Consider the following 57,335-nt stretch of genomic DNA (forward strand, 5'->3'; position numbering starts at 1 on the left):
GGCTTCAAAACAGTTCAAGCAAGCTCTGCACGCGTCCACTATTCGGTTACGAAACAACAACCTTCGCAACCCCAAAATTTCATACAGCATCACCACAACAAAATATTGTGTCACCACGCACACGCAAGTAACACACAGACCACCACCACACCCAACAGCAGCAATGCGAAGGGTTGTGGCGGAGTGAAAGAGTTACGGCGGTCATAGCGTAGGGGAAACGCCCGGTCCCATCCCGAACCCGGAAGCTAAGCCCTACAGCGCCGATGGTACTGCAACCGGGAGGTTGTGGGAGAGTAGGACGCCGCCGGACACAACCACACAGGAAGGCCCCGCAGCCCCCAAACCCCTAACAGGGTTCGGAGAGGCGCGGGGCCTTTCTCATACCCAAAACACTTCCCGGCCGGCACCCACACCGGCCAGCGCACGCACCCCGCCGGCACCCACCCCGGCCAGCGCACGCAGCGCACTGCGACACCAGGGAAGCGGCGCCGCAGTGCGCTGTGCTAGTGAGCCTTGGGTTTGGGGCCCACGCCTCCCGGCTGGCGGAGCATGATGACGGCCGCGGCGAAGAGTCCCACGAGGGCCAGCGCTGCTGAGACCAAGAATGCATCAGCATGATGTAGGGCCGGCGCAAAGCCGAGTCCAACGAAGACGGCGACGCCGCTGGCTCCTCCAAGTTGGTCGGCCGCCCGTTGGATCCCGGATGCCACTCCTGCGTCCGCGTCAGTCGTGCCGCTGACGGCAAGATACTGCAGGCCAACCAGTCCAAAGCCCATGCCCGCCGCGATGAGCAGCATGGCGAGAAGTAGCCACGGCACGCCTCCACCAACCACTGCGACGACCGCGATCACCGTCATCGCGGATCCAGTTGACGCTATGCCGGTCAAGACGCACGCGCGAGCTCCCCACCGTGTCATGAGTCGGGGGACCAAGACGGTGGCCGCGATGAGCGCTCCGGCCAGAGGAAGCATGGTGACGCCCGCCGCCATGGGGCTCAAACGGAGTCGGTCTTGGAGGTAGAACGTGAAGAGCAAGAACGACGTAGACAACGCTCCGCTGAGCAACATGGTGGTGAGGTTCGCTTTCAAACGCGCCTTGTTGGCGAATATGGCGCGAGGAACGATGGGGTTGACGGCACGCGACTCGATGCGGAGGAAGGCGACACCGCTCAACAAGGCGCCGATGAGAGCCAAGACGTTCAGCCAGATGCTTGTCTCCGGGTCACCAGCTCCAACCACGGCGTAGATGAAAAGCAGGGGGCTGGCCGTCAGGAGGAGAGCTCCAGGTACATCAATGCTGACCCGCGTGGTGGGAGCCCGGCGTTCGCCCGGGATCAGCAGCCACGTCGCCGCGATCACCACCAGGATGAACGGCGTAGCGATCAGAAAAATCCACCGCCATCCCAGGTACTCGGTGATGATCCCGGAGAGCGCAAACCCGAGAACCAGGCCGCAGCTAGCTACGGCGGCCCAAATACTCAATGCACGCGATCGTCGGGGGCCTTCTGGATACAACAGCACGATGGTGGCCATGGCTGCGGGCAGTGCTATTGCCTAGCCTGCGCCCTGGAGCAGGCGAGCGACGACCAAAAGAGGGAAGGAAGGGGCGAGTCCGGCGAGGAGGGATGCCGCACCGAAAATTGTGGTGCCACCTAAGAGTGTGCGGCGTCGACCGAACACGTCTCCGAGCCGGCCACCGAGCATCAGGAGACCGCCGCCGGTCAGCGTGTAGCCGACCACCACCCACGTGAGGGAGTGGCCGCCGACGCCGAGGTCTGCGCCGATTGAAGGTAGTGCGACGTTGACCACTGTCACATCGACAGCGATGAAGAATTGCAGCATGGACATGGCGCACAAGATGAGGGGCGCGTGCCAAGGGCGGGGGCGTTGACCGCGTGAAAAGGGGGTGTCAAAAGACATGGAATGCTCCGTCGCTCGAAAAGGTACCGAGCAGCACGGTGTGCCGCATCGGACTGAAACCGAAACGGCCGGACGAGCCAGGGGAATGATGTGGTGAGCTGGACGTCCCGCCGTTAGCGGGAGGTCTCGGTCACTGCCGGGCAAGCGGCTGAGCATGAAGCGGCTGACATGCCGGTCACGTTAGCAGAGCCTGCGTGGGTCGCCGTGGATCTCAAGCGCGAACTGATCCAGAGGCCTGGCGGCGAGGGGGTGCACAGCAACGGCCACGGCATCTTCGGGGGATGTCACAGTCCCTGGTGCTCGCGTCTGAAGCCAGCGCTGTTCATAGCGGCTAGAATGGATACTTGCGTCGACGGCAGTCTGTCGACGCGCCAAGAAACTTTAGAGAGGTCACCGTGTCAAACCACCAGGAGGGCAACGGCCCCCGTCGTCAGGATCGATCCGGTCAGGGTTCCGGCTACACCGGAAACGGTCGCAAGCCGTACAGCCCGCGCAATGATGATCGGCCGGCCCGTGACGGAGAGCGTCGTTCCGGTGGCTTCGGTGGCGATCGTCGTGATGATCGCGCGCCCCGTCGTGATGATCGTCAGGGTGGCGGCTTCCGCGGCAATGACCGTCGTGATGACAACCGTGGTGGTGGCTTCCGCGGTGGTGACCGTCGTGAGGACACTCGCGGTGGGGGTTTTGGTGGCGATCGTCGTGATGATCGCGCCCCCCGTCGTGATGATCGTCAGGGTGGCGGTTTCCGCGGCAATGACCGTCGTGATGACAACCGTGGTGGTGGCTTCCGCGGTGGTGACCGTCGTGAGGACACTCGCGGTGGGGGTTTTGGTGGCGATCGCCGCGATGATCGCGGCCCCCGTCGTGATGACAACCGTCGTGATGACAACCGCGGTGGTGGCTTTGGCGGCGACCGCCGCGAGGACCGCCGCGATCAGGCACCCCGCAGCGACCGTCCCCAGCGCGACACGCGCCCGGCGCGCGATGAGCGTCCCCAGCGTGCTGAGCGCACGGAGCGCCCGGCGCGCACCGAGCGTCCCGAGCACAGCAACCGCCCTCAGCCGACCGATCGCCCGCAGCGCGGCGGCGGATTCGGCGCCGGCGATCGTCGTCAGTCCTCGGACCGCGGCCCGGCCCGTGGGGATCGCAACGACCGTGGGGATCGCAACGACCGTGGCGCCCGCAACGATCGCAATGACCGCGGCGACCGTGGCGGCTTTGACCGCCAGGGCCGCGAAGAAGAGCGTCCGGAGCGCCTGGGCGGCGACAACCGCGCAGCGAACCGCGATGGCCGCGAGAAGTCCCCGGAGATCGATAGCGATGTGACGGGCAAGGAGCTGGACAAGCCGGTGCTGCGCGAGTTGCAGTACCTGGACGAGCGCAACCGCGGCTGGGTGGCCAAGCACTTGGTCATGGCCGCCCGCTACATCGACACCGAGCCGGAGTTGGCCTTTGACCACGCGGAGGCAGCAAGCCGCCGCGGTGGCCGCGTCGCCATGGTCCGCGAGGCTGTTGGCCTCACCGCCTACGCCTCAGAGAAGTTCCACGACGCCCTGCGTGAACTGCGCACCTACCGCCGCATCTCCGGCTCCGACGAGCACTTGGCCCTGATGGCCGACTGCGAGCGGGCGCTGGGCCGTGTGGACAAGGCCCTGGAGACCGTCGAGTCGCCGGAGGCCCAGGCACTGACTGGCGCCGCCGGTGCAGAGGTCGCCATCGTGCGCGCCGGCATCCTCATGGACCTGAACCGCCAGGAAGAGGCGGTCAAGGCCCTGGAGATCCCCACGCTGGACATGAACAAGGCCTACTCCTTCAGCCCGCGCCTCTTCGAGGCGTACGCAGAGGCCCTGATCTCAGTGGACCGCAAGGAAGAGGCCGCCAAGTGGACGGCCCGCATCGCGGTTGCGGAGCAGGCGCTCGGTGTCGAGGAGGACGAGGAAGAGATCATCGACCTTGACCTGCTCTTGGATGACCCGGAAGAGGACGAGGACGGCGATGTGCTGCCGCGGGCCGCGGAGGCAGTGGCCGGCTACCGCGAGGAGCAGCCCCGCATCAGCGACGAGGACTCCCTGCGCACGCTGAGCAACAATGGCGAGGATGAGGACGGCGACGTGCTCCCCGAGGGTCACGAGGACCCGTTTGCCTACGGCGACGAGTCGGAGGAGTCCAACCACCCCGAGCAGAGCCGCGATGAGCAGCATGACGGTAGCCCGGAGCAGGACGATGAAGAGCTCGAGGACGGCGACGCCGTTGATGAGTTCGCCTCGCAGCAGCGCGAGCTGGGCGGTGCGGAGGACTCCGAGCGGTGAACAACACCGCGGTGACCAAGCCGCAGCGTTTGGTGGACCTCTACGACGGCCTGCTCTGTGACCTGGACGGCGTCGTGTACGCCGGCCAGGGCGCGTTGCCGGGCGCCGTGGAGTCGCTGAACCGCGCCATGGCAGAGGGCCTGCGGGTCGGCTTTGTCACCAACAACGCCTCTCGGCGTACCGAGGCCGTCGCAGAACACCTGCGCGGCCTCGGGCTGTCGGTGGGCCCGGAGCAGGTCTTCGGGTCCGCCGCGGCGGCAGCCCGCCTGGCCCGGGACGACTCGGAGGGCTGGGAGGGCCTTGGCTCCCCGCACGCGGGGGAGCTGACCGCCATGGTGGTGGGCTCCGATGCGCTGCGTGAGCAGGTCGCAGACGCGGGCTTTGCCCTCATTCCTGTGGCAGAGGACGCGCACCCCGACTACGTGATCCAGGGATTTGACCCGGGCCTCGGCTGGGCGGACCTCGCGGCCGCGGCGTATGCCATTCAGCGCGGCGCCAGATGGGTCGCCAGCAACACCGATTCCACCATTCCCCGCGCCCAGGGCATCGCTCCGGGCAACGGCAGCCTGGTTGCCGCAGTTCGCCGCGCGGTGGACTGTGAACCGTTGGTGGCAGGCAAACCCCAGCCCACGCTGATGCACCTTGCGGCGCAGCAGCTGGGTTGCGAGCGCCCGCTCATGATCGGGGACCGCCTGGACACGGACATCGCCGGCGGGATCGCCGCGGGCATGGACACGGTTCTGGTCCTGACCGGCATCGACTCGAGGGACACTGCGCGGCAGGCGGACGCAGCGCAGCGCCCCACCTACGTCATCGATACGCTGGCCGGGCTCTTTGAAGCGGCGGAGTCAGCGCGCGCATGAGCACCAACACACCGCCCCTCCCTGGGCCGCACCAGCCAGCGCAGGAGCGCCCGCTTCCCTCGGAAGCGCAGCTGCTTGAGCCACTGGAGCTGCTCGACGACGCGGGGCTGGGTGAGCACCCGGCCCACTTTGAGCGCCTCCTGGGTCAGCTCACTGAGGCCCTCGAGGAGGAGGCATGAGCGCGGCCATTCAGTCCGCCTCAGCACCGGAAGCCGGCAGGGTGGATCAGCTGCTGGTCACGAGCGGGTTGTGCTCCTCGCGGACTCGGGCGGCCAAGGCCATCGCCGCGGGCCGCGTCAGCGTGGACGGCTTAGTCGTCACCAGGGCCTCCTTGGCAGTGAAGCCGGGGAGCGAACTGAGCCTGACAGGGGACGAGGCAGATCGTTATGTGGGCCGCGCCGCGCACAAACTGATCGGCGCCTTGGAAACCTTCACCAGCGTCGTCGTGCAGGATGCCCTCTGCCTGGATGCCGGTGCCTCCACCGGTGGGTTCACGCAGGTGCTGCTAGAACGTGGCGCGCGCCGGGTGATCGCCGTGGACGTGGGCCACGGGCAGCTGCATCCCACGCTCAGCGCGGATCCGCGCGTGGAGAACCACGAAGGCGTGAACGTGCGCCAGCTCACGGAGGACTTTGTTCCCGGGGGAGTGGACCTGGTCGTGGGCGATCTCTCCTTCATTTCCCTCCGGCTGGTGGTGGGACCGCTCGCGAATGTGACGCGCCCGGGCGGGCAGATGATCTTGATGGTCAAACCCCAGTTTGAGATTGGTCGCGAGCGTCTGGCCCGCACCGGTGTGGTGACCCACGCCGGTTCGAGGAAGGTCGCCGTGGAAGGCGTCGTAGACGCGGCACTGCGGGCTGGCCTGACGCTGGAAGAGGTCTCCAGAAGCTCGCTGCCTGGGCAGGACGGCAACGCCGAATTCTTTCTTCGCCTCAGCGTCCCCACCCGGCCGCACACCGAGCACTTCTCCACCGCAAGCGAACAGATCGCCGCAACGCTCGCCGCCGTTGACTACTCTTAACGTGTTCCCCGCCGTGGGCCGTTCTTGGTCAGCGAGCAGAACACGATGGACGTCGGAGAGGACGGCATGAGGCGCATTCTGGTCTTGACCCACACGGGCCGCACGGAGGCAGTCAGCGTTGCGCTGGAGGCCTGCGAGCTGTTGCGTGCCAACGGGCTGACCCCGGTGATGCGCGCCGATGAGGCCGCAGAGATCCGCGCGAATCAGAACTGCGATCACTTGGACGTTGAGGTGCTTGGCCAGGATGTGGGCCTGAACGGCATTGAGCTGGGCATGGTTCTGGGTGGGGACGGCACCATCTTGCGCACCGCCGAGTTGGTGCGTGGATCCTCCGTGGCGCTCCTTGGCGTCAACCTGGGCCACGTCGGCTTCCTCGCGGAGAGCGAGAAGGCGGATCTGGAGAGCACGGTGCAGGCCATTGTGCAGCGCAATTACACCGTGGAAGAGCGCATGACCATTGATGTGCAGGTGTTCTCCGGGGGGCAACGCCGCGCGCACACCTGGGCCCTCAACGAGGCCGCGGTGGAGAAGGCCGAGCGCGAGCGCATGGTGGAGGTGGTGGTGGAGGTGGATGCCCGCCCCATCAGCACCTTTGGCTGCGACGGCGTGGTCATGGCGACTCCCACCGGCTCCACGGCCTATGCCTTCTCCGCCGGCGGGCCGGTGGTCTGGCCGGAGGTGGAGGCGCTGGTCATGGCCCCCATCAGCGCCCACGCGCTCTTTGCCCGGCCGCTGGTCGTGGCACCCACCTCCACCATGGCCGTGGAAATCCTCACCCGCACGGAGGCGCGAGGTGTGCTGTGGTGCGACGGGCGCAGAACAGTTGACCTGCCTCCGGGCTCACGCGTGGAGGTGACCCGCAGCTCGCACCCTGTGCGGCTGGCCCGCCTGACCCACACCCCGTTTAGCGAGCGCCTGGTGCGCAAGTTTGAACTGCCCATCGTCGGGTGGCGCGGCCCCGCAGGGGACGCGAGCCAGCCGGCCACGAGCGAGACCCCGGTAGTGGGGCACGTGAACGTCGTAGAGCCGCCGCGCAATGTGGCCCCGCTCTTGCCAGAAGGACCGGAGTTACCTCGATGATTGAATCCCTGCGCATCCGTTCCCTGGGTGTCATTGACGAGGCGGAGCTGCCGCTCGGCGCCCCGCACAGCGCCGCGGACATCCAAGACGCCAGCCTGCCGCTTGGCCCCGGCTACACCGTGGTCACGGGCGAGACCGGCGCGGGCAAGACCATGGTCGTCACGGCCCTTGGTCTGCTGACCGGGCGGCGCGCGGACGCCGGCATCGTTCGGCGCGGCCAGGACAAGGCGGTCGTGGAGGCCACGATCATTGACTCGCCGGATGCCCCCGCCTTCAGGGAGGCCGCGGAGGCGGGCGCGGAGCTCGACGACGATGGGCCCGGTCGCGCTGCCCTGTACCTGTCCCGCACGGTGTCAGCAGAGGGGCGCGGCCGCGCCCACGCTGGCGGGCGTTCCATCCCGGTGGGCGCGCTGGGACGGATTGGCGACAAGTTGGTGGCGGTCCATGGCCAGTCGGATCAGTTGCGCCTGCGGGGAACGGGGGAGCAGCGAGCCGCGCTGGACGCCTTTGGTGGCGAGGACGTGGCGGCGGCGCTGGCCAAGTACGTCGCCAGCTTTGAGGCGCTGAACGCGGCCACGGCGGAGCTCGCGGACATTCATGAGCGCGGGCGTGAGCGCGCGCTAGAGGCGGAGACCCTGCAGTCCGCCTTGGAGGAGATTGACCGTGTTGACCCCCAGCCAGGGGAGGATGACGAGCTGACGGCGCGCTCACTGCGCTTGACCCACGTGGAGGAGCTACGCGGGGGCGCAGCAAGCGCGCACGCGGCGCTGGTCAGCGAGGAGATTGGAGAGGCGGTGGACGCCGTTTCTCTGGTGGACGCAGCCAAGCGCGCCCTGGAGGCGGTGGACGCAGACGACCCGGCTCTGGCGGAGCAGACGGCCCGCCTGCGGGAGCTGGGCTACATCCTCTCCGACGTAGCCACGGAGTTGGCCAGCTACATGCAATCCCTGGACGCGGATGCCCCGGCGGAGCTTGCCGCGGTGGAGGACCGGCGCGCGGACCTGGCCGGCCTGCAACGCCGCTACGCCCCCAGCATCGACGAGGTGCTGGAGTGGGCCGCCCAGGCGCGCGTGCGCCTGAGTGGACTGCAGGATGACCCGGCGCGAGCGGAGGAGCTGACCGCCGCCGTCGCCCGTCTCCAGGCCGAGTTGGAGGAACACTCCCAGGCCCTGCACGCGCTGCGTGTTGAGGCGGCGCAACGGCTGTCAACGCGCGTGGATCAGGAGCTGCACGCGCTGGCCATGCCCCAGGCCAGGCTGAGCATCCAGGTGGAGGCCGCCGCGCCGGCCACGCACGGCGCAGACGAGATCAATTTCTTGCTGGCCCCGCATCCCGGGTCTGATCCCCGCCCGCTGGGCAAGGGGGCCTCTGGCGGCGAGCTCTCACGCGTGATGCTGGCACTGGAGGTGGTGCTGGCTGAGGTGGATCCGGTGCCGACCTTTGTCTTTGATGAGGTGGATTCCGGCGTGGGCGGGGAGGCCGCGGTGGAGATTGGGCGGCGCCTGGCCCGCCTGGCCCGCCATGTCCAGGTGGTCGTGGTGACCCACCTGCCGCAGGTGGCGGCCTTTGCCGACCGGCACCTGAACGTCACCAAGACGGCGCACGGTGAGGGAAGCTCCGGCTTCACCACCTCAGATGTGGTGACCTTGGACACCGAGGGACGCATTACGGAACTGGCCCGGATGCTCGCCGGACAGGCTGATTCCGAAGCGGCGCGCGCCCATGCCAAGGAATTGCTGGAGGACGCGGCAGCGGAGGCGGCCCGGCCGTCCTAACCCCGGCGCTCCTTCCGGAGCCCGCCGACACTTTCCGGGGCACCCCATCAGGTGTGCTTTGGCCCCTTCGATGCTAAGGTGAAGTCCCGTGGTGCAACGATCCTTTCCCAGGCAACGGTCCAACGAGACCACCAAACACATCTTCGTCACCGGTGGCGTGGCGTCCTCTTTGGGGAAGGGGTTGACGGCTTCTTCTCTAGGAAACTTGCTGCGTTCGCGCGGCCTTTCCGTGACGATGCAAAAGCTGGACCCGTACCTCAACGTGGATCCAGGCACCATGAATCCGTTCCAGCACGGCGAGGTCTTTGTGACCGACGACGGCGCGGAGACGGATCTGGACATCGGTCACTACGAGCGCTTCCTTGACGAGAACCTCGCCGGAAACGCCAACGTGACCACCGGCCAGGTGTACTCCACGGTGATCGAGAAGGAGCGCCGGGGGGACTACCTTGGCGATACCGTCCAGGTCATCCCGCACATCACCGATGAGATCAAGCGCCGCATGCGCCTGCCTGCCACCGAACCCGGTGATGGCAACAGCGCCCCGGACGTGATCATCACGGAAATCGGCGGCACGGTTGGCGACATCGAGTCCCAGCCCTTCCTCGAGTCCGCGCGCCAGGTGCGCCAGGACATTGGCCGCGGCAACGTCTTCTTTGTGCACGTCTCCCTGGTCCCTTACATCGGCCCCAGCCACGAGCTCAAGACCAAGCCGACGCAACACTCGGTGGCGGCTCTGCGCTCCATCGGCATCCAGCCGGACGCGCTAGTGATCCGCTCGGATCGCGAGGTCCCCATGGAGATGCGCGTCAAGATTGGCCGCACGTGCGATGTGGACCCGGAGGCGGTCATTAACTGCGCGGATGCCCCGAGCATCTATGACATCCCGGTGACCATCCACGCCCAGGGCCTGGATGCGTACATCGTCCAGGCGCTCTCCCTGAAGTTCCAGGACGTGGACTGGACCAAGTGGAACAAACTGCTGGACGCCGTTCACCACCCCAAGCATGAGGTGGAGGTGGCGCTGGTGGGCAAGTACATCGACCTGCCGGACGCGTACCTCTCCGTCACCGAGGCCCTGCGCGCCGGTGGCTTTGCGAACCAGACGCGCGTGAAGATTCGCTGGGTGCGCTCGGATGAGTGCGCCACGCCGGAGGGCGCCCGCAAGGCCCTGAAGGGCGTTTCCGCGATCTGCGTGCCCGGTGGCTTTGGCATTCGTGGCTTGGAGGGCAAGCTTGGAGCCCTCACCCACGCGCGCACCACCGGCCTGCCGACCCTTGGCTTGTGCCTTGGCCTGCAGTCCATGGTGATTGAGTACGCCCGCAACATGGCCGGCCTCACCGAGGCGTCTTCCACCGAGTTTGATCCGAACACGGCTCAGCCCGTGGTCTCCACCATGGCGGAGCAGGAGCACATCGTGGACGGCAAGGGAGACCTGGGCGGCACCATGCGCCTTGGCCTGTACCCGGCCAAGCTGAAGGAGGGCTCCGTGGTGGCCGCCACCTACGGCGCCACCGAGGCCTCCGAGCGTCACCGTCACCGCTACGAGGTCAACAACGCCTACCGCGTGCAGTTGGAAGAGGCCGGCCTGGTCATCTCCGGCACCTCGCCGGACGGTCACCTGGTGGAGTACGTGGAGTTGCCCCGCGAGGTGCACCCCTACTACGTCTCCACGCAGGCCCACCCGGAGCTTGGCTCGCGTCCCACCCGCGCCAACGCGTTGTTTGCCGGCCTGATCGGCGCCGCCTTGGAGTACAAGGTCAAGTGATGCCGAGCGTCGCGGGGCAGGGTCCGGCTGACGGCTCACCATCGAACCAAGCATCGCTTGACGAGGCGCAGCAGCGCTTCTTCGAGACGATTGCGGATGTTCCGGTGAGCCCCGGGCTGGTGTCCCGCGACGTCACTTTCTCCGGCCACATTTTTGATGTGGTGCGGGAGAAGTTTGAGATGGACGGGGTGGACCGGGTCATCTCGCGGGACTTCATCCACCATCCGGGCGCCGTAAGTGTGGTGGCGATGGATCAGGATTCTCGCGTGTTGGTTCAGCGCCAGCGCCGCCAGCCGGTGCGCTCGGAGCTATGGGAGATTCCAGCTGGGCTCCTGGATGTTGGCGGGGAATCTGCCCTGGATGCCGCGGCACGCGAGTTGTATGAGGAGGCGGATTACACCGCCGCCCGCTGGGACGTGCTGATTGATCAGTACAACTCTCCGGGTTCCTCAGATGAGGCCATGCGCATCTTCCTGGCGCGGGAGCTGACCCCGGTCCCCGAGTCCCAGCGCTTTGAACGCACCGAAGAGGAGGCCGGGTTGCAACCCGTCTGGCTCCCTTTGGAAGACGCGGTGGACGCCGTGTTGGCCGGCCGCTTTACCAATCCCACCGCCATTACCGGGATCCTTGCCCTGGCGACCACCGTGGCCTCGCGCTTCACGCATCTGCGCCCGGTGGACGCCCCGTGGCCGGCGCGGCCCGCGGCCCAGAGCCCGGCAGGAACCACTCAGCCGCGCCCCATTGACTTCGCTTGAGCCTGTCATGACGGACGTGCCCACGCCGGATGCGCTGGAGCGAGCGGTGGACTCCTATCTGCAACACCTTGCGGTGGAGCGCGGCTTGGCGGCCAACACCCTGGGTGCCTATCGCCGTGACTTGACCCGCTACGCGCACTACCTGCGCGCGCAGGGCCACCACACGCCACTGGGCGTGGGCCCCCGGGACGTCACCGGTTTTGCGCAGGCCCTGGGCGACGGCGCTGACGGCGCCTCCGCTCTGGCGCCGCGTTCCGCGGCGCGCACCGTGGTGGCCGTGCGCGGCCTGCACAAGTTTTGGGCGCTGGAGGGCATCACGGCCGAGGACGTGGCCTCGGATGTGCACCCGCCGCGCGCTGGGCAGCGCCTGCCCAAGGCGTTGCCGCTGGCGGACGTGGAGGCCATCCTTGGTGCCCCGGACACGGAGACGGCGGCCGGGTTGCGGGATAGGGCGCTGCTGGAGTTCCTCTACGCCACGGGGGCCCGCGTCTCCGAGGCCGTGGGCCTGGATGTGGATGACCTGCACCTGGAGGCGGAGGATGATTTGCCGGCCGTGGTGCGGCTCTTCGGAAAGGGGTCCAAGGAGCGCGTGGTTCCGCTGGGTTCCTATGCGGTCAAGGCGCTGGGGGAGTACCTGGTGCGGGCACGGCCCGGGTTGGTGGCCCAGGGCAAGGGGACCCCGGCGCTCTTCCTGAACCAGCGCGGAGGGCGGCTCTCGCGCCAATCGTCCTGGCTCATCATCAAGGCCGCGGCAGAACGGGCCGGCATCGCCGCCGCCGTCAGCCCTCACACCCTGCGCCACTCCTTCGCCACGCACCTCATCGAGGGCGGCGCGGACGTGCGCGTGGTGCAGGAACTGCTGGGCCACGCCTCCGTGACCACCACGCAGGTCTACACCCTGGTGACCGTGGATACCCTGCGAGAGGTGTTCCTGACCTCGCACCCCCGGGCGCGCTAGTAGGTTCGTCCTTCGGACCGGTTTTCCCAGGCGGTCCGGAGCTTCCCTGGCTGTAGTGGGCCAATAACTTGTGGGGCAACCAAAACTTCAGTCCCGCGGTGAAAGAGCAGGCCGGAAAAGAAGAGAACCCCTGCGTCTTCGAAGGGGTTGCTCGGGACACCGGAGAAGTGACTGGCCCTCCCGCGACCTCAAGCTGGAGACCAGGCCGGACCCGCGATCAGCGATTCGCCGACAACGTGGCGTTCTCCGTCCACAGCGGCACCTCTAACGGCCCCGCCGAGTCGATTAAAGGCTGGTTTGAGCACCTCCACGTCAGGCCGCCATCTGCAATGGGCTCCTACGCAGCCGACTGGGCCTTCCCCAGGAATTTGCACTGCCGAAGGACTTATTCCAGACAGGTCACACTAAGATAACAATTCCTTATCCGATAGTGTTCAAACCCGGCGGGGTGCCACACTTTCCCCATCAAAAGATAATTTACCCGAAGGAGGAATCCTGGTCAGGCCAGTCAGACGAGCCTTAGTAGAAAATTTGGCGATTGCTTCAATCAGTATTCTGTAGATTAGTCTTACGGCGATCCCTGCAGTCGCAGAAGAATCTCCCCCCGAAGCTGGAATCGGGCAAGAAGGTTGAGCATAAACCAGTGGAAAGCTTGAGAATTGCCGGACTTCTTTCGATGGCAAAATCCGGGCCCCAATTCACCGCCAGCGGAAGACGGGATTTTCAGCTTCTGGTTTCTGCTAAGACTCGAGAGGCAGATACGTCCAAGTTACCAGCCGGGGTTCAAGCTGACCCAGTCTCCGAGATGAGCGTGAAGGCAAGTGAGATCAAAATTACGAAAGACTCAACAGGTCAGTCGCTGCTCATTGAAGCGCGTACTTCAGTCAAAAAAAGCATACTCAACTGGCGAACGTGGTGAAGAGCTCATAGAAACAGTTTCGGTCATCGACAGCTCGGGGAGTATCTCCTCGATCAAGGGGCAGAGCAGAATTGGGCATGCTCCGGTTGCCACCGGAAAGGTTGTCGCCAAAAACCCGGGAGTGACTTGCTTTGCTCACAAAATCTAAGCCACCCCGCAGGGTTGCGGCAGTGATTTCCCTGGCACTCTTCGCTGGCTCGTTTTTGTCTGCTTGCTCTCAGCAAAGCAGTGATGACAGCAGGCCGATGCCCACCACAAGTGCGAGCAGTACTTGCTCTACTGGTGCCCCCAATGCAATTTCCTCTCTGCAGGGTTTTTTGGTGGCGGCCGGAGAGAATAATCTCGAAGGGGCAAAGAGGTTCAGGCAGCAGGGTGGATCCGTTCCAGCTAGTGCCTGGGACACGCTGGCTAAACGAGTAAAGGGTGCACAGGTTTCAGAGATGAATTTTAGTGCAGACCGGATGGGAGGCACGTCCATGATTCGTGTCGTGGCCGGTGATGGCACAGTGGTTGGGGATTTCCAAGTGAGCGAACAGCAGGACTCGCCTGGTTGTTTCGCGGTTGTTTGGGGTGAGTACCCCCAGCAATCTCCGGCCGAGCACTCTGAAACAGCCTCGGTATAGAGGCCAGAATCCGCAAAGCAACTGTCGCACGCAGAACCATGAGGAGGGCGTCGAAATCTGCTCTTAAGTCTTCGTTCTGTCAAAGTGCTGTCTTGGGCCGTCTGGCCGGATTCTTCCGGTGAGACGGCCCTTTAATTCATACTTGGCACTTGGAGGGAATGCGCCCTCAGTTTGGTGGCTCGTCGCCTTTAACGAAGAGCGTGGGGTCTGTACTCTCCGGATTCCAGAAGTGCTTGGGCGCTCAGGGATGCTACTCAGTTCGTTCAGCAATCTGCTCGCGTGAAATCCGTCGGCGGCCGAGCGTGCCGGCATCGCCGCCGCCGTCAGCCCGCACACCCCCGGGCACGCTGACCCCCTGCGCTGGGTCGGTGGACGGTCTGCGACGCTGTTCAGTCAATCCAAGAGGGGTTGGCAAACAACTCCTGCAGTTCGTTCAGCAATCTGCTCGCGTGAAATCCGTCGGCGGCAGCGTGGTGGATCTGCGCCGCGACCGGCAGGAGCGTGCGGCCTTCGCGCCGAACGTAGCGGCCAAGCGTGAAGATGGGCAGCAGGTGGTCCTCGCTTCCCGCGATGTTGAGGTTGAAGCCGGTGAATGAGGTCCAGGGCAAGGAGGAGACGTCAAACGCATTGGCGGGCGGGGGCCCTTGCGGGAAGAATGCCGTGGCCGTCCGGTGCATCGCGAGGGTGTCGGCGGCCGCGTCGTGGAACGTCGAAAAGTCAGTTGAGTACGGGGTCCAGACGCTGGCGAAGGTCTCCCTGTCCGGGTTGAAGACCGTGAAGGCAGGGTGCAGGACCGGCCACACGCCGACCTCGCCTGCAGTGTTAATGCTCATGCGGAACTCGTCATGACGATTCACGACGGTGGCCAGGGCCCAGATCTGGGCAACGTAGCTCTTCCGGGGTGAGCGGCGCAGGGCCTCGGCGAACTCGGTGACGTCGAGTTCCACAGTCAGCGCGTAGCTGCACGGGACCGCCGTGCGGTAGTGCTCAAAGTGTTCACGCCGCGGCCAGGTGCTCAGATCGATCGGAGTGGGGATGTCCATGCCCCCATCATCCCTGTCCGCTGCGGCTGGAACACCCCTGCGAGACAACACCGCCCGCCCAGGTGGTGTCCTGAGCGGGCGGTGTTGCTTTGGACGCCCCCCGTGCGGGCGGCGAGGCCTGGTTCGGGAGGCGACGCAGCGGCGTCGAGCACCCGGTGGAGGCGGCCTGAGAGCTAGCTCAGGTGACGCTCGTCCGGGCCGTTGTACTCAGAGAGCGGGCGGATCAGAGCGTTGGCGGCGCGCTGTTCCATGATGTGCGCGGTCCACCCGGTGATGCGGGCGGCGATGAAGAGCGGGGTGAACATATCCGTGTCAAAGCCCATGAGGTGATACGTGGGCCCGGCCGGGTAGTCCAGGTTCGGTTTGATGGACTTGGCCTCGTCCATGGCCTGCTCCAGACCGTCGTAGAGACCCAGCATCTCCGGACGGTCAAAGTGCTCAATCATCTTGTCCAGCGCGGCTTTCATGGTCGGCACGCGGGAATCGCCGTGCTTGTACACGCGGTGGCCAAAGCCCATGACCTTCTTCTTCTGAGCCAGGGCGTCCTCCATCCATGCCTTGGCGCGGGCGGCGGCCTCCTCGCGGGTCTCCTCCTTGCGAATGCCGATCTCGTCGAAGGTGTGCATCACGGCCTCGTTGGCGCCGCCATGCAGCGGGCCCTTGAGGGCGCCGATGGCACCGGTGACCGCTGAGTGCAGATCCGAGAGGGTGGAAGTGATCACGCGCGCCGTGAAGGTGGACGCGTTGAAGGAGTGCTCCGCATAGAGGACCATCGAGACGCGGAAGGCGTCCACCACCTCGGGGGCCGCCTCCTCACCGAAGGTCATCCAGAGGAAGTTCTGCGCGTAATCAAGGTCCTCGCGTGGCTCCACCAGATCCTGGCCACGGCGGCGGCGCTGATCGTAGGCCACCACAGCCGGGAAGGCGGCCAAGAGGCGCTTGGCCTTGGCCAGCTCCGCCTCGGGGCTCGAATCAGCCGTCTGCTCGTCATTGGCGCCCATCACGGACACAGCCGTGCGGCCCACGTCCATGGGGTGACAATCCAGCGGCAGCAGGTCGATGGCCGCCTTGATATTGGGCGCCAGTTCGCGGCCGGCACGCTCCGTCTCCGTAAAGGCGGCCAACTCCTGCGGGGTGGGCAGCTCCCCGTTCCAGAGCAGCAACGCCACCTCCTCAAAGCTCTTCTGCGCCGCCAGCTCCTGCACCGGGTAGCCGCGGTACAAGAGGGAGTTCGTCTCGGGGTTGACCTTGGAGACCGCGGTGTAGTCAACGACGACCCCGGCCAGGCCCTTCTTCATTTCACTCATGGGAACTCCTCAGAGGTTGGCGTTGTTGGTGTCGATGTCGGTGGTGGGCACCCGGAAGTTGAAGATGCCATTGTCGAAGCGGTTGTAGCCTTCGTAATCCACCAGCTCGTACAGCCGTGCTCTTGTCAGCATGTCAGGCACAGCGCCTTCTTGGGTACCGTCGGCCTTGATCGTTGCCAAAGTGCGTTCCATGGCGCCCATTGCCGAACGCATCAGCGTGACGGGGTAGATCACCATGGCGACGCCGGCGGAGGCCAGCTGCTCGCGGGTGTAGAGCTCAGACTTGCCAAACTCCGTCATGTTCGCCAACACCGGCACGTCCACCGCATCGCAGACGGCCTTGAACTCGGAGAGGTCCTTCAGGGCCTCTGGGAAGATGGCGTCCGCGCCGGCCTCCACCAGCGCCTTGATGCGTTCGATCGTGGCGCCCAACGTGTCCACGCCGCGCAGGTCGGTGCGTGCCATGATCAAGAAGTTGGGGTCGCGACGGGCATCCGCCGCGGCGGCAATGCGCTTGATGGCCGTGTCCAGGTCCACCATGTTCTTGCCGTCTAGATGACCGCAGCGCTTGGGGTTGAACTGGTCCTCGATGTGCGCGCCAGCCAGGCCTGCGTCCTCAAACTCCTGAATGGTGCGCGCCAGGTTCATGGGCTCACCAAAGCCGGTGTCCGCGTCAATGACACAAGGCAGGTCCGTGCTGCGGGCAATCTGCATGCCGCGCTGGGCCACCTCGGTGAGAGTCGTGAGGCCCACGTCCGGCAGGCCCAACTCATTGGCGAGCACTGCACCGGAGATGTACACCCCGGCAAAGCCCTGCTCCTGGATGAGTTTGGTGCCAAGCGGCGTGAACGTCCCGGGGAACTGCGCGGCGCCGCCGCGCTGGAGCATGGCCCGCAGATCCAGGCGTTTCTGCGCGGGAGTCTTGTTTGAATACAGCATTAGAACAGGCCCTTCGGGGAGGTTTCCAGGGGCACGGAGGCCACGATGTTGAGCTGGCCCAACTCACCTGCGCCCAGCGAGGCCACGTTCTCCGCCGCGGCGATGAAACGGTCAATCTCCTCCGGGGCGACCTTGCCCTCGGCAAGCGTGCGGAACTTGTTGATGTAGTCCGCCCGCCCAAAGGGCCGCGCGCCCAACGGGTGCGCGTCCGCCACAGCGATCTCGTCCACAATCTTGGAGCCGTCGTTGAGCTCAATCTCCACGCGGCCGCCAAAGGCCTTCTCGCTGATGTCCAGTGAGTGGTAGCGGCGCGTCCATTCGGAATCTTCCGCGGTGGTGATCTTGTGCCACAGCTCCACGGTGTCCGCGCGGCCCGCGCGCTCGGGGGAGTAGGAGACCACGTGATCCCACGCGCCATCCTGCAGTGCTACCGCGAAGATGAAGGGGATGGAGTGATCCAACGTCTCGCGGGAGGCGGTGGGATCGTACTTTTGCGGGTCGTTAGCGCCGGAGCCGATCACGAAGTGAGTGTGGTGGCTGGTGTGCAGCACCACGGCCTTGACGTTGGCCGGATCCTTGACCTCCGGGTGCTCCGTGCCCAGCTTGCGGGCCAGGTCAATCCAGGCCTGCGCCTGGTATTCCGCGGAGTGCTCCTTGGTGTAGGTATCCAGGATGGCGCGCTTGGCTTCCCCAGACTCGGGGAGGGGCACCGTGTAGTTGGCGTCCTTGCCATCCAGCATCCAAGCAATGACGCCGTCCTCGCCCTCGTAGATCGGCACGGGGGAGGTCTGCCCGCGCAACGCACGGTCCATGGCCTCCACGGCCATCTTGCCGGCGAACGCCGGGGCGTGGGCCTTCCACGTGGAGATCTCGCCCTTGCGGGACTGGCGGGTGGCGGTGGTGGTGTGCAGCGCCTGGCCCACGGCCTGGAAGATGGTCTCCACGTCGGCGTGGAGCAGGGTGCCGAGCCCGGCTGCGGCGGAGGGGCCAAGGTGAGCCACGTGGTCAATCTTGTGCGCGTGCAGGCTGATGCCCTTGACGAGGTCCACCTGGACCTCGTAGCCGGTGGCGATGGCACGGATCAGGTCGTGGCCGGTGGAGCCCACGTGCTGGGCCACGGCCAGGATCGGCGGGATGTTGTCACCGGGGTGGGAGTACTCCGCCGCCAGGAAGGTGTCGTGATAATCAAGCTCTCGCACGGCCACGCCGTTGGCCCACGCGGCCCACTCCACGGCCACTGGCTCGTCGGTGCCAAAGACCTTGCCGCCTTCGCCGCCCGTGGTGACGGGGTGCGCCTGAGCTTGGCCGCGGGCGGAGACGATCGGGGCGCGGTTCAGGGAGGCAATCGCCACGGAGGCGTTGTCGATGATGCGGTTGATGACCATCTCTTCCACGTCGGGATCAACGGCGACGGGATCTGCGGCAATCGTCGCGATCTTGTGGGCCAACTGCTCCTCGCGGGGCAGGTTCTCGTCGCTACGGTAGACGCGCACGGTGTGATTGATCATGCTGTTCCTCTCAACGAGCGGCCGGCTGGGCCGCAACAGGGGTACGCACGGCCTGGCGGCCCTGCGAGTGGGTTTTGATGTGGGCATGGGAGTGATGCAGGTGCATCACGGTGGCCGCCGCTGCCAGGTCGGCGTCCCCGGCGGCCACGGCGCGGGCAATCGCCGCGTGCTCGCGGGCGGAGGCCAACAGCCGCTCCGGCTGGTCTTGGGACAGTCTCCGCACGCGCGCTAGGTGAACGCGCAGCGTTCGCAGGGACTGCGCCAGGTAGGGGTTGCCCACGGCCTGGTCCAGGCTGGCATCCAGTTCTGCGGCCAGTTCGTAATAGCGCACAGGGGCCGACGACGCTGTGTCCTGCGCCTGCTCGAACCTCACCGCGAGGTCCTCAAAGACTGCGCGCGAGCCGCGCTGGGCCGCCCAGCGCGCGGCGGTCACCTCTAGCGCTTGGCGTAGTTCAAAGAGGTGATCCACGGAGTCGATGGAGACGTCGGAAACGACGGCGCGCCCGCCCTGCTGCGTCGCAAGGCCGTCCGCGACCAGGCGGGCGACCGCCTCACGGACCGGGGTACGGGAAACTCCCAAGCGCTCGCCGAGCTCCACCTCTGGGAGGGCGGTGCCGGGTGCTAGGCGCCACTCGACAATGTCCCGCCGGAGGGCGTCATAGGCACGGTCGCTAGCTTTCACCCTCTCAGTGTATACATATCGATCGCAGAAGGGACAGGGGATCTGGTGCTTGTCGGTGTTTACCGGCAGTTCGTTTGAGCTCTTGCGCCCGAATGACCGATATGCTGTATACATGCAGGAAGGGTAGCGTGACGTACGCCACGGAAATGGACCCGCGGTCCATATGCGGGCTGGCACCTTCCGGCGGAAATGGACCCGCGGTCCATTTTGCGGGCGGGTCCGGCGGTGGATATGGACCCGCGGTCCATTTCCGGAGGTGGGTACTTTTTGGGCGGGCTGTGCTGTTTGTGCGGTGCGGCTTGTTGAGCAGTTCGGATGCAGGCAAGGACAAGAGAGGGTCATCATGACTAACTACGCAGAGGCCTACCGCCGCAGCGAAGAGGATCCGGACGGCTTTTGGTTGGACGCCGCCCGCGCCCTGGACTGGGACCGCGCCCCCACCACCGGGGTGGACGCCACCAACGCACCCCTGTATCGCTGGTTCGGTGACGGACGGCTCAACCTGACCTTCAACGCACTGGACCGCCACGTCGCCGCCGGGCGGGGAGATCAGGCCGCGCTGATCTATGACTCGGCCGTGCTAGGCGTGCAGCGCAGCTACAGCTACTCCGAGCTCCTCGACGAAGTCGCCACCACCGCAGGCGCCCTGCGAGACCTCGGGGTGGGCGTGGGGGACCGGGTAGTGCTCTACCTGCCCATGATCCCCGCCGCACTCATCGGCATGCTGGCCTGCGCCCGGATCGGCGCTGTCCACTCCGTCGTCTTTGGAGGCTTTGCGCCGCGGGAGCTCGCCAGTCGCATCGATGACGCGGCCCCGTCCGCGATCATTACCGCCACCGGCGGCGTGGAACCCAGTCGCAGGATCGAGTACCTGCCCGCCGTAGCGGAGGCCCTCTCCCTGGCCAAGCACAGCGTCTCCCACGTCCTGGTCACCCAACGCGACGGATTCGCGACGTCTCTGAGCGACGTCGAGCAGATGGTCCCTGGGACCTCCTGGCATGACACGGAAACCCTGCGCGCCGCGGCCGAACCCGCTGCACCGGTGAGCGTAGAGAGTACGCACCCGCTTTACATCCTCTATACCTCTGGCACCACGGGTGCTCCCAAGGGCGTGGTGAGGGACACCGGCGGGTACGCGACGGCCCTGGCCTGGTCCATGGAGAACATCTACGGGGTGGGCCCGGGGGAGAGCATCTTCACCGCCTCGGATGTGGGATGGGTGGTGGGGCACTCCTACATCGTCTACGCGCCGCTGCTGGTGGGCGCGACCACGGTTCTGTACGAGGGCAAGCCGGTGGGCACCCCGGACGCCGGCGCCTTCTGGCGCCTGACCGCGCAGTACCGGGCGCGCGTGCTCTTCACGGCCCCCACGGCGCTGCGTGCCATCCGCAAGGCAGACCCAGAGGGCCTGCTGGTCCGGGACTACGACCTCTCCGGGCTGCGCGCCCTCTTTGCCGCCGGCGAGCGCCTGGACCCGGATACCGCCAAATGGGCCGCGAAGGTGCTTGGTGTGCCCGTCATCGATCACTGGTGGCAGACGGAGACGGGATGGCCCATCGCCGCCAATCCCTTCGGCATGGATCCGCAGCCGGTAAAGCTTGGCTCGCCCACGTGGCCGGTGCCCGGGTACGGCGTGGAGATCCTGGACGCCATGGGCCAGCCGGTGGCTGAGCCGGGTACGGAGGGCAACATTGCGTTGCGGCTGCCGTTGCCGCCAGGAACGCTCACGACCCTCTGGGGAAACGACCAACGCTACGTGGATTCCTACCTGTCCACCTTCCCCGGCTATTACGCCACAGGGGACTCCGGGCACGTGGACCGGCACGGCTACGTGTTTGTGATGGGCCGCACCGATGACGTCATCAACGTCTCCGGTCATCGCCTCTCCACCGGCGCCATGGAACAAGTGGTGGCCTCCCACCCCGCCGTGGCGGAGTGCGCCGTGATTGGCGTGGCAGATCCGCTCAAGGGCCAGCGCCCCTCCGGCTACGTGGTGCTCAAGGCCGGCGCCCACATCCAGGAGGACGCGCTGGCGCAGGAACTGGTGGCCCTGGTGCGGCAAGAAATTGGCCCGGTCGCGGACTTCAAAGAGGTGCGTGTGGTGCAGGGATTGCCCAAGACGCGCTCCGGCAAGATCCTGCGCAAGACCATGCGTCAGATGGCGGACGGCGAGGACTATGCGGTGCCAAGCACCATCGAGGACCCGGCCGTTCTGGACGAGCTGATGGGGGTGCTGCGACCGCGGGCCTAGCGGCTCCCGCCCTGACGTGTCGAATACTCCACCTCTGGCCGACCAGGGGTGCCGTGCCGCGGCGCCCGGCTGGCCCTGCCCGTCTCCACCAGGTGCTCCAGGTAGCGGCGGGCCGTCACACGGGACAGCCCGGTGAGCTGCCCCAGCTCGGTGGCGCTGAGGGCGCCGGTACTCGCCGAACCGGTACTTGCCGAACCGGTGCCTGCTGAACCGGTCGACGCCGCGAGCGCGTCCGCCACGCGGGTCAGCGTCTCCGCGGTGAGTCCCTTGGGCAGTTCCGTTCCGCGCGGGGAATCGTGGTTAAAGATCCGATCCAGCTGCTCCTGATCCGGGACCTCTCCGCGCTCGCCGAGGCGTAGGCTCAGCTCCCTGTAGCCGCCCACTCGTGCCGCAAACTCATCAAAGGTGAAGGGCTTGAGCAGGTAGTGGGTCATACCAAGGGCCACTGCGGCGCGCACCACCTGCCGATCTGAGGCGGCGGTCAGGGCCACGGCGCCGCCGGCCCAGCCGGCCGAGCGCAGATGGCGCAGCACGTCCAAGCCGTGCCCGTCCGGCAGGTTCATGTCCACCAGGAGCAGGTCCACACCAAAGTCCGCGTACACGCGCCAGCGCCCCACCAGGTACAGCAGCGCTGCCTTGCGAGTCCCGGCGGTGTGTACGTGCTTCACCCCTGGGAGGCGGCGCAGGTACTCCTCATAGACGGAGGCGGTCACCGGATCGTCCTCCAGGATCATGACTCGCAGGGCGCTCATGCCTCCTCCTTGCTGGGCAGCGGGACCTCGACCGTGAAGACCGTGCCGGAATCGGCGGCCGCGCTGATGGTCCCGCCCAGACGCCCCACGGCATGCGCGACAATCGCGAGCCCCTGCCCGCGCCCGCCCGGTCCCGCGGCCTTGGTGGAGAATCCGGCGGCAAAGATGCGCTCGGCGTCGTCCGCGCTGAAGCCGGTGCCGCCGTCCGCCACCGTGGCCACCAACCAGCGAGATCCCGCTCCGGGCCCCGCTGGCGAAGCTGCCCCCTTCGGCGGCCCGGTTTCTTGCTGCGCTTCGGAACTCTCGATCCCCGCCTCGAGGCGCACCCAGCGCGAGTCGGCGTCGGGCGCGCCCTCAGCGGCGTCGATCGCGTTGTCGAGAAGATTGCCAAAGATCGCCACCGCCTCGGCGGGAGGCAACGCGGTGCCCTCGCCGAGGCGCAGGGCCGTCTGCAGTTCGACGCCGCGCTCCGCGGCCTCTGCGCTCTTGGCCCGCGCCAGGGCGGTGAGCACCACGTCACCCTCCACGGCGGCGGACTGCGTGGTGCCGTCCCGGCGCACGCTCTGGCGCAGCATGGCGTGGGCGTCCTCCGCTCGGTCAATCTCCAGCAGGCCAAGCAGCGTGTGCAGCCGGTTGGCGTGGTCGTGGTTTTGGGCCCTGAGTGCGGAGGTGAGGGACCGGGTGCTCGCCAGCTCGCCGGCCAGGGACTGCACCGCCGTGTGATCGTGCACGGTCAGCACAGCGCCCGCTCCAGCGGCGGTGTCAGCGCCGCGCTCGCTGCGAGCCCAGCCCACCCGGCGGCGCAGGGGCTGTTGGCGCAGTACCACCACGCGCCGTCCCACGCTGTGCGCCTCGTCCTCCGCCCGCCGCCCTGACGCGATGAGCTCGGCGATGGGCTCTGGCAGGCCCAGCCGTTGTGGGTCAAGGCCGCTGGGGGTGTCCGGCTCGTCCTCGGCGCTGGGCAAGTGCAACAGCGCATCTGCGGCGCGGTTGTGAAACACAATGCGGCCGTGCGCGTCGCTGATGACAATGCCCTCGTCCACGGAGAGCAGGGCGGCGTCCGCCACGGCGAAGTGGCGGGCCAGCGCCTCCGGACCCAGCCCCGCGGTCACCCGGCGCAGGTATCGCGCGGCCCACCAGGAGAGGAATCCCATGACCAGGGCCAGGCAGGCGGCGATGCCAAGGGTCAGCGGAACCCCGGACGCCGCAAGGACGGAGACGGCGCCCACCTCGGTGCCCACGGTCAGGGCGCCCACCACCCGGCCCTCGTCAAAGACCGGCACCACGGCGCGGACGGAGAGTCCAGCGGTGGCGGTGCTGCTGGTCTCCGTGAAGCCACGGCCGGCGAGCGCCTCGGTGATGGTCCCGGAGTAGTGCGTGCCCTCATATCCGGGGCGGTGATAGGTCAGTCGGGTGCCCTCGCGGTCAAGGAAGGTGGCGAACGCGGAGCCGGTCTGGGTCATGATCCGGGCGGAGATGGGTTGGAGCTGGGCCCCTGGATCCGCGGAGCGGTAGGCGGCTGCCACGCGTGGGTCGTCCGCGGCCAGCTGGGCCACGGCCAGGGAGGAAGCGGACTCTGACCGGAAGGCGGCGTCGCGCGTTTGAAGGAAGGAACCGATCACCGCGAACGAGGTGATCAGCGTCAGGAGCGCCCACTGGGCCACCAGCAGCCTGCGCGCAAGGCTCCATGAACGCACCGGCGCTACCCCCTCGTTGCTCTCGCGACCCCGCGCCGGGGCCGCCCTCCAGTATGGACCGCATGGCCCGGGCCACGGATTCCAGTCGCCGCAGCGCCCTCCGACCAGGACGTCCGCGAAGAACTCTATGAACGCAAGTGGCCCGTTGCCCTGGTACATCGCACCATGGATCAGTTCCCACGTGACGCCGGACACACTCAAAGGTGTGTTGGCCCGCGCGGTATCACTCATCACAGCACAACCCTTCAGGAGCATCATGTCCACGACGCAGGACAACCAGCCGGGGCCCGGCTCGGCCCCAGCCCCAGCCAAGGCCCCCCGCAAGGATCGGTCCCACTGGCTCTACATTGCGGTGATCATCGCGGTGATCGCCGGCATCGTGGCTGGCCTGCTGATGGGCAAGGACGCCTCCGGCTTCCAGCCGCTCGCGGACCTCTTCATCGCGCTGATCAAGATGATCATTGCGCCGGTCATCTTCTGCACCATCGTCACGGGCGTGGGCCACATCGCCCAGGCCGCGACGGTCGGCAAGGTCGGCGGCCTGGCGCTGGTGTACTTCCTGATCATGTCCACCTTCGCCTTGGTCATCGGCATGGTGGTTGGCAACGTGATCCACCCCGGCGAGAACCTGCAGCTCTCTGCCTATGATCCGGCCAAGTCCGCCAACCACGGCGGCTGGGAGCTGATCTTTGACATCATCCCGGGCTCCATCCCGGTCCTGCCCACGCTCTTTGTCGCCCTGCTGGTGGGGTTTGCGTTGCAGAGTCTCGGTACCCGCGGGGCCCCGGTGCTAGACATGCTTGAGCGTGTGCAGTCCATCGTCTTGAAGGTCATGGGCTGGATCATGTGGGTTGCCCCCATTGGCGCCTTCGGTGCCATCGCCGCTGTGGTTGGCAAGACCGGCTGGGGAGCCATTGGCTCCATGCTGATCCTGATGGGCGCCTTCTACCTCACCTGCGCCATCTTCATCGTGGTCATCCTTGGCTCGCTGCTGCGCGGCGTGACCGGCCTGAACATCTTCAAGATGATGCGCTACCTCGGTCGCGAGTACCTGCTCATCTTCTCCACCTCATCCTCCGAGTCCGCGCTGCCGCGCCTGATAGGCAAGATGCAGCACGCCGGTGTGTCCAAGCCGGTGGTGGGTGTGGTGGTTCCGACGGGCTACTCCTTCAACCTGGACGGCACCGCGATCTACCTGACCATGGCCGCCCTCTTTGTGGCCAACGCGATGGGCGAGCCGCTGGCGCTCGGCGAGCAGATTGGCCTGCTGGTGGTCATGATCATCGCCGCCAAGGGCGCCGCAGGCGTCTCCGGCGCCGGATTGTCCACCCTTGCTGCCGGCCTGGAGGCACACAAGCCAGAGATGCTGGGCGGCATGGGCGTGGTCGTGGGCATCGACAAGTTCATGTCAGAGGCCCGCGCACTGACCAACTTCACCGGCAACGCCGTGGCCACCTTCCTGGTGGGCAAGTGGACCGGCGAGCTGGACATCGCCCAGGCCAAGGCCACGCTGAATCGCGAGTCCCCCTTCGACGAGGCCTCCCTCATTGAGCACTGATCTGATCCAGCACTGATCTGATCTAGCGCTGATCCGCGGTGGGTACCTTCACGGTTTTCCTGCCCGACGACGCCCCGGCCACCTTCCGCCTAGTGCGGGGGTGAGCGGGGCGCTGGCGTTTACGACGCGGGGGTGGGATCGGTGCCTCCGAGCCGGGTGGCGGCCAGGCTGGCCAGCAGGAGCGCCGCACGCGGCACCGCGTCGTCGCTGAAGTGGGCCAGGGCGGAATGATTCATGGGGGCGCTGGCGGCATCGGTGCCTTCCGGGACGGCGGAGACAAAGAGGTAGGCGCCGGGGATGGCCTGGAGTACCCGGGAAAAATCCTCCGCGGCTCCGACGGGGTGCTCCATGGGCGCCCAGGCGCCGGGGTAGATCTCCTCGGTGACCTGACGCGCAAAGTCCGTCTCAGCGGCGTCGTTCACCGTGGTGGGGTAGGCCTGCGGGTGTTCCACCTCGCATCGCATACCGTGCGCTGCAGCCAGGTGCTCAAAGAGTTGCTTGAGCCGGGCCAAGATGGCCTCGCGCCCGGCGTCGCTGAAGGCGCGCACGGTGAACTTGGCCAGGGCGCGCTCCGGGATGATGTTGGAGGTGGTCCCGGCTTGCACGCTGCCGCAGGTGACCACCACGGGGTCAAAGGTGTTGGTGGTGCGCGTGATCAGGACGTGGGACTGCGTGATCATGTCCGCAATGACAGGGACCGGGTCCGCCGCCAGGAAGGGAGCGGAACCGTGGCCGCCCTTGCCGTGCACCGTCACCTCAAGCACGTCGGAGGACGCCATGAGCGGTCCAGGCCTGGACGCCACCGTGCCCGCCGGGTAGAGCCCGGACCACACGTGAATGCCGTAGGCGTGATCGGGAAGCCGACCGGCCGCCTCCAGGAGGCCGCCCTCGATCATGTACCGGGCGCCGTCGTGCCCCTCCTCACCCGGCTGGAGGAAAAACAGCACGTCACCGATCAGGGACTCCCGCACCGAGTGCAGGGCCCTGGCCGCTCCCACGAGGCCGGCCATGTGCAGGTCGTGACCGCAGGCATGCATGGCGCCGTTGGTGGAGGCGTAGTCAAGGCCCGTCTCCTCGGTCAGGGGCAGGGCGTCCATGTCCGCTCGTAACAGGACCAGTCCGCGCTCCCGCTCGGGCGGTGCCGCCTGAGCTGCGCCGCCCCTGAGCACCGCAACAAAGCCGCCCACGTCCCGCGCATCCGTGATCTCCAGGCCCAACGCCTCAAACTCGCGGCGCACCCTGGCCGCGGTCCACTCCAGCTCCAGGCCCGTCTCGGGATGCGCGTGCAGCTCGTGGCGCAGCTGCAGCAGTTGCTCGGTGTGCTCCTCCACGCTGCGCTCCAGGCGCTGGCGCAGCTGGGCGTCAAGGAGGCGTGGCTCGGAGGGAACGGACGCTGAGGAGGGGGCGGAGTGCTGCACAAGGGGGCCTTTCGTCGCCGGACGGGGGAGCGGGACAACACCTAGAGCGTGCCCTGCGCGGCCCAACAAAGCCACCCTCGCGCGCCACTACCTTCGAGTTCAGGTTCAGGGTCAAGGCTCGCCGCAGGGTCAAGTTCTGCGCCGGGGCGCCCCGTTTTCACACTAGGCTGGAAGACGCCCGGAACCCTGCGCAAGTCCGGACACACAGACGCAGTGAGGAGCATCGTGACGGATCCCAACGCCTTCGGCCGCGTCCCCGCCCCCGGGGGGATGCGAGAGATCAACGCACTGGGGAGGCCGCTTTCTACCCTGCCAGAGCCATCCGTCCTCACCGAGCACGGCCCAGCCCGCATCATCGCCATGGTGAACCAGAAGGGCGGGGTGGGTAAGACCACCTCCACCATCAACCTCGCCGCCGCGCTCGCCGAGTTCGGCCGCCGCGTGCTGGTCGTGGACTTTGACCCCCAGGGTGCGGCCTCCGCCGGCTTTGGGGTCAGCCCGCATGACCTTGACCTGACGGTCTACAACGTGTTGATGGATCGCCAGGCGGACATCAAGGAGGCCATCCTCACCACCTCGGTGGAGAACGTGGATCTGCTCCCGGCCAACATTGACCTCTCCGCTGCGGAGGTGCAACTGGTCAACGAGGTGGCGCGCGAGCAGGTCCTGGCCTCGCAGCTGCGCAAGGTCGCGGATCAGTACGACGTGATCCTGATTGACTGCCAGCCCTCCCTTGGCCTGCTGACCGTGAACGCGTTGGCCGCATCTCACGGAGTCATCATCCCGCTGACCGCGGAGTTCTTTGCGCTGCGAGCCGTGGCATTGCTCACCGAGACCATCGACAAGGTCCAGGACCGCATCAACCCGGCCCTGCAGATCGACGGCGTGGTGGCCACCATGTATGACCAGCGCACCCTGCACGCCCGCGAGGTGCTTGGCCGCTTGGATGAGGCGTTTGGCGACAAGCTCTTTGAGACAGTCATCCGTCGCACCGTGAAGTTCCCGGACGCCACCGTCGCGGCAGAGCCCATCACCTCCTTCGCACCCGCCCACGCCGGTGCCGCCGCCTACCGCCGCCTGGCCCAGGAGCTGATCGCGCGCGGCGGAGCGCCGTGATCGCAGGCCTGGCGACCGCCAAGCCCACGACGACGCGTTCCCCGCGCCGTCGCGCATGAGCCTCCCCGCGGCGCCGGACGCCTCCTCTGACCTGCCGCACTTTCAGGTGCGGCTGGAAAATTTCTCCGGGCCGTTTGAGGTGTTGCTTGGCCTGATCAACAAGCGCAGCCTGGACATCACCGAGGTGGCCCTGGCCACCGTCACCGATGAGTTCATTGCCCACGTGCGCGCGCTGGCTGGCGGTATGGGCGGGCGCATTTTGGACGAAACTACCGAGTTTCTGGTGGTGGCCTCCACCCTGCTTGATCTGAAGGCGGCGCGCCTGCTGCCCCACGGCGAGGTGGAGGACGAGGAGGATATCGCGCGACTGGAGGCCCGCGACCTGCTCTTTGCCCGCCTGCTGCAGTACCGGGCGTTCAAGGAGGCGGCCGGCACCATCGCCGCGCTGATGGAGACAGGGTCCGCGCACATCCCGCGCCAGGTGGCCGCGGATGACCCCGACGTCACCAGCCACCTGCCGGAACTCGTCTTCACCACCACCCCGGAGCAGCTCGCGGCACTGGCCGCCCGTGCCATGGCGCCGCGAGAGGCGGAGCCGGACCACGTTGACGTCACCCACATCCATGCCCAACCCGTCTCGGTGCGTGAACAGGCGGCGATCGTGGGCGCCCGGCTCCGCGAGGCGGGCACGCTCAGTTTCACCCAACTCACCGAGGACTCAGAGGCCTCGTTGGTGGTCATCGCGCGCTTCCTTGCCCTGCTGGAGATGTACCGCGACCGCGCCGTGGGCTTTGAGCAGGTGGCACCCCTGGCGGAGTTGGTGGTCAGCTGGCTGGAGCGCACCGAATGGACGCCCGGCGGCTCCATCGAGGAGTACGACGGCGACCCGGAGGCCCGGGAGCGCCAACGGCAGGAGGAAACATGAGCGAGATCACCCCGGAGCGCCCGGCTGCGGACGCAAGCGGGCGGGGAACCGACCCGGAGGAGCAGGAACGGCAGGAGCAGGAGCGGGAGGATCAGCTGGCGGCGTTGGAGGCCGTGCTGATGGTCCTGGATGCCCCCGCCAGCATCGATGAGCTGGCGGCGGCCCTGGAATGGGCGCCCGTGCGGGTGGATGAGCTGATCCACCAGCTGCGCGCTGACTATGACGGGTTGGCCCCCAACGGCGCCAGGACGGGGCGCGTGCGCGGTTTTGAGCTGCGTGGAGTCGGTGGTGGCTGGCGTATCGCCGCCCGGGCGGAGCACGCCGAGGCCGTGAGTCGGCTGGTGTTGGGAGGGCAAACTACCAGGCTTTCCCAAGCCGCATTGGAGACTTTGGCCGTGATCGCGTATCGTCAACCGGTCTCCCGCGCACGCATCGCGGCCATCCGCGGCGTCAACGCCGAAGGGGTGGTCAGAACACTCCAGGCACGTGGTTTGGTGGTGCAATCCGGGGTCGACAACGAGACGGGCGCCTCACTCTTTGGGACCACCCCGGCTTTTCTGGAAAGATTAGGCATAGACAGCCTTGGGGAACTTCCTCCGCTGTCGCCTCTCCTGCCTGGCGTCGAGCATCTCGACGAGATCATCGGCAACGAATGAGGGGCACGAAGATAGACAGGACTTGATTCACATGACTCGACAGCCCGGCAATCACGACGGATCCCGCGGGCGCCGCGGCGACGCCGCCGGCAAGGGCTCTCGCTCCGGCGCGCCCCGCGGCGGGACCGGCAACGACTTTGGCGGCAACGGCGGGCGCGACGGCGGCCGTGACGGTGGCCGCGGACGCGGCGGCGCTCCCACGGGCGGCGCGGGCCGCTCCGGCGGGCGCGACTTCAACAGCCGTGACGATCGCCGCGATGATCGTCGTGACGACCGCCGTGATGGCGGCCTCGACGATCGCCGCTCCGGCGGGCGCGACTTCAACAGCCGCGATGATCGCCGTGATGGCGGCCGCGACGACCGCCGCGACGACCGCCGCGATGACCGCCGCGACGATCGCCGCGACGACGCACCGCGTGGCGGCGCCCCGAAGAGCTCCGGGTACAAGTCCGGCTCCAAGCCGGGCGCCAAGGGTGCCGGTGCCAAGGGCGCTGGCGGCCAGGGTGCTTCCCGCGGCCAGGGCCCCCGTGCCTTCGCCGGCGAGCGTTTTGGCCTGAGCCTTGGCGAGGTCAAGCGCCGTCGCCGCGGCCCCCGCAAGCCCGTGACGGCCACGCCTCGCGTGGAGAACCCGGACGGCGAGCGTCTGCAAAAGGTCATGGCCCACGCTGGCGTGGCCAGCCGCCGCGTCTGCGAGGAGATGATCCTCACCGGTCGTGTGGAGGTCAACAACGAGACCGTTCGCGAGCTTGGCGTGCGCGTGAAGCCGGATGAGGACACCGTCCACGTGGACGGCGTGCGCATCCAGCTGGATGAGTCGCTGGTGTACTTTGCGTTCAACAAGCCGGCCTCCGTGGTCTCCTCCATGAAGGACCCGGACGGTCGCCGCGACATCTCCGACTTCCTGCGTGAGGGCCAGTCTGAGCGCCTGTACCACGTGGGCCGCCTGGACTACGAGACCGAGGGTCTGCTGCTGCTGACCAACGATGGCGAGCTGGCGCACCGCCTGACTCACCCCTCCTTCGAGGTCCCCAAGACCTACCTGGTGCAGGTCCGCGGGCCGTTCCCCAAGGGCGTGGGTCAGGAGCTGCGAGACGGCGTACTGCTGGAGGATGGCTGGTCAAAGGTTGATTCCTTCAAGCTCGTTGACTCCACGCCCGGGCACGTCCTGATCGAGGTCGTTTTGCACTCCGGCAAGAACCGCATTGTGCGCCGCATGTTTGACGCGGTCGGCTTCCCGGTCCAGCGCCTGGTGCGCCTGCAGGTGGGCCCCATCCGCCTGGGCGATCAGCGCCAGGGCAGCCTGCGCAAGCTCGGCAAGCAGGAGGTTGGCCACCTGCTTGCAGAGGTTGGTCTGTGATCTCTGAGGCGGCCACTGGCTACCTCGCCGGCCCGGTCCTGGTCATCGGGACCGGGCTGCTCGGCGCCTCGGCCGCCCTTGGTCTGCGTCGGCACGGACTCGACGTCGGATTGCGTGACGCTTCTCCCACGGCCCAGCGCGTGGCCGTGGATCTTGGGGCCGGCCATGTGGTGGCCGCGGGGGAGGGCTTCCTCCCCGAGCTGGTCATCGTGGCTACCCCGCCGGACGTGGTGGCGCCCGTGGTTTCTGCCGCGCTGCGCGAGTTCCCCGACGCGGTGGTGATCGACATCGCCTCCGTCAAGGGATCGGTACTTGCCGCGCTGCGCGCGGATGAGATGCTCGACGCCGCGGCGTTGGCTCGGTACGTGGGAGCCCACCCCATGGCGGGCCGGGAGCGTTCCGGCCCGGTGGCGGCTCGCGGTGAGCTCTTCACCGCGGCGCCGTGGGTGGTGGTGCCGCACGAGGGCAGCTCCGCGCATGCAGTGAAGGTCACCAAGGCGGCCGGCGCGGACCTGGGCGCCTCGGTGACCCAGATGGACGCCGCCGCGCATGACCAGGCGGTGGCCCTGATCTCACACTTCCCGCAGGTGGCCTCTTCATTGCTGGCCTCTCGCCTGCTCAATGCCCCGGCAGAGGCGCTGGCCTTGGCCGGCAATGGGTTGCGGGACACCACTCGCATCGCCGCTAGTGATCCCGGGCTCTGGATTCAGATCCTCTCCCACAACGCAGGGCAGCTCCTTCCGATTCTTCAGGGGCTGCGCGGGGATCTGGACAGGCTCATCACCACGCTTCAGGATCCGCAGGCCCCGGGTGCCACCTTGGACCTGGCTCAACTGATGAGCGAGGGAAATCAGGGGCAATCCCGGATCCCTGGCAAGCACGGTGCGCCCCCGCAGTCCTTCGCTACGGTGGGAGTCATCGTGGATGACCGGCCGGGGCAGATTGCACGCCTCCTGGCGGACATCGGCGAGGCGGGGATCAACCTCGAGGACCTGCGCATGGAGCACTCGGCCGGGTACGAGGTGGGCCTCATCGAGGTTCAGGTCCTGCCTGGCAGAAGAGACGAATTGGTGGCCGCTCTGACGGCCCTTGACTGGAAAGTGGTGCAGTGACATGAGCGAGGCCAACTCACAACAGGCGCTTGTCGTGGCGATTGACGGCCCCGCAGGCTCGGGCAAGTCCTCCGTGTCAAAGGAGGTGGCGCGCCGCTTGGGTGCCGCGTACTTGGACACCGGTGCCATGTACCGCGCCGTGACCTTTGCCGCCCTCGAATCTGGCCTGGACCTGGGTGATCAGGAGGCCATCGCCGAGGCCGTGCGTCAGGCAGACATTGAGCTTTCCGTCACCACGGAGGGCCAGCGTGTGGTGGTCAACGGCCAGGAGGTGAGCGCGCAGATTCGCGAGCCGCGCGTCTCCGAGTCCGTCTCCGCCGTCGCCACCAACCTGGCGGTCCGCGAAAACTTGGTGCGCCGCCAGCGCGCCGCGATTGAGCAGGCCGGGCGCATCGTCGCTGAGGGCCGGGACACCACCACCGTGGTGGCCCCGGATGCCGACGCCCGGATCTTGTTGACCGCACGCGAAGAGGTGCGCATGGCGCGCCGTGGCCTGGAGCTGAACAACACGCAATCGGCGCAGGCCCTGGCCAAGCAGGTCTCCGAGCGGGACGCCAAGGACTCCTCGGTGGTGAACTTCACCGACGCAGCAGAAGGCGTCATCCTGGTGGATTCCTCAGACCTGGACTTTGAACAGACCGTGCAAGCGGTGCTTGCAACCATCCACCAGCAGGCCGGGACCGTCGCGTCCTGACCCGCCCACGCGGCGTCGGGCATCTCACCCGATTCCCACCCCCGCAAGCCGTTGGCGCGCGGTAAACTGATACGTTCCGTCCTTGCTGGGCGGACCCCACCCACATGCAGTCCGGGAGGACACCATGAGCCCCATCGAGCCCCAGGGCGACGATTTTCGCGAGTACGGCGAGGATGACGTCGCTGAGCGCCTTGCCGCGATGACCGAGGAAGAGGTTGACGCGCGCGCCGCCTCCCTGCGCGCTGGCTTGGCCGACTACGACCTTGAGGAAGACGATTCCGCCGTCCTCTCCGGCGAGGACTGGGAAGCCCTCGCGGAAGAGGATGACTTCGTCGCGCCCGTGCTGGCCGTGGTGGGCCGCCCCAACGTCGGCAAGTCCACCCTCGTGAACCGCATCATCGGCCGCCGCGAGGCAGTAGTTGAGGACGTTCCCGGCGTGACCCGCGACCGCGTCTCCTATGAGGCCGAGTGGTCCGGCGTGGACTTCACTCTGGTGGACACCGGCGGCTGGGAGGTTGACGCCAAGGGCATCGACCGCATGGTCGCCGATCAGGCTGAGCGCGCCGTCGACGTGGCGGACGCCGTCCTCTTTGTGGTGGACGCGACCGTGGGCGCGACTGCCACCGACGAGGCCGTCGTGAAGATGCTGCGCCGCAAGGGCAAGCCCGTGATCCTGGTCGCCAACAAGGTGGACGGTCCGTCCACCGAGGCGGACGCCGCGGCGCTGTGGTCGCTCGGCTTTGGCCAGCCATGGCCCGTCTCCTCCCTGCACGGGCGCGGCACGGGTGACCTGCTGGATGCCGTGCTTGACGAGCTGCCCGAGGAGTCCGCCTACGGCGATCCGCTTCCGGAGGGTGGCCCCCGCCGCGTGGCGCTGCTTGGCCGCCCCAACGTGGGCAAGTCCTCCCTGCTGAACCAGCTGGCTGGCGAGGAGCGCGTGGTGGTCAACGAGGTTGCGGGCACCACCCGTGACCCCGTGGATGAGCTCGTGGAACTGGGCGGGCGCACCTGGCGCTTTGTCGACACCGCGGGCCTGCGCCGCCGCCAGCACATGGCACAGGGCGCGGACTACTACGCCTCCCTGCGCACCGCCACCGCCTTGGATAAGGCGGAGGTGGCCGTGGTGCTGCTGGCCGTTGACGAGGTGCTCTCCGAGCAGGATCAGCGCATCCTGCAGCAGGTCATTGACGCCGGCCGCGCGCTGGTCCTCGCCTTCAACAAGTGGGACCTGCTGGATGAGGACCGTCGCCGTTACCTGGAGCGGGAGATTGATCAGGACCTGAAGCACGTGGAGTGGGCCCCGAGCATCAACCTCTCCGCCAAGACGGGTTGGCACAAGGACAAGCTCACCAACGCCCTGGACATTGCGTTGGAGGCGTGGGATCGCCGCATCTCCACCGGCAAGCTCAATGCCTTCCTAGGCGAGCTGGTCGCGGCGCACCCGCACCCGCTGCGCGGTGGCAAGCAGCCCCGCATCCTCTTCGGCACGCAGGTCTCGGCCCGCCCGCCCAAGTTTGTGCTCTTCACAACCGGCTTCCTTGATCCCGGTTACCGCCGCTTCATCCAGCGTCGCCTGCGCGAGACGTTCGACTTCCGCGGCACGCCCATCGATATCCAGATGCGCGTGCGCGAGAAGCGCGGACGCAAGCGCTGATCCCTGGCGTGAGACGCCGCCGCCCCGTCGAATGTTCGACGGGGCGGCGGCGTTTTTCGTGGGTGTGGAGGCGGGGCGGGTTCGAGGACCGGGCGGGCCGGGGCGGGGTCGGTGCGGGCGGGCGTGGGCGAAGCGGGCTTATCGCCGTGAAGCGGTCTTGAGTCCTGCTTCGCGTCGATAGGGCTGCTTGGCGTCCGGAGCCGGTGCGCGCGAAGCGGGCTATCGCCGTCGAGCGGTCTTGAGTCCCGCTTTTCGTCGATAGGGCTGCTTGCTCGACGTCGGTGGTTGGCTCCGTGGGTGCGTCGGGTCCTGGTGGGCTCGGGGGAGCGCGGGCGGGAGGTCCGGCGCCGTCGAAATCGAAGCGGGCTTATCGCCGTCGAGCGGTCTTGAGCCCTGCTTCTCGTCGATAGGGCTGCTTGGCGTCCGGAGCCGGTGCGCGCGAAGCGGGCTATCGCCGTGAAGCGGCCTTGAGTCCTGCTTCTTGTCGATAGGGCTGCTTGCTCGACGTCGGTGGTTGGCTTCGCGGGTGCGTCGGGTCCTCGGGTCCTCGGCGGCGCGGGGGAGTTCGAGCGGGAGGCCCGGAGCCGGTGCGGGCGAAGCGGGCTTATCGTCGTCGAGCGGTCTTGAGTCCTGCTTCTCGTCGATAAGGCTGCTTGGCGTCCGGAGCCGGTGCGGGCGAAGCGGGCTTATCGCCGTCGAGCGGTCTTGAGCCCTGCTTCTCGTCGACAAGGCTGCTTGCCCGACGACGACGCCACCCCCGAGCCCTTCAGCGTGTGAAGCGAACGCCCTCAACGCTTGGGCGGAACCTGCCCGTGGGCCACGTCTTGGGGAGCGAACTGCGGGTCGCGGGGTTGGTGAGGAAGCCTTGGACGGACGCGCGAAGGTGAGCATCCACGGCTCGAGTTGTCCGTGCCTCATCGTCGAGGGGGAGGGCAGCCACCCAGGACCCGGCCCGGGTGGTGATGACTACGTCCGCCCAGCCCGCCAGCGGTGCAAGGCTCCACCCGTCGGGTAGTTGGCTGGACACGCCACTGATGCCGAAGGGGCAGAGCACGAAGTGCGTTGACAGCCAGGTCTGCTGTGCCACGGCACGAACTACGGCCATGTCGAACTTTCCAAACCACGCTGGTTTGCTGAGTGGATTCACGTTGATTTTCATGGCGGTGACTTCGTCCCAAGAGAACTCGCGCACCCGTTGCCAGGGCCCCTGCTCCTTCGCCACGGCGTCGACTCGCTCGGCATAGCTTTGTTTGAGGGGGCGCCCGTCGCTGCCAACCCGCTGAAGCACTGGCCACTCACTGAAGCCGATCAGCCGCATTCCGGACGCGCTCAACTCGAGGCGGGCCCCGTCGACACGTCCAATCAGCATGCACACATGATAGTTCGGCGAAACGGGGCCGGTGAAGCCTGTCGGCAACGAGGAACCCCAGTGGGCAGTTAGGAAACGCGGCGTCCGACAGGGGCCGGAAGTCCGGCTTCCCGCCGGAGTCGGCGCGATCGGATTTCCCAGCGCAACAGCACTACTAACCACACCACAGTCGCCAGCACCACCAAGGTGAGCGCCGTCATGAGGCCAGTCACGGCCGAGTCACGCCGGTAGCTGATCGCAACGCTCCCCAAAGCAACAAACAGGACGATTTCCAGGACCAACAGCGTCCAGAGTCCGCCCAGTGAGCCGACCTCGCGACTGGTGGCGCGCTTGAGCCAGGCCGTGCCGGCCTGAGCCCGCGAATAGACCCGCAACTCGCCGTCGGGCCCTCGAAACGCCGCGACCTTTTCGCCGACGCCGCGGCGCTGTGTCACCTGCGCCAACGCCGCCTGGTCCCTGAGCGCGCCGGGACTGTCGCGCTCCCAGCCGGGGTCCTGGGCAGACCAGCTCACCGGAGCCCGGATCGCTGTCGCAGCTCCTGGCGAAGCTGAGCGACGCGGCCACGTGTGAAGCCATCGCCCTTCCTGCGCGGAATGGTCAGCGAATATTGGCCCCGTGTCGTCCAGATTCTGATGCGGATGGCGGGCCCGCGGCTCTCAAAACCGTCGAAGGTGGGGCCTTGGCCGGCGACGAGCGAAAAGACGCTGAAGATCACGATGAAGACGTTGAGCGGGAAGGCCCAAAAGCCGCTTCTGCTCTTGCAGCGGATGTAGCGTACCTCCTGGAATGGCACCCAGTTGGGATCGCTGAAAGAGAAGAGGGGCGCGGCTGGCGGGGGAGTGCGGAACCCTTTCGGCAGGATGATCGGTGCAGAGATCGGCCTACCGCCAGCTCGCACAGTCGCCAGATCGCGAGCACCTAGTGGCCATCGAGGGCGCGCGGCCTTTATATGACCCGTGGTCACCAGCATTCCTTGCGGCGCCACCTCTAGCCATTCCCCGGAGGCTTCCCCCACTGAAAAGTTTTGCACGTGTCATACTCCCACGGCGCCTGCACTGCGTCACGCACCTCACTTGTCGCATGGCCTTCACCAACTCGGTTCAGGGCCGCCTGCCGCGCTACGCTGGGAACTATGTCCAAGGTCCTTTCTTCTCTGCCCATTGGCGAACGTGTTGGCATCGCCTTCTCCGGCGGCCTCGACACGTCTGTCGCCGTCGCCTGGATGCGTGACAAGGGGGCCATTCCCTGCACGTATACCGCCAATATCGGCCAGCCCGACGAGCCGGATATTGATGCCGTCCCTGACCGCGCCAAGGAATACGGCGCCGAGCTTGCGCGCCTCGTTGACGTCCAGGAGTTGCTGGTGCAGGAGGGCCTGGTCGCTCTTCAGACCGGCGCCTTCCACATCCGTTCCGGCGGCAAGACGTACTTCAACACCACGCCGATTGGCCGCGCCGTCACTGGCACCATGCTGGTGCGCGCCATGAAGGAAGACGGCGTGGACATTTGGGGCGATGGCTCCACCTATAAGGGCAACGACATTGAGCGGTTCTACCGCTACGGTCTTTTGGCCAATCCGAGCCTGCGCATCTACAAGCCGTGGCTTGACGCTCAGTTTGTGCACGAATTGGGTGGGCGTAAGGAGATGTCTGAGTGGCTCGTTGCCCATGGCTTCCCTTACCGCGATTCCACGGAAAAGGCGTACTCCACTGACGCGAACATCTGGGGCGCCACGCATGAGGCCAAGGATCTGGAGTTCCTCTACAACGGCGTGACCATCGTGGAGCCCATCATGGGTGTGGCTCCGTGGGATGAGTCGGTGCACATCGCTACCGAGGACGTCACGGTCACCTTTGATGCCGGCGTTCCCGTCGCCATTAATGGCGTGGAATACACAGATCAGGTTGCCCTGGTGCGTGAGGCAAATAAGATTGGCGGACGCCACGGTTTGGGTATCACGGACCAAATCGAGAATCGCATTATTGAGGCTAAGTCTCGCGGTATCTACGAGGCCCCGGGTATGGCTTTGTTGCACACCGCGTATGAGCGCCTCGTCAACGCCATCCACAACGAAGACACCATCGCGACTTATCACAATGAGGGCCGCAAGCTGGGTCGCCTCATGTACGAGGGTCGCTGGTTGGATCCCCAGGCGCTGATGCAGCGCGAGGCGATTGTGCGTTGGGTGGCATCAGCCGTCACGGGCTCCGTCACCCTGCGTCTTCGTCGCGGTGATGACTACACGATCATGAACACCGAGGGCCCCAACTTGTCCTACCACCCCGAGAAGCTCTCCATGGAGCGCGTGGGTGACGCGGCGTTTGGCCCGGACGAGCGTATTGGTCAGCTGACGATGCGCAACCTGGACATTGCCGACTCCCGTTCGCGCCTGGAGCAGTACGCCGCCCAGGGCATCGTGGCGGGGGAGACCGCCGCGCTGGTGGGCGAGATGGAGGCTGGCGGAGCCATCGCCATCGTCGCCGGTGGCGAGAAGACGCCGGAAGAGATCGACGCCGCCAGCAACTTGGCCGCCTTCGATTCCGGTACGGATTGATCTAGTTGCAGGGTCTGGGGCGCAGCTGAGCGCCGTAGTTTTCACTGCCCGACGGCGCGTTGTCACCTTGCGAGGTGCGGCGCGCCGTCGGCGTGTGCGGGCCTAGCGCATCCTTGACGGGATGTGTCAATATGTTGAGCACTTTAAATAATGGCTGGTCGATACTCGCTGAAACTGCGGGGATACTAGTGTCAGTCTCTATTCTTTTTGCATCTGTTGATCGTGATGCGTTATGTTTAATATCAAGCGGCCCAGCACGAGGGGCACAGTAGCTATCCGATCCGGATCACGTGGGCGGGAAAACTCGCCGCCGCAGAAGTTAAATCCAACCAGAGGGGTTTCATCGTGGGCAAGCGCATCATCAAGACTGAAGAGATGTGGGACGACCTGGACGCTCATGTGGTTGAGGACGTTCGCACCGTTCGCTTCTCGCTGAATGATCAGAACTATTCGATTGACCTTGGCGCAAAGAACCGCGAGGCCCTGGAGGGTGCCCTGGCAGAGTTCATTGCCAAGGCCTCCGCCGGTACGGCAGCTGCTTCCCGCTCGCAGGCCGGCTCCACGCGCCGCGCCCGTCGTAGCTCGGAAGAGGTTGCTGCCGAAAAGGCCGAGCGCGCCGAGCACAAGGCGTACCTGGACAAGGTGCGTTCCTGGGCCGCGAAGAATGGCTACACCGTGGGTGAGAAGGGGCGCATCGCCCAGAACATCCTGGACGCTTACACCAAGGCCAAGGGCTGAAGTTTGTAGTTTGAAGTTGAAGTAAAACAGCAGGGGGCGGCATCGCGAAGATGTCGCCCCCTGCTGCGTGCGTGGCCCCTTGTCCGGAGGCTTCTTCGGCGCATCAGGAGGGCTCATCCGAGCAGATGCGGGGCGGTGTCAGAGGCCGTGCGGGGGAGGGGTCGCGTCGCGAGCATTGCGTTTGATGGGGTAGACTAATCGAGGCGTTCAGCGCGGATTTACTCCGCAGTTGAACGTGATCGGGATGTGGCGCAGCTTGGTAGCGCACTTGACTGGGGGTCAAGGGGTCGCAGGTTCGAATCCTGTCATCCCGACAGAAAAGCCCTGATGAGAAGAAATTCTCATCAGGGCTTTCTCGTTTCCGGATGTGGCCACTGGCTGGTCCACTTGCTCGATCTGCTCGATCTGCTCGAGCCTTCCGCACGGCCTAGCCGGGTGTGAAGACCATCGGGATGTGGCGCAGCTTGGTAGCGCACTTGACTGGGGGCAAGGGGTCGAAGGTTCGAATCCTGTCAGCCCGACAGAAAAACCCTGATGAGAAGCTATTTTCATCAGGGTTTTGTTGTTTCCGGAAGCGGCTTTTTCTGGTCCCCTTCTGGTTCCCCTCGAGCTCTCGGCGGGTTAGGCCCGTGGACAACGGAACCCGCCGCGAAGCCTTCCCTGTGGACAAGGGGACCAGAAGGGTCCGAGAAGTGCTCCTGGCCGGTCCGCCGGTGCCGATAGGGCATCAGCGCCAAGTGTTGAGGGGCAGGCTTCGGGCGGCTTGACGCTATCCCCGGGCCACCGCTAGGGGTGCCGAGCGGAGCCTAGATCAACGATTCGAGGCTCGGATGCTCATCCGTCGGCGGTTGCGTCTCGGCTCACCGAGCGCAGCATGCGTCGCATCAGCGTTCTGTGCGCGCCCGAACCGATGACCGCTGCCTGATACACCCGGCCGATCAGTCCGAGAAACTCGGAGTGAGAGCGTGCGCGGATCAGCGTGCGGTCGCCTTGCGGCTGCACCAGGAACGACAACCTGTAGCGAGCGAATCGGTGGCTTCCTGCCAGGACGAGCCGACGAGAGTGCTCGACGTCGCTCACGGCGAACCCCGGGAGCGCAGAGCCCAGCTCGGGGAACGAACCTCTTGCGCGCGGCGGAGTGCCGCCGATCGCACCGATGTAGACAGTGATCAGGCGATTGTCCCAGGCGGTCAGGCGCGTCGTGAGCGTGCGCCAGACGTCGGCGACCGACGCGGCGATGACAACGCTGTGCTCGTCGACGAACGGGAGGCTCTCAGGCGCCGCCTGTCGCTGATGCGTCTCGACTCCCGGTGGACCGTCGTTCAGGGCCTCGCCCTTGTCGTGGCGTTCGCCGAGCCCGCGATCGATGCCCGCCGCCCAATGCTGGTATCCGACGGACGATGGGTGGAAGCCGTCTCGCGCGAAGAAGTCCGGACCGGCGTCGCCAAGGTCGACCGAGCCAACCCATGAGACTCCCTTTCGGTGCGCGCACACGTCTTGTGCCGCGTCATCGAGTGCCCGACCACGCTCGGCGAGATATGCCCTCAGCAACCGGGGTAAGGAGGGAAATGCTGCAAAGGGTGGAATGCCGGCGACCACGACGCGCTCGGCCGCAGTGGCGAGGGATTCCACGACCGCCGCCAAGTCCTCCCGCCATAGATCAATGGGGGTGCGCTTGAGCACATCGTTCGCCCCGATGAGCAGTACCGCCACATCGACGCCTGCACCGAGCTCCGGGATCATTCGGTAGCGCACACGCCGGATCGTGGCGCCGTGGCGCCCGTGCACCGTCCACTGCACGGATCGGTCGTGGCGTTCGGAAAGCGCGCGGGCGAGAGCTCCAGAGAGTGCTTCCTCGTGGGTGCTGGCTCCGCACCCGGCGGCAGTCGACTCGCCAATCACGACCAAGCGCAGGGGTGTGCCGACAGCGTCCCCTGTGCTCCCGCTGGTAGGGCCTCCCGCTTCAGGAAGGACCTCGATTCGAGAGCGGGCCCAGCGGCCCTGAATGGCAACGAGGGGCAGCAACAGGGGATTCATGAGACTCGCCCGTCGTCGACCAGCGACGCGACAGCGGCTTGGCTTCCCGCGCTCATGTCGACTCCGAGCGTTTGCAGCATCATCACCAGTGCGCCCCGTCCGAAAAATGCGGCCAGTTCGCTCGCACCGGCGCTCGTAGTGCTCTGGACGAGGTGCAGCACGTTCGAAATCACCTCACGGCACCTGTGGGCGATGGCGTCATCGGCTCGGGCAGCCGCACACGCTTGGAACCAGAAGCCGCTTATGGTGCCGTCGGAAACCAGGGCGCGAAACCCGACTCCCATCTCCTCCAACGTCGAGTCCGCGCCCTCTTCTACGGCCCGTACGAACACACCGAGGATTCGAGCCTCGAGCTCATCGATGCAGGCCAGGAAGAACGCCTGCTTGGATCCGAAGAGTCGGAACACATACGTCTGAGAGACACCCATCTGCTCGGCGACCTTGTGCACGGCCCTCGTCGTCAGGCCATGGTCGGCGAACGCGGCCAACCCTGCCGCGACTGCTTGTGCCCGGCGTCGCGACGAAGTCTCCCTGCCATCTTCCATACCGCAACCGTATAGTAGTAACTAGTTAGTAACAAGCCGGATTCGGGCGCGAGAAGCGCGTCAGCCACCACTACGACTCACCGGCTTGAGGTGAGGTGTACTACTGATGTGAGACACAGTTTGAAAGGACTGTGCCCATGTCTTCCCGTCCCAGTTTTTCCGATGAGTTCAAGGCCGATGCCGTGAATCTCGTCATTTCTTCTGGCCGTTCGCCCGCCTCAGTTGCCCCCGAACTGGGGTTCTCCGTGACCGCGCTGAAGCGGTGGGTTCAGCTGCATCGGGAAGGAGGGCCGGGGCCGGCGGCAAGCCTGATGATCCGGTGGATCCCGCGAAATACAAGGCGATGGAGGCACGGCTGCGGGAACTGGAAAGGGAGAATGATTTCCTGAAAAAGTCTCGGCGTTCTTCGCCAAAGAACAACGGTAGAGGACCTCTACCGGCTTGTTCAGGAGAAGAACGCCGAATTCCCTCTCACCTGGATGTGCGCCCGGCTGGGCATTCCGCAGGCCTCGCATTACCGGTGGCTGGACCACGAAGAATCACCGACGGCGGCCCAGCACCGTGAGCTGACCGGACTGGTCAAGGCGATGTTCGATTCCTCCGACGGGATCTTCGCCATCGCATGGTCCACACCAAACTCGCTGCCACGGGTGTGGAGATTTCCGCGGGGACGGTCGCTGCCATCATGGCGGATAACGGCTGGCCGCCCAAGCGGATGCGCGCCTTCAAACGCACGACCATCCCCTCAGACCCGGACAAGGTTTAGCCGATCTCATCGGCCGCAACTTCACCTCAGATACTCCCGGCACGAAGCTCGTCGGGGATATTGCGTACCTGCGTACCTGCGTACCTGCGTACCTGCGTACCTGCGCACCTGCGTACCGGCGAGGGCTGGCGGTATCTGGCCAGCGTCATCGACCGTGTACCCGCACGGTCGCTGGCTGGGCGATGGCCGATCACATGCGCGCTTCCCTCGTCACGGGCGCGCCGGCGATGGCCAGAGACGGAGGACACCTGGCCCCGGATGCCATTTTCCACAGCGACCGCGGCACCCAAGCCGTATTCAACCGGTCGTCGCAACGCCTTCCTTGCCGCGCTCGAGCGTCACGGCCTGCGCGGCTCGATGGGACGCGTCGGCGCAGCCGGAGACAACGCCGCGATGGAATCGTTCTTCGCTCTCCTGCAAGAGAACGTCCTGAACCGTCGAGTCTGGCCCACCCGAGACCAGCTGTGGATCGCGATCGTAAGCTGGATCGAGACCCGCTACCTCCGCCGCCGGCGCCAAGCCGGCCTCGGCTGATTGACGCCCGTTGAATTCGAACTGATCATGAACCCACCAGCCGCCCAAGCGGCCTAACCCCACCTGTCTGAATCCGTGCAGCAGTCCTTATCGTGCGAATGCGTTGTTCGATGCGCACCGTAATGACCCCGAGTTCGGTTACCGGTTGCTCGCGGTCGAGGCCCGTGGCGCTGGGGAATCAATGGCGGACCGGACCGTGTGGCGCATCACGGCCGCGAACGGCTGGTGGTCCGTGTTCGGGAAGAAGCGGGGCAAGAACGGTTAAAAGCCCGGTCCCGCCGTTCACGAAGACCTTTGCATCGTCACCGACGAGAAGGGCCGGGTAAGGCGTGAGTTCACCGCCGAGGCTCCGAACCGGCTCTGGCTGACTGGTTTCCCCGAGCATAAGGTCGCGGAGGGCAAGCTTTACCTCTGCGCGATCAAGGACGTGTTCGGAAACAAGATCGTCGGGTACTCGATCGGCTCCAGGATGGAGTCGGGCCTGGCCGTCCGAGCCCTCGAGAATGCTGTCGTGATGCGCGGTGAAGTCGCCGATTGCGTGGTCCACTCCGACCGAGGGCCGCAATTTCGAAGCCGAAAACTCCTGCGCGCTCTATCCCTCCACCGCCTGGTCGGATCAATGGGACGAGTCGCATCCTGCGGAGACAACGCCGCGATGAAATCGTTCTTTGCCCTGCTGCAAAAGAACGTCCTCGATCGGCCGTCCTGGACAACCCGTGAGCAGCTGCGCGTCGCGATCGTGACCTGGATCGAACGGATCTATCACCGTCGGCGCAGGCAAGCCGCCCTGGGGCGTTTGACGCCCGTCGAATTCGAGACCATCATGAACACGACCGTCGCACTGGCGGCGTGACTAGAACTGTCACCTATCCGTGTAGCAGTCCCGTGGCAGAGATGCTCGAGACGATACGACCTTTCCGGTCGTTCGTTAGCAAACCGTTGACGTTTGCGCTGGTGAAGCCGGTGAATAGGGGGGAATCGATGACTACCGGCAAGGATATATCTGCGGTCAGGCTTCCTTTTGAGGCTGGCGAACACCTCATCACATGGCAAGTGCCGGATCGTAAGGGTGGACATATCGGGATTCCGGGCCTCCTTACGGTCGAGCAAGGTAAGTACCCGAATGGGATCCTCCACGGCGACATGCCTATTGAATGGGTGTCTGAAGGTGCCACAGGGGTTGCTTCGTTTCCCCAGAGGCACGCTTTCGATGCGCTCACGGGTCGGCTCTCCAGTGGCGCCTACGTTGCGCTCATGAACGGTGAGCTAAGCTACAGCTTCCCCGGCCAAGGGCGGGCCGTCGGCGCGTTCGCAGCGCTGTCGCTCGATCAGTTCGACATGTCCGCGCATCGGAAGTACTCGTCGATCGAACTCCAGATCGAGGGACTGGAGTCGGTCGCTGGAATCGCCCCGATCGCGCACGTCAAGATGCCCATGAAGGCCGGCGACGAACAGGTCTGGACAGTTACCGTCGACGAGGATGCGAAGTTCATCTGGGGCGCTGACGAGCGCTCTATGACGTTCAGCTATGACTACACCGTTCGCGCGTACGACGCCTACGAGTTCAGGATGGCCTTCGGCCCCGTCCTGCGTCTCACCTCAGAGGTTCCACTGACGATAGTTGATTGGTGGCTCGACTGGGTGCGACCGCTCCGTCAGTTGATCTCCCTCCTGACAGGCGGGCCGAGAGAGATTCGGTACCTCCTCGCAGTAGTTGCTGATGCTGCGCCCCGATCTCACCGCGACCAAGTTTTTGGCTGGGACATCACCCACCTGCCGATTTACTCGACAAGAGCGTCAGTTGAGAGGATCCACTCGGCAGTCAGCCTCGCCAAAGACGAGCTGAGCCTTCTCGATCTGCTGCACGCCTGGCAAGCTCAGGTGGCAGCCGGACACCCGCTGTTTGAGACGTACGGCACGATGGCCACGGCCGTCGACCAGCATCCACGCTCGCGGTTCCTGTTGCTACTACAAGCGCTAGAGGGATCGTACGGATTCGAGAATCGTGTCAGGCACGAGGAGGACAGAGGAAGGTACGCAACAAAGCGGGCGGGCGTGATCGAGCGCGCTCTCGAGCTACTGGAAAAGCCGGACCTTGACTTCGTCGACAAGAACCTCCGCAAAGAGGCGATGCAGGGCCTCGACTCAGCGTTGGCCGACCTGTTGAAGCGGCTGCCCAATGAAGTATCGGATGAGCTCGCCAACAGTGACTTGATCCAGGTCGTCCGGAAGGAGCACGTCGGTAAAGGGACACTGTCGCTTCAAACTGCGCTCACCCGAGCGCGCAACGCGTTGTCCCACGGCTCGGGCTCGTTCGATGCCAACAACTTGGATGCCGTGGCCAACATCCTCGAGCGGGCAGTGCGCTCGGAAGCAATCCGGTTGCTAGGCGCTCCCGTCGATGCTCAGAAGCGCGCGACCAGCAAAGCGGAACGCTGAGGCCATGATGACGACGTCTCCTGACATTGGTCGAGCCGCGGTGCCGACATATCTGCACGCGGACAGAAGCGAGTGTCCAAGGCTGCGGCTGGCAACTGGAGCCAGCGACTCAAACAAGATTCGGAGAAGAACATGAGTGTTCAACGCACACCTGGAGCACGTTGGGTACGAGCTGCACTTCAGGTTAATCCGTACGAGTACCAGGGCAAGAATGCGCCGGCGACGTCCTATGACACGGAGGCTGACTACAACAAAGCCCTCCTCGACGAGTGCGACGCTCAGGGTATCGAACTGATCGCAGTCACCGACCACTGGAAGGTCGAGTCGGCTCTTCAGCTCATCCATGACGCAGCAGACCGAGGAATCGTCGCCCTCCCCGGCTTCGAAGCGAACTCCGACGAGGGCATACACATTCTCGTGATCTTTGACACCGGAACTGATACTGCCGCTATCAACGCCGCCATAGGCATCTGCGGCGTCGCGCCTGGGTGCGCCAACGGCACGCCAGGAAAACCGTTCGCCGAGATCCTAGAAAAAATGACGGCGCAGGGCGCGCTGGTAGTTCCCGCGCACGTGAACATAGCAAACAGTGGCCTATTGACGGGGCGTGGGGGGCAGCCACTCATCACCAAGATCAAGCACCCAGATCTTCACGCAATCGGAGTCACCCCAAGCCAACCAGATGGCACTGATCAAGTCGCTATCATCAACGGGTCCAAACCTTATGATCGGTCACATCCGCTCGCCGTAATCTACGCCGATGACGTGACGAAACCAGCGGCCTTCAAAGCCCCTGGAGCAAGCAGCTGGTTTAAGGTCAGCCGTCTCTGCGTCGACAGCCTCAAGCTTGCGGTGAGGACACCAGAAACACGCGTGTCATTGGAGAACCCCGCAGTCGAGACACGCCCGGTCTTGAAGGAAATCTCCTGGGTGGGAGGCTTCCTGGAAGGTGTCACCATTCCGCTCTCGACGGACCTAACAGCGCTGATCGGTGGGCGAGGAACTGGCAAGTCCACTGCCATCGAGAGCCTTCGATTCGTCCTGGGACTCACACCGATAGGCGTGGAAGCTAAGCGTGATCACGACGGGATTGTCCACGGCGTCCTCAAATCAGGCACCGTCGTGAAGCTGCTTGTAGAAACCTCGTCGCCCTCAGTACGCACTTACACCATCGAACGCTCCGTCAACAACCTGCCGGTAGTAAAGGACGAGAGTGGCAGTGCCACCAGTCTCCAGCCGGTCGATGTGATCGCGAACGTCGAGATCTTCGGGCAGCATGAACTTGCCGAACTGACGAACGACAACTCGAAGGTCGCAAGCATGCTGCAGCGTTTCCAGGGAAACGGCGATCTCACCGCTGAACACAGCGACATACTGTCCAAACTTACTGAGAACCGCGAGAAGCTGACGCGCGCGGAAGAAGGCAGCACACAACTCGAAGAAGAACTCACGGACATCCCTCGACTGGAAGAACAAGTTCGGCACTACACCGACACCGACGTGCCGACCCGTCTGAAAGAGGTAACGCGGCTCACTCAAGATGACGCCGTGTTCACCGAAGCGAGGGCCCGCGTGATAGCAGCGCAGGAAGCGCTCACGGCTCTCACCGACCCCCAGTTGACCACGAAGCTTGAAGCTGAGTTCGAGAACATCAAAGACTCGCCTCGCGTCGAGTATCTCGATCGTGCCCAGACCGCGTCAGTGGCACTTGCAACCAGACTCACATCGCTCGCCGCAGACGCCCGGCAGGCGCTTGAGACAGCGTCCTCGGAGATCGCGACGGCGAAATCCGAATGGACAGAGGTCGTCCGCGAACAACGGCACGAACATGATGAAGTTCTTCGAAAGCTCGTCGCGGAGGGTCTTGAGCCAAACAAGTATCTCGACACGACGAAGGCACTTGAAGCGCTGAAGGCTAAGGAGTCTCGTCGAGCAGGAATCGCTACGAGCCTCCAGAGTCTGCTGACCGAGCGGGCAACGCTGTTGCAAACTCTCACAGGCCATGAGAAAGATAGGGCACGAGAGTTGACCGAGGCGATCCGAGCCGCGAACTCTGCAACCGGCGGTGTCGTAATCGTGAAGCCTGTTCCGGCCTCTGACCGTAAACACATCAAGACAGTGATCGAGCAGTCCATTTCTGGTCAACGTCATCGGATCATGGAAGCGATCGATCAGAAGAGCTTTTCGACGCGAGCGTTCGTTGAGGCAGTGCGAAAGGGCGAGGGAGAGCTGAGCGCACAATTCTCAATCAGCGGGGCTCAAGCGCGCTCCCTCTTCGACGCCGGGGAACCTCTTTTCCGTCAGCTCGAGGAACTGTCGGTTGGTCAGGCAGTCGAAGTTCAACTGGATGTTCAGGCCGGCACCGGAACGCGTGAATTCAAGAAGATGGACGACCTGTCCAAAGGACAGCGGGCCACCGCCCTCTTGCTTTTGCTCCTCGGCGCTTCGAACGCTCCACTCGTGATCGATCAGCCGGAGGACGATCTCGATAACCGTTTCATCTACGACGGCATCGTGACTCACCTTCGCAAGCTGAAAGGAAAGCGTCAGATCATCGCAAGCACTCACAACGCGAATGTGCCCGTGCTTGGTGACGCCGAGTTGATCGTCGCGCTCGAAGGTGACGGTCAGAACGGCCGCGCTGCGGCAGACGGTATCGGGTCGTTGGACGACGTCGCGATCCGATCACATGTTGAGAACGTTCTTGAGGGTGGCCCGGCGGCATTCAATGCCCGCCAGCATCTTTACGGCTTTTAGCAGGCTTCAAAGTCAGGATGCCGGTCATGGCCGCGACTACGGTCGTCAGCGGCGGAGGAGCCGTCTGCGAATGGAGGGGGGACCAAAAGGGGACCAGAACCATGCAATCCATGCATCTCGTGACGTGTTCCGCATGATCTGAGCCGCGGAAATATGCGCTTTTTGGCTCGAATTGAGCCGTTGGGACGCCTGCTGGTCAAGGGGTCGCAGGTCCAAATCCTGTCATCCCGACGGAAAAGCCTCGGTGAGACTTCTGGTCTCACCGGGGCTTCTTTCGTTGGCGGGAACGTTGCCGTGCTGAGCCGTGCTGAGCCGTGCCGGGCGGGAGGGGGGCGCAGCGTGGCCTGCGCGTTCAATGCGGGTGTAGCCGGTGTCTTTGACGCCTTGCTTGCCGTTGTGCCGCACTGAAATCGGCAGAATCTCCGCGTCGTTGAGCTTGAAGAGCTCGGCGACCACGGTGGCGTCTGAGCCGTCGACGAGTGCTCAGAGGCGCATGTGCTGCTGCCCGGTATTCCACCGCACAGTCGTGGACGTTTACTCGGACCCATGGACTTCGACACAAGGACTGAGATTGCTGCGGCGAGATTGGCCGACCAGCTCGCGGTGCGGGCGCACACATCGAGCTATCACCTTCTCTGCGCTCACCGTCGCTAACTTACGGACACTTCGTGTGGGTGCGATCTGCGTTGGGCGCTTCGTTGGGGGTAAGTCCCCTGGGGGCCTTTACGATCATCGACCGAGGGGTAAAACCGGTCAGAATGTCTTGGATCTCGGCGTCCGCCGTGGGCCGTGAAGTATTCGGTCCTCGCTTTTACGTACTGCGGGATCGTTGTTGCCGCGATGCTCGCGCTGGCGCCACGCCAGCTCCGGCTTGGTGGTGGAGTTCAGCGCATTCCGCTGGCACTGCTGTTGGTTGGCTCCGCTTGGGGGGCACACTCGGCGGGGTGTCTACAACCCGTGGTTCGAGACGGGCGACGGTGGGTGTCCGACGAAGTGCTCAACCGAGTCTCTGACCAAATCGCCCGGGACGTGAAGGATGCGGAGACGCCTTCCTCGCCTCCGCCGGCCACCGTTGCTTTTGGAGCGGTATCTACTTCGCAAACCCAACCGATGCGGGCCTCTGCGCCAGGTTGATTCCGATCAACACACCCGCCGGCGCAGCTCCGCTACGGCTCGCTGGGGGAGAAGGGGACTGCTCGACGTGGGCGATGTTAAACGTGGTCACCAACATCATTCCCGGAGGCTTTCGCTCTCCAGTCTGATCACCCATCAGGTCGATTATTCATTTGAATGTAGACGAATTCGTGGCGCACTGTCGGTCACACTACGGATCAAACTAACGTCCTGGCGGGCGGCGAGACGGCCGCCCTATTCCCTAGCCAGGGCGCTCAGCGGTTCCTGAACCTTCAGCAACTGAAGCCGGCTCATCAGCCAGACCACTGCGGCTGTGACAATGGTCAGCACAGTGAGGCCGATCACGTACGTGAAGACGAGACCGTACCCGGTGGCTGGGTTCAAGAACGGGTACGGCGCCCAGCCGTCGGTACCCCCGCGGATGAGTACAACGACTACCCAAACCATCGGGTAGATGAGCGAGACCCAAAGACGCTTCCAAGGCGCTGGAGGGCGATCAGCGATGATGATCTAGTCCAGGACTGCATAAATGGGCAGGATGACGTGGACCACGCTGTTAGCCCACTCGAGTGCGACGCCACCCTCCTGCCCGGCGAGGAGGGTGTTGTAGATCGCGCCCATCAGGATCATGTAGGCGCTCGCGCAGCCGCGGGCGAGAAGCAGTAGCTGCGACTGTCTTTTGCCCTGCAGAACAGCGATGGCCGTGATCGCATCAGGACGAACCAGATGATGTTGCTCTGCATCGTAAAGAACCCGAAAAAATTGAACGGGCTGATAGTTGCCCTGGTTGCTGTCTCTGCAAAAGTTGCGGCAATAGTCACAACTCCCAGGGCAGCAGCCGCCAAGCGAAGTCAAGCGATGGATTTGGTCACAATTTAACCTCCGACATGGTGAGGCCGGGCGCGATGCAAATCTCCGCGGCCGATGAGCAAAAAACCTACCGCACAACTCATACACACGTCTGTGTTTTGGTGAGGGGCCGCTACCTCGCCGGCGTCTCGACCAAGCGCACGGACAGGCTCGTGAAGCAGCGCGGCATCCGCACTAAGTGACGCATTATTTCCCGCATCGACACCGGCGCCGAGGTGGCCGCTGGTCATGCCACTCAACGGAGATCGTCCTCCGGGTGAACCTCCTACGCCCCGCGGCACACCCCGACTTGCGCGATACCCTCTGGGGGTATAACTTGGAATGCAGATACCCGGTAAGGGTATGCAACCACGGAAAGAGGAGACGCGATGACCGCGAACCAGTACCAGGTGACAGGCATGACGTGCGGGCACTGCGAGATGTCCATCCGCGAAGAGGTCTCCGCCATCGCCGGCGTCGAGGACATTCAGGTGAGCGCACAGACGGGCAAGCTCGTGGTGACGGGCGCCGACTCCGTCCAGGACGCAGACATTCTGGCGGCCGTGGCTGAGGCGGGATACTCGGCGGTGCGGGCGTCGTGAAGACCGGCACGCGCCTCACCGTCTACGGTCTGGGTCTGGTGGTGGCCTTCGGCGGAGCCTTTGGCATCTCGCAGGCCGTGATCCCCTCGAGCGTGGTGAGCGATTGGGCCAAGGGCACCGAAAGCAATGGCCACGGCAACGGGCACGATCCCGCAGCCGCCCCGGCGAACGCCAAGCCCGCCGACACCGCAGCGGACAGCCTGAAGGGCCTCTCGCTGGGCCAGGGCGGCTACGTAATCTCCCCGGTCAAGGCCCCAGCGCAAGCGAAGCAGCAGGGCCAGCTCTCCTTCACGATTCGGGACGCGACGGGCGCTCCCGTGACCCACTTCAAGACCGCGCATGAGAAGGATCTGCACCTGATCGTCACGCGTTCGGATGGCAGTCAGTTCCGCCACGTTCACCCGGTCCTGGACAAGGAATCCGGCACGTGGACCACGCCTTGGGAATGGGACGCGGCCGGCAGCTACCGGGTCTTCGCGGACTTCACTCCGGCGGCGGAAAACGCGCAGGGGCTCACCCTGACGCGCACGGTGCAGGTGGCGGGGGAGTTCACGCCGGTGGCGCCCCAGCCCAGCCGGGTGGCTCAGGTGGACGGCTTCACCGTCACCCTGGACGGAGATCTGGCGGCGGGCACCTCCAGCAAGCTGAAACTCAACGTGGCGCGGGATGGCAAACCCGTCACCACGCTGGAACCGTACCTGGGTGCCTTTGGCCACCTGGTTGCGCTCCGCGAGGGCGACCTGGCCTACTTGCACGTCCACGCCGAGGGTGAAGAGCCCCAGCCCGGGCAGACCTCGGGGCCGGAGATCGCCTTCGCGGCGGAGGCCCCCACTGCGGGCCGCTACCTGCTCTACCTGGACTTCCAAGTGGATGGCAAGGTGCGCACCGCGGAGTTTGTTGTCGATGCGGCCCCCACGGCTGAGAATCAGGCGCCCGACGACGCCGCTCACCAGGGCGGGCACTGAGTCTTCGGTAGTGCTGGGCTCAGCGCAGAAACGCTAAAACGAAGCACCAGCTGCTGCGGTCGGCATCAACCCCCAGCACTGATCAGCAACCCCACGATCCACGAGCAAAAGAAGGAACGGACATGAGCACATCAGCGCCCCCCACCGCGGGCACCGGCGTCGAGCTGGAAATCGGCGGGATGACCTGCGCCTCCTGCGCCATGCGGATCGAGAAAAAGCTGAACAAGCTGGACGGCGTGGTCGCGTCCGTGAACTACGCGACGGAGAAGGCAAAGGTCACGGTCCCGGACGGCTACGACCCGGCGCTGTTGATCGCCGAGGTGGAGAAGACCGGGTACTCGGCCGCCATGCCGGCGCCTAAGCGCCACAAGAACGACGACGCCGCAGCCGGTGGCACGGAGGACGCGGATCCGGAGCTGCGATCGTTGCGCAACCGGCTGATCGGCGCCGTCCTGCTCACGATCCCGGTCATTGCCATGGCCATGATCCCCGCCCTGCAGTTCACGTATTGGCAGTGGGCCTCACTCGCGCTGGCGGCGCCGGTCATTGTGTGGGCGGCGTGGCCGTTCCACCAGGCTGCGTGGACCAACTTGAAGCACGGCGCCGCCACGATGGACACCCTTATTTCCCTGGGTACCTCCGCGGCGTTCCTTTGGTCGCTCTATGCCCTGTTCTTCGGGACGGCGGGCACCCCGGGCATGACGCACGCCTTTGAGTTCGCGCTGGCGCCCTCCGACGGCGCGGCGAATATCTACCTCGAGGTAGGTGCCGGGGTGACGATGTTCATCCTTGCCGGGCGCTACTTTGAGAAGCGCTCCAAGAAGCAGGCCGGCGCGGCATTGCGCGCGCTGCTGGAGCTGGGCGCCAAGGAGGTCGCGGTGCTGCGCGGGGGAGTGGAGACCAAAATCCCCGTGGAGGAGCTGCAAGTGGGCGACGAGTTCATTGTCCGCCCGGGCGAGAAGATCGCCACTGACGGCGTGGTGGTCTCCGGAACCTCCGCGGTGGACGCGTCCATGCTCACTGGCGAGGCCGTCCCGGTGGAGGTCGCAGCAGGCGACGCCGTCACCGGCGCAACCACCAACGTCGGGGGCCGGCTGGTGGTGCGCGCAACGCGCATTGGCTCCGACACCCAACTGGCGCAGATGGCCCAGCTGGTGGAGGACGCACAGACCGGCAAGGCCGCGGTACAGCGCCTGGCGGATCGCATCTCCGGCATCTTTGTGCCGATCGTGATCGTCATTGCGATCGCGGCGCTGGGCGCTTGGCTTGGCGCGGGCTTCCCCGTGACGGCGGCGTTCACTGCGGCGGTGGCCGTGCTGGTCATCGCGTGCCCCTGCGCTTTGGGCCTGGCCACACCTACCGCGCTCCTGGTCGGCACCGGCCGCGGCGGGCAGATGGGTGTGCTCATTAAGGGCCCGGAGGTCCTTGAATCCACGCGCAAGATCGACACCGTGGTCCTGGACAAGACCGGAACCGTCACCAGCGGCAAGATGACGCTGGTGGGCGTGCATGTGGAGCCCGGCACGGACCGTGCCGAGCTGCTGCGCCTGGCCGGGGCGCTGGAGGATGCCTCCGAGCACCCCATCGCGCAGGCCATCGCGAAGGGCGCCACGCAGGAAGTGGGGGCGCTGCCCACACCGGAAGACTTCGCGAATATCGAAGGCAAGGGTGTGCAGGGCGTGGTGGATGGACGCGCGGTGCTGGTCGGCCGCGATTCGCTGCTGGCCGACTGGGCGCTGAAGCTGAGCCCGGAGCTGGCCTCCACCAAGGCGCACGCCGAGGGCGAGGGCAAGACCGTGGTCGCCGTGGGCTGGGACGGTGAGGCGCGCGGCATTCTGGTTGTTGCCGACACGGTGAAGCCGACGAGCGCCGAGGCCATCGCCCAGTTCAAGGCGATTGGCTTGACCCCGATCCTGCTGACCGGCGACAACGAGGCGGTGGCGCGCCAGATCGCGGCCCAGGTCGGCATCGACCAGGTCATTGCCGAGGTGCTGCCTCAGGACAAGGTCGACGTCGTGACGCGGCTTCAGCGCGAGGGCAAGACTGTCGCGATGATTGGCGACGGCGTGAACGACGCCCCGGCGCTGGCCCAGGCCGATTTGGGGCTGGCGATGGGCACTGGCGCGGACGTGGCGATCGAGGCCTCGGACATCACCCTGGTGCGTGGCGACCTGCGTAGCGCGGTGGATGCCATCCGCCTCTCCCGCAAGACGCTGGGAACCATCAAGACCAATCTGTTCTGGGCCTTTGCCTATAACGTCGCGGCAATTCCGGTTGCGGCGCTGGGCATGCTCAATCCCATGCTTGCCGGCGCGGCCATGGCGCTCTCCAGCGTCTTTGTGGTGGGCAACAGCCTGCGCCTGCGCGGGTTCAAGAGCATCGCCAAGTAAGAAGAGCATCGCCAAGGAGTGGGTGTCGTCGCGCCTCGCGACGGCACCCACCCCAACGAACTACCTCAAATAACACCTCACCCCGAAGGGAATCACCCAGCATGAGCAACGACTTCCAGGCGGCCGGCAGCTGCTGCAGCACCAAGGCCATCAACCCCGCAGCCATGGGCAACGGGCGCCAAAACCTGATGGACATCAGCGCGGCCAGCCCGGCCACCCCGTCAGACGACATGACCACGTGCCCCATCATGGTGGGCAGCCCGGTCAGCAAGAGCGCCGCGGAGGCGGTGGGCCTGTACCGCGATTTTGAGGGCGAGCGCTTCTACTTCTGCTGCGCAGGATGCGGACCCGCCTTTGATTCAAACCCCGCCAAGTACGCCGGCGACTTCGCCGCCGCTCAGGCTTAAAGACAAGCCCAGGGCCCTTCCCCCGGGCCGGCCCTCAAGAAACCGGAGAACCCCCCCATGAACGCTCACCACGCCGTGATTCTTGGCGCCGGGGCGGCGGGAACCGCCGCCGCTCGCGCCCTGGCCGGGCAGCAGGACGTCAGGCTCACGCTGCTGGCTCAGAGCAACGAGCAACCCACCTCGCGAATGCTCATCAAGGGCGTCGCGATGGGCATGACCACGCCGGAGCTCATCCGCTTGCCCCTGCCGCGGGCGGAGTTCGTGGCGGACACGGCCCGCCGCGTGGACACTGCGCGGCGGGAGGTTCGTCTGGCCTCCGGAGCGGTCATCGGCTACGACTCGCTCATCGTCGCGAGCGGGAGCCGCGCGCGCCGCCTGGACGCCGAGCTTCCAGGAGTGGAGGAGGCGGAGCGGGCGGGAAGGCTGCTGACACTTCACACGCTCGACGACGCGATGGGCGTCCGGCGGGCGCTGCTCGCCAGGGGCAAGCGTGCGCGCATCGCCATCGTGGGGGGCGGGCTCATCGCGGCGGAAACCGCATCCACGCTGCAGGCGCAGGGCCACCTGGTCAGCCTGATCGCCCGCAGCGAGCTGCCCGGCGTCGCCAGCTTTGGCCGCTCGGTTGCCGCGCGCATCGCGGCGGATCACAGGTCCCACGTGAGCACCTACTTTGGCCGCAGCGTTAGCAGGATCAGCTCCGAAGGCGCGGCGTCGGTCATCTCCCTCGATGACGGCGGCGCCATCGCAGCGGACCTGATCATCATGGCGCTGGGCACCGAGCCGCTCAGCCCCGCGCCGTGGGAGAACGGGATCGATGTTGATGACCGGCTCCGCGCCCACGGCGTGGAGGGCGTCTACGCCGCCGGGGGAGTGAGCGTGCATCACGACGATCACCTGGGCACCTGGCGCATTGATCATTGGGAAGACTCCATGGCCCAAGCCACGCACGCCGCGCAGGCGCTGCTGCACGGCCTGGCCCTGGGCCAGGACCCGGGAAGCTACCGGCCCCGCAGCGCCCACATGGCCATGATGTACGGGCGAATGATCTCCGGCGTGGGGATCGGCGGGTTCCCGGAAACGGAAGCGGACGCCGGCGCGGAAGCCCGGGACGCCGAGGAGTTTCTGGTGCTGCACCAGCACCAGGGAACCGTGGTGGGCGCCAGCGGCGTGGACGCCGTGGGAGAGGTCTACCAGTGGGGTCAGCGCCTGCACACGGTTGAGGCCTAAATGCCTAAGGCCTCGGTGGCCGGCCGGCGGTGGGGCTTTGGCTTTGCCATCGCCGCGACCATGCTCATGATGGTGGCGGCCAGCGCGCCTTCGCCCTTCTATCCGCGCTTTGCGGAGCAGCTGGGGCTGCCGCCGGTCGCGACCACCTTGATGTTTGCCGTCTACGCGTTCACGATGCTGGCCGCCTTGTTGTTGGCGGGCGCCGCGTCGGATGCCCGGGGCCGGCGGCCCGTCGTCGCGGCGGGATCGCTGCTGCTGGCCGTGAGCCTGGTGCTGTTCTGGCAGGCGGACAGCCTGGTGTGGGTGTTGGTGGCGCGGGGCATCCAAGGAATAGCCGCAGGCCTTCTCCTCCCGGCGCTCTCCGCCATGGTCGTGGACTTTGCGCCGCCCGCCCAGGCCCATGCGGCGTCGCTCTGGAACACCATCGCGGCCATGTCAGGGCTGGGAGTTGGTGCCATCACGGCGGCCATCATCCTGGATGTCTCCGAGAACCCCGCGGGCGTCGTCTTCGCCTCGCTCGCCGGGATCTTCGTCGCGATCGCCACGCTGGTCTGGACCACTCCACCGGGGGAGCGCAGCCCCGGCGCCCGGGCGAAGCTGGCCTCATCGAGGCCGGCGGTCCCCCAGAATCTGCGGGGTGCCATCGCTGTCGCCATTCCTGCCATCATTGCGGGGTGGGCCACCAACGGACTCTTTCTGGCGCTCGGTTCCTCCCTCGTGAGGCTCCATTTCGGCGCCACCAGCCACGCCCTGCAGAGCGCCGCCATCCCCGTGTTTGCCGTGGCCGGCATTGCGGCGTCCGTGCTGCTGCATCGGCGCTCTGCCCGCCTAGTCAGCGTCTATGGGACGGCTGCGCTCGGGGTCGGCACCGCGCTGAGCCTGCTTGCCTTGGCCCTGCACGCCTTCCCGGCCTACCTTCTTGCGGTGGCGCTGGTGGGCACCGGCTTTGGGACGGCCTTCATGGGGGTCCTGAAAACTCTCATGCCGCGAGTGAATCCGGCACAGCGCGCCGCCGTCATGGCGGTTGTCTATATCGTTTCCTACCTCGCGTTTGGCCTGCCCACCATCGTTGCGGGCCTCTTGGTCCCGGTCATCACGCTGCCAGGCGCCATGGGCGCGCTGGGCGCCGCGATTGTGGTGCTGTGCGCCATCGCGACCGTGCAGCGGATCCGGATCTAACGCCGTCGAGCACCGAGGTCTTGCCGCTCCCACCGGCCCAGCGGGCCGGTAATCTGTCGCTAGTTGGGCCGCGCCCAGCCGGCCCCGACCGCTAGCGACGAAGGAATGCACCATGGAAGCTGCCGCCAAGACCCCCGCGCCAGAGCACGGCTACATCACCGACAAGGATCAGTACCTGAAGCGC

Annotated in this window: 49 protein-coding genes, 1 tRNA gene, 1 rRNA gene and 2 pseudogenes (1 of these 53 running past the window's edge); 35 read left to right on the forward strand and 18 right to left on the reverse strand. The window is 65.8% G+C overall.

Annotated elements, in window-relative coordinates; translation table 11 throughout:
• Positions 1–193 precede the first annotated feature (193 nt).
• Positions 194–310 (forward strand): 5S ribosomal RNA (gene rrf, locus DWQ67_RS03655).
• Between the two features lie 193 nt (positions 311–503).
• On the opposite strand, the pseudogene DWQ67_RS03660 reads toward rrf, so the two are convergent.
• Together DWQ67_RS03660 and DWQ67_RS03665 are read right to left on the reverse strand one after the other, a co-directional pair.
• A pseudogene (locus tag DWQ67_RS03660) lies at positions 504–2,075 on the reverse strand (MFS transporter).
• 242 nt (positions 2,076–2,317) lie between these two features.
• Complete coding sequence (locus DWQ67_RS03665) at positions 2,318–3,325, reverse strand: hypothetical protein (protein WP_147433605.1); 1,008 nt, start codon at positions 3,323–3,325, stop codon at positions 2,318–2,320.
• Here DWQ67_RS03665 and DWQ67_RS03670 point away from each other — a divergent pair.
• From DWQ67_RS03670 to xerD, 9 genes are all read left to right on the forward strand, one after another.
• Positions 3,269–4,228 (forward strand): tetratricopeptide repeat protein, encoded by a 960-nt coding sequence (locus tag DWQ67_RS03670; RefSeq protein ID WP_147433606.1) that lies wholly within the window; start codon positions 3,269–3,271, stop codon positions 4,226–4,228. The two genes, DWQ67_RS03665 and DWQ67_RS03670, sit on opposite strands and share 57 nt — an antisense overlap.
• Positions 4,225–5,091, forward strand: coding sequence for an HAD-IIA family hydrolase (locus tag DWQ67_RS03675; RefSeq protein WP_233555895.1), 867 nt, complete (start codon positions 4,225–4,227; stop codon positions 5,089–5,091). Before DWQ67_RS03670 ends, DWQ67_RS03675 begins: the two co-directional genes overlap by 4 nt.
• The gene (locus tag DWQ67_RS03680) at positions 5,088–5,270 is read left to right on the forward strand and encodes a hypothetical protein (RefSeq protein WP_121484259.1); all 183 of its coding nucleotides are present in this window, start codon (positions 5,088–5,090) and stop codon (positions 5,268–5,270) included. The genes DWQ67_RS03675 and DWQ67_RS03680 overlap by 4 nt, the downstream gene beginning before the upstream one ends.
• On the forward strand, positions 5,267–6,112 hold the full coding sequence (locus tag DWQ67_RS03685) for a TlyA family RNA methyltransferase (protein WP_121484260.1): 846 nt from the start codon (positions 5,267–5,269) through the stop codon (positions 6,110–6,112). The genes DWQ67_RS03680 and DWQ67_RS03685 overlap by 4 nt, the downstream gene beginning before the upstream one ends.
• Before the next feature lie 45 nt (positions 6,113–6,157).
• The gene (locus DWQ67_RS03690) at positions 6,158–7,192 is read left to right on the forward strand and encodes an NAD kinase (RefSeq protein ID WP_233555896.1); all 1,035 of its coding nucleotides are present in this window, start codon (positions 6,158–6,160) and stop codon (positions 7,190–7,192) included.
• The gene (gene recN, locus DWQ67_RS03695) at positions 7,189–8,967 is read left to right on the forward strand and encodes a DNA repair protein RecN (protein ID WP_121484261.1); all 1,779 of its coding nucleotides are present in this window, start codon (positions 7,189–7,191) and stop codon (positions 8,965–8,967) included. The genes DWQ67_RS03690 and recN overlap by 4 nt, the downstream gene beginning before the upstream one ends.
• Before the next feature lie 88 nt (positions 8,968–9,055).
• A complete protein-coding gene (locus DWQ67_RS03700; RefSeq protein ID WP_121484262.1) occupies positions 9,056–10,735 on the forward strand; it encodes a CTP synthase in 1,680 nt (559 codons plus the stop codon).
• Complete coding sequence (locus tag DWQ67_RS03705) at positions 10,735–11,490, forward strand: NUDIX domain-containing protein (RefSeq protein WP_121484263.1); 756 nt, start codon at positions 10,735–10,737, stop codon at positions 11,488–11,490. The genes DWQ67_RS03700 and DWQ67_RS03705 overlap by 1 nt, the downstream gene beginning before the upstream one ends.
• 7 nt (positions 11,491–11,497) lie before the next feature.
• A complete protein-coding gene (xerD, locus tag DWQ67_RS03710) occupies positions 11,498–12,448 on the forward strand; it encodes a site-specific tyrosine recombinase XerD (RefSeq protein WP_121484264.1) in 951 nt (316 codons plus the stop codon).
• Positions 12,449–14,379: 1,931 nt separating this feature from the next.
• Here xerD and catA read toward each other — a convergent pair.
• The 5 genes from catA to DWQ67_RS03735 all read right to left on the reverse strand — a co-directional run bounded on the left by catA (position 14,380) and on the right by DWQ67_RS03735 (position 19,469).
• Entirely contained in the window at positions 14,380–15,033 is a 654-nt protein-coding gene (gene catA, locus DWQ67_RS03715; RefSeq protein ID WP_121484265.1) for a type A chloramphenicol O-acetyltransferase, read from the reverse strand.
• A 173-nt stretch (positions 15,034–15,206) separates the two neighbouring features.
• Complete coding sequence (locus DWQ67_RS03720; RefSeq protein WP_121484266.1) at positions 15,207–16,340, reverse strand: bifunctional 2-methylcitrate synthase/citrate synthase; 1,134 nt, start codon at positions 16,338–16,340, stop codon at positions 15,207–15,209.
• Between the two features lie 9 nt (positions 16,341–16,349).
• Positions 16,350–17,279 carry a methylisocitrate lyase gene (gene prpB, locus DWQ67_RS03725; protein WP_121484267.1) on the reverse strand — a complete coding sequence of 310 codons (930 nt, stop codon included), beginning with the start codon at positions 17,277–17,279 and terminating at the stop codon, positions 16,350–16,352.
• Positions 17,279–18,787 carry an MmgE/PrpD family protein gene (locus tag DWQ67_RS03730; RefSeq protein ID WP_121484268.1) on the reverse strand — a complete coding sequence of 503 codons (1,509 nt, stop codon included), beginning with the start codon at positions 18,785–18,787 and terminating at the stop codon, positions 17,279–17,281. Before DWQ67_RS03730 ends, prpB begins: the two co-directional genes overlap by 1 nt.
• Before the next feature lie 10 nt (positions 18,788–18,797).
• Positions 18,798–19,469, reverse strand: coding sequence for a GntR family transcriptional regulator (locus DWQ67_RS03735; RefSeq protein WP_121484269.1), 672 nt, complete (start codon positions 19,467–19,469; stop codon positions 18,798–18,800).
• Between the two features lie 343 nt (positions 19,470–19,812).
• Here DWQ67_RS03735 and DWQ67_RS03740 point away from each other — a divergent pair, with 343 nt between their 5' ends.
• Positions 19,813–21,720, forward strand: coding sequence for an AMP-binding protein (locus DWQ67_RS03740; RefSeq protein WP_121484270.1), 1,908 nt, complete (start codon positions 19,813–19,815; stop codon positions 21,718–21,720).
• On the opposite strand, the gene DWQ67_RS03745 is transcribed toward DWQ67_RS03740, so the two are convergent.
• A complete protein-coding gene (locus DWQ67_RS03745; RefSeq protein WP_121484271.1) occupies positions 21,717–22,472 on the reverse strand; it encodes a response regulator in 756 nt (251 codons plus the stop codon). The genes DWQ67_RS03740 and DWQ67_RS03745 overlap by 4 nt on opposite strands.
• The gene (locus DWQ67_RS03750) at positions 22,469–24,169 is read right to left on the reverse strand and encodes a sensor histidine kinase (protein WP_158595356.1); all 1,701 of its coding nucleotides are present in this window, start codon (positions 24,167–24,169) and stop codon (positions 22,469–22,471) included. Before DWQ67_RS03750 ends, DWQ67_RS03745 begins: the two co-directional genes overlap by 4 nt.
• Before the next feature lie 256 nt (positions 24,170–24,425).
• On the opposite strand from DWQ67_RS03750, the gene DWQ67_RS03755 reads away from it, so the two are divergent.
• Positions 24,426–25,727, forward strand: coding sequence for a cation:dicarboxylate symporter family transporter (locus tag DWQ67_RS03755; RefSeq protein ID WP_121484273.1), 1,302 nt, complete (start codon positions 24,426–24,428; stop codon positions 25,725–25,727).
• A gap of 119 nt (positions 25,728–25,846) precedes the next feature.
• Here the strand turns inward: DWQ67_RS03755 and DWQ67_RS03760 are convergent, their stop codons facing one another.
• Positions 25,847–27,145, reverse strand: a complete 1,299-nt coding sequence (locus DWQ67_RS03760) for a M20 metallopeptidase family protein (RefSeq protein ID WP_233555897.1) — start codon at positions 27,143–27,145, stop codon at positions 25,847–25,849.
• A 270-nt stretch (positions 27,146–27,415) separates the two neighbouring features.
• Here DWQ67_RS03760 and DWQ67_RS03765 point away from each other — a divergent pair, with 270 nt between their 5' ends.
• From DWQ67_RS03765 to der, 7 genes are all read left to right on the forward strand, one after another.
• Positions 27,416–28,261, forward strand: coding sequence for a ParA family protein (locus DWQ67_RS03765; protein WP_121484564.1), 846 nt, complete (start codon positions 27,416–27,418; stop codon positions 28,259–28,261).
• Positions 28,262–28,316: 55 nt separating this feature from the next.
• Entirely contained in the window at positions 28,317–29,186 is an 870-nt protein-coding gene (locus DWQ67_RS03770; RefSeq protein ID WP_121484274.1) for a segregation and condensation protein A, read from the forward strand.
• A complete protein-coding gene (gene scpB / locus DWQ67_RS03775; protein ID WP_121484275.1) occupies positions 29,183–29,842 on the forward strand; it encodes an SMC-Scp complex subunit ScpB in 660 nt (219 codons plus the stop codon). The genes DWQ67_RS03770 and scpB overlap by 4 nt, the downstream gene beginning before the upstream one ends.
• Positions 29,843–29,873: 31 nt before the next feature.
• Positions 29,874–31,199 carry a pseudouridine synthase gene (locus DWQ67_RS03780; protein WP_121484276.1) on the forward strand — a complete coding sequence of 442 codons (1,326 nt, stop codon included), beginning with the start codon at positions 29,874–29,876 and terminating at the stop codon, positions 31,197–31,199.
• Positions 31,196–32,311 (forward strand): prephenate dehydrogenase, encoded by a 1,116-nt coding sequence (locus tag DWQ67_RS03785; RefSeq protein WP_121484277.1) that lies wholly within the window; start codon positions 31,196–31,198, stop codon positions 32,309–32,311. The genes DWQ67_RS03780 and DWQ67_RS03785 overlap by 4 nt, the downstream gene beginning before the upstream one ends.
• Position 32,312: 1 nt before the next feature.
• Positions 32,313–33,005: a (d)CMP kinase gene (cmk, locus tag DWQ67_RS03790; protein ID WP_121484278.1), complete on the forward strand. Its 693-nt coding sequence runs from the start codon at positions 32,313–32,315 to the stop codon at positions 33,003–33,005.
• 124 nt (positions 33,006–33,129) lie between these two features.
• Positions 33,130–34,659, forward strand: a complete 1,530-nt coding sequence (gene der / locus DWQ67_RS03795) for a ribosome biogenesis GTPase Der (RefSeq protein WP_121484279.1) — start codon at positions 33,130–33,132, stop codon at positions 34,657–34,659.
• 766 nt (positions 34,660–35,425) lie between these two features.
• Here der and DWQ67_RS03800 read toward each other — a convergent pair.
• From DWQ67_RS03800 to DWQ67_RS13595, 3 genes are all read right to left on the reverse strand, one after another.
• Positions 35,426–36,028 (reverse strand): hypothetical protein, encoded by a 603-nt coding sequence (locus DWQ67_RS03800; protein ID WP_147433608.1) that lies wholly within the window; start codon positions 36,026–36,028, stop codon positions 35,426–35,428.
• A 68-nt stretch (positions 36,029–36,096) separates the two neighbouring features.
• Positions 36,097–36,540, reverse strand: a complete 444-nt coding sequence (locus DWQ67_RS03805) for a hypothetical protein (RefSeq protein ID WP_121484281.1) — start codon at positions 36,538–36,540, stop codon at positions 36,097–36,099.
• Positions 36,537–36,821, reverse strand: coding sequence for a hypothetical protein (locus tag DWQ67_RS13595; protein ID WP_147433609.1), 285 nt, complete (start codon positions 36,819–36,821; stop codon positions 36,537–36,539). The genes DWQ67_RS03805 and DWQ67_RS13595 overlap by 4 nt, the downstream gene beginning before the upstream one ends.
• A gap of 339 nt (positions 36,822–37,160) precedes the next feature.
• Between DWQ67_RS13595 and argG the strand changes: the two genes are divergently transcribed.
• From argG to DWQ67_RS03825, 3 genes are all read left to right on the forward strand, one after another.
• Positions 37,161–38,582 carry an argininosuccinate synthase gene (gene argG / locus DWQ67_RS03815; RefSeq protein WP_121484283.1) on the forward strand — a complete coding sequence of 474 codons (1,422 nt, stop codon included), beginning with the start codon at positions 37,161–37,163 and terminating at the stop codon, positions 38,580–38,582.
• 345 nt (positions 38,583–38,927) lie between these two features.
• Positions 38,928–39,320 (forward strand): Lsr2 dimerization domain-containing protein, encoded by a 393-nt coding sequence (locus DWQ67_RS03820; protein WP_121484284.1) that lies wholly within the window; start codon positions 38,928–38,930, stop codon positions 39,318–39,320.
• A gap of 240 nt (positions 39,321–39,560) precedes the next feature.
• Positions 39,561–39,634 (forward strand) — tRNA-Pro (locus tag DWQ67_RS03825).
• Positions 39,635–40,154: 520 nt separating this feature from the next.
• Here the strand turns inward: DWQ67_RS03825 and DWQ67_RS03835 are convergent.
• Positions 40,155–41,357, reverse strand: a complete 1,203-nt coding sequence (locus DWQ67_RS03835) for a GDSL-type esterase/lipase family protein (protein WP_121484285.1) — start codon at positions 41,355–41,357, stop codon at positions 40,155–40,157.
• On the reverse strand, positions 41,354–41,902 hold the full coding sequence (locus DWQ67_RS03840; RefSeq protein ID WP_121484286.1) for a TetR/AcrR family transcriptional regulator: 549 nt from the start codon (positions 41,900–41,902) through the stop codon (positions 41,354–41,356). Before DWQ67_RS03840 ends, DWQ67_RS03835 begins: the two co-directional genes overlap by 4 nt.
• Positions 41,903–42,039: 137 nt before the next feature.
• On the opposite strand from DWQ67_RS03840, the gene DWQ67_RS14315 reads away from it, so the two are divergent.
• The 6 genes and pseudogenes from DWQ67_RS14315 to DWQ67_RS03870 all read left to right on the forward strand — a co-directional run bounded on the left by DWQ67_RS14315 (position 42,040) and on the right by DWQ67_RS03870 (position 48,398).
• The gene (locus DWQ67_RS14315; RefSeq protein ID WP_121484287.1) at positions 42,040–42,291 is read left to right on the forward strand and encodes a transposase; all 252 of its coding nucleotides are present in this window, start codon (positions 42,040–42,042) and stop codon (positions 42,289–42,291) included.
• A 233-nt stretch (positions 42,292–42,524) separates the two neighbouring features.
• A complete protein-coding gene (locus tag DWQ67_RS13730) occupies positions 42,525–42,668 on the forward strand; it encodes a hypothetical protein (RefSeq protein ID WP_158595357.1) in 144 nt (47 codons plus the stop codon).
• 258 nt (positions 42,669–42,926) lie between these two features.
• Positions 42,927–43,202 (forward strand): hypothetical protein, encoded by a 276-nt coding sequence (locus DWQ67_RS03850; protein WP_407645784.1) that lies wholly within the window; start codon positions 42,927–42,929, stop codon positions 43,200–43,202.
• Between the two features lie 97 nt (positions 43,203–43,299).
• Positions 43,300–44,055: pseudogene (locus DWQ67_RS03860) on the forward strand (IS3 family transposase); the annotation flags it as partial.
• Between the two features lie 41 nt (positions 44,056–44,096).
• Positions 44,097–45,641 carry an ApeA N-terminal domain 1-containing protein gene (locus DWQ67_RS03865; RefSeq protein WP_233555917.1) on the forward strand — a complete coding sequence of 515 codons (1,545 nt, stop codon included), beginning with the start codon at positions 44,097–44,099 and terminating at the stop codon, positions 45,639–45,641.
• Positions 45,642–45,773: 132 nt separating this feature from the next.
• A complete protein-coding gene (locus tag DWQ67_RS03870; RefSeq protein ID WP_121484565.1) occupies positions 45,774–48,398 on the forward strand; it encodes a TrlF family AAA-like ATPase in 2,625 nt (874 codons plus the stop codon).
• A gap of 222 nt (positions 48,399–48,620) precedes the next feature.
• On the opposite strand, the gene DWQ67_RS03875 is transcribed toward DWQ67_RS03870, so the two are convergent.
• From DWQ67_RS03875 to DWQ67_RS13600, 3 genes are all read right to left on the reverse strand, one after another.
• Positions 48,621–48,854 (reverse strand): hypothetical protein, encoded by a 234-nt coding sequence (locus DWQ67_RS03875; protein ID WP_121484291.1) that lies wholly within the window; start codon positions 48,852–48,854, stop codon positions 48,621–48,623.
• Between the two features lie 912 nt (positions 48,855–49,766).
• Positions 49,767–49,979 carry a hypothetical protein gene (locus tag DWQ67_RS03880; RefSeq protein WP_121484292.1) on the reverse strand — a complete coding sequence of 71 codons (213 nt, stop codon included), beginning with the start codon at positions 49,977–49,979 and terminating at the stop codon, positions 49,767–49,769.
• A gap of 63 nt (positions 49,980–50,042) precedes the next feature.
• The gene (locus DWQ67_RS13600; RefSeq protein WP_147433610.1) at positions 50,043–50,387 is read right to left on the reverse strand and encodes a hypothetical protein; all 345 of its coding nucleotides are present in this window, start codon (positions 50,385–50,387) and stop codon (positions 50,043–50,045) included.
• A gap of 383 nt (positions 50,388–50,770) precedes the next feature.
• Here DWQ67_RS13600 and DWQ67_RS03885 point away from each other — a divergent pair, with 383 nt between their 5' ends.
• The 7 genes from DWQ67_RS03885 to DWQ67_RS03915 form a co-directional block, all read left to right on the forward strand.
• Positions 50,771–50,983, forward strand: a complete 213-nt coding sequence (locus tag DWQ67_RS03885) for a heavy-metal-associated domain-containing protein (protein WP_121484293.1) — start codon at positions 50,771–50,773, stop codon at positions 50,981–50,983.
• Positions 50,980–51,948 (forward strand): heavy-metal-associated domain-containing protein, encoded by a 969-nt coding sequence (locus DWQ67_RS03890; RefSeq protein ID WP_121484294.1) that lies wholly within the window; start codon positions 50,980–50,982, stop codon positions 51,946–51,948. Before DWQ67_RS03885 ends, DWQ67_RS03890 begins: the two co-directional genes overlap by 4 nt.
• A gap of 122 nt (positions 51,949–52,070) precedes the next feature.
• Entirely contained in the window at positions 52,071–54,338 is a 2,268-nt protein-coding gene (locus DWQ67_RS03895) for a heavy metal translocating P-type ATPase (RefSeq protein WP_121484295.1), read from the forward strand.
• Between the two features lie 101 nt (positions 54,339–54,439).
• Complete coding sequence (locus DWQ67_RS03900; RefSeq protein WP_121484296.1) at positions 54,440–54,745, forward strand: YHS domain-containing protein; 306 nt, start codon at positions 54,440–54,442, stop codon at positions 54,743–54,745.
• A gap of 57 nt (positions 54,746–54,802) precedes the next feature.
• Entirely contained in the window at positions 54,803–55,972 is a 1,170-nt protein-coding gene (locus DWQ67_RS03905) for an FAD-dependent oxidoreductase (protein ID WP_121484297.1), read from the forward strand.
• On the forward strand, positions 55,973–57,151 hold the full coding sequence (locus DWQ67_RS03910) for an MFS transporter (RefSeq protein ID WP_121484298.1): 1,179 nt from the start codon (positions 55,973–55,975) through the stop codon (positions 57,149–57,151).
• Between the two features lie 112 nt (positions 57,152–57,263).
• Positions 57,264–57,335, forward strand: the 5' end (the start) of a protein-coding gene (locus DWQ67_RS03915) for a metal-sensitive transcriptional regulator (RefSeq protein WP_121484299.1). The gene runs 240 nt beyond the window's last position; the window shows 72 of its 312 coding nt (coding positions 1–72); the start codon lies at positions 57,264–57,266; its stop codon lies beyond the right edge, outside the window.

The sequence above is a fragment of the Galactobacter caseinivorans genome (genome assembly GCF_003640665.1).
Classification (GTDB): domain Bacteria; phylum Actinomycetota; class Actinomycetes; order Actinomycetales; family Micrococcaceae; genus Galactobacter; species Galactobacter caseinivorans.

What these genes read in the sequence shown, in the direction of transcription:
- DWQ67_RS03780 (WP_121484276.1), top strand. Translation starts at nt 29,874, where the DNA reads ATGACTCGACAGCCCGGCAATCACGACGGATCCCGCGGGCGCCGCGGC.
- DWQ67_RS03880 (WP_121484292.1), bottom strand. Translation starts at nt 49,979, where the DNA reads ATGGTTTGGGTAGTCGTTGTACTCATCCGCGGGGGTACCGACGGCTGG.
- DWQ67_RS03910 (WP_121484298.1), top strand. Translation starts at nt 55,973, where the DNA reads ATGCCTAAGGCCTCGGTGGCCGGCCGGCGGTGGGGCTTTGGCTTTGCC.
- cmk (WP_121484278.1), top strand. Translation starts at nt 32,313, where the DNA reads ATGAGCGAGGCCAACTCACAACAGGCGCTTGTCGTGGCGATTGACGGC.
- DWQ67_RS03770 (WP_121484274.1), top strand. Translation starts at nt 28,317, where the DNA reads ATGAGCCTCCCCGCGGCGCCGGACGCCTCCTCTGACCTGCCGCACTTT.
- DWQ67_RS03690 (WP_233555896.1), top strand. Translation starts at nt 6,158, where the DNA reads ATGGACGTCGGAGAGGACGGCATGAGGCGCATTCTGGTCTTGACCCAC.
- DWQ67_RS03800 (WP_147433608.1), bottom strand. Translation starts at nt 36,028, where the DNA reads ATGCTGATTGGACGTGTCGACGGGGCCCGCCTCGAGTTGAGCGCGTCC.
- DWQ67_RS03895 (WP_121484295.1), top strand. Translation starts at nt 52,071, where the DNA reads ATGAGCACATCAGCGCCCCCCACCGCGGGCACCGGCGTCGAGCTGGAA.
- DWQ67_RS03680 (WP_121484259.1), top strand. Translation starts at nt 5,088, where the DNA reads ATGAGCACCAACACACCGCCCCTCCCTGGGCCGCACCAGCCAGCGCAG.
- recN (WP_121484261.1), top strand. Translation starts at nt 7,189, where the DNA reads ATGATTGAATCCCTGCGCATCCGTTCCCTGGGTGTCATTGACGAGGCG.
- der (WP_121484279.1), top strand. Translation starts at nt 33,130, where the DNA reads ATGAGCCCCATCGAGCCCCAGGGCGACGATTTTCGCGAGTACGGCGAG.
- DWQ67_RS03765 (WP_121484564.1), top strand. Translation starts at nt 27,416, where the DNA reads ATGCGAGAGATCAACGCACTGGGGAGGCCGCTTTCTACCCTGCCAGAG.
- DWQ67_RS03885 (WP_121484293.1), top strand. Translation starts at nt 50,771, where the DNA reads ATGACCGCGAACCAGTACCAGGTGACAGGCATGACGTGCGGGCACTGC.
- DWQ67_RS03685 (WP_121484260.1), top strand. Translation starts at nt 5,267, where the DNA reads ATGAGCGCGGCCATTCAGTCCGCCTCAGCACCGGAAGCCGGCAGGGTG.
- DWQ67_RS03740 (WP_121484270.1), top strand. Translation starts at nt 19,813, where the DNA reads ATGACTAACTACGCAGAGGCCTACCGCCGCAGCGAAGAGGATCCGGAC.
- argG (WP_121484283.1), top strand. Translation starts at nt 37,161, where the DNA reads ATGTCCAAGGTCCTTTCTTCTCTGCCCATTGGCGAACGTGTTGGCATC.
- DWQ67_RS03905 (WP_121484297.1), top strand. Translation starts at nt 54,803, where the DNA reads ATGAACGCTCACCACGCCGTGATTCTTGGCGCCGGGGCGGCGGGAACC.
- DWQ67_RS03720 (WP_121484266.1), bottom strand. Translation starts at nt 16,340, where the DNA reads ATGAGTGAAATGAAGAAGGGCCTGGCCGGGGTCGTCGTTGACTACACC.
- DWQ67_RS14315 (WP_121484287.1), top strand. Translation starts at nt 42,040, where the DNA reads ATGTCTTCCCGTCCCAGTTTTTCCGATGAGTTCAAGGCCGATGCCGTG.
- DWQ67_RS03850 (WP_407645784.1), top strand. Translation starts at nt 42,927, where the DNA reads ATGCCATTTTCCACAGCGACCGCGGCACCCAAGCCGTATTCAACCGGT.
- DWQ67_RS03835 (WP_121484285.1), bottom strand. Translation starts at nt 41,357, where the DNA reads ATGAATCCCCTGTTGCTGCCCCTCGTTGCCATTCAGGGCCGCTGGGCC.
- DWQ67_RS13730 (WP_158595357.1), top strand. Translation starts at nt 42,525, where the DNA reads ATGGTCCACACCAAACTCGCTGCCACGGGTGTGGAGATTTCCGCGGGG.
- DWQ67_RS03900 (WP_121484296.1), top strand. Translation starts at nt 54,440, where the DNA reads ATGAGCAACGACTTCCAGGCGGCCGGCAGCTGCTGCAGCACCAAGGCC.
- DWQ67_RS03730 (WP_121484268.1), bottom strand. Translation starts at nt 18,787, where the DNA reads ATGATCAATCACACCGTGCGCGTCTACCGTAGCGACGAGAACCTGCCC.
- DWQ67_RS03755 (WP_121484273.1), top strand. Translation starts at nt 24,426, where the DNA reads ATGTCCACGACGCAGGACAACCAGCCGGGGCCCGGCTCGGCCCCAGCC.
- DWQ67_RS03865 (WP_233555917.1), top strand. Translation starts at nt 44,097, where the DNA reads ATGCTCGAGACGATACGACCTTTCCGGTCGTTCGTTAGCAAACCGTTG.
- catA (WP_121484265.1), bottom strand. Translation starts at nt 15,033, where the DNA reads ATGGACATCCCCACTCCGATCGATCTGAGCACCTGGCCGCGGCGTGAA.
- DWQ67_RS03870 (WP_121484565.1), top strand. Translation starts at nt 45,774, where the DNA reads ATGAGTGTTCAACGCACACCTGGAGCACGTTGGGTACGAGCTGCACTT.
- DWQ67_RS03840 (WP_121484286.1), bottom strand. Translation starts at nt 41,902, where the DNA reads ATGGAAGATGGCAGGGAGACTTCGTCGCGACGCCGGGCACAAGCAGTC.
- prpB (WP_121484267.1), bottom strand. Translation starts at nt 17,279, where the DNA reads ATGCTGTATTCAAACAAGACTCCCGCGCAGAAACGCCTGGATCTGCGG.
- xerD (WP_121484264.1), top strand. Translation starts at nt 11,498, where the DNA reads ATGACGGACGTGCCCACGCCGGATGCGCTGGAGCGAGCGGTGGACTCC.
- DWQ67_RS03705 (WP_121484263.1), top strand. Translation starts at nt 10,735, where the DNA reads ATGCCGAGCGTCGCGGGGCAGGGTCCGGCTGACGGCTCACCATCGAAC.
- scpB (WP_121484275.1), top strand. Translation starts at nt 29,183, where the DNA reads ATGAGCGAGATCACCCCGGAGCGCCCGGCTGCGGACGCAAGCGGGCGG.
- DWQ67_RS03745 (WP_121484271.1), bottom strand. Translation starts at nt 22,472, where the DNA reads ATGAGCGCCCTGCGAGTCATGATCCTGGAGGACGATCCGGTGACCGCC.